The organism is Micromonospora sp. GCM10011541, assembly GCF_042650725.1.
GTDB lineage: Bacteria > Actinomycetota > Actinomycetes > Mycobacteriales > Micromonosporaceae > Micromonospora > Micromonospora sicca.
The window spans coordinates 1-55,023 of sequence record NZ_JBHSBP010000001.1 but is presented as its reverse complement, the minus strand read 5'-3'; the positions used below and the strand labels follow the sequence as shown (position 1 = coordinate 55,023).

General features: G+C 73.3%; 53 protein-coding genes (1 of these 53 only partly in view). 22 read left to right on the top strand and 31 right to left on the bottom strand.

Features of this window, described 5'->3' with window-relative positions; all coding sequences use genetic code 11:
• Positions 1–325 carry the 5' portion of an Lrp/AsnC family transcriptional regulator gene (locus ACFOYX_RS00265; protein ID WP_322443106.1) on the bottom strand. Its footprint begins 134 nt before the window's first position, so 325 of the gene's 459 nt are visible here — the first part of the coding sequence; its start codon is at positions 323–325; its stop codon lies beyond the left edge, outside the window.
• Between the two features lie 269 nt (positions 326–594).
• Here ACFOYX_RS00265 and ACFOYX_RS00260 point away from each other — a divergent pair, with 269 nt between their 5' ends.
• Positions 595–861, top strand: coding sequence for a BldC family transcriptional regulator (locus tag ACFOYX_RS00260; RefSeq protein WP_109801849.1), 267 nt, complete (start codon positions 595–597; stop codon positions 859–861).
• A gap of 26 nt (positions 862–887) precedes the next feature.
• Here ACFOYX_RS00260 and ACFOYX_RS00255 read toward each other — a convergent pair whose 3' ends face one another.
• The gene (locus ACFOYX_RS00255; protein ID WP_322443107.1) at positions 888–1,532 is read right to left on the bottom strand and encodes a UbiX family flavin prenyltransferase; all 645 of its coding nucleotides are present in this window, start codon (positions 1,530–1,532) and stop codon (positions 888–890) included.
• A gap of 167 nt (positions 1,533–1,699) precedes the next feature.
• Here ACFOYX_RS00255 and ACFOYX_RS00250 point away from each other — a divergent pair, with 167 nt between their 5' ends.
• Entirely contained in the window at positions 1,700–2,665 is a 966-nt protein-coding gene (locus ACFOYX_RS00250) for a terpene synthase (protein ID WP_322443108.1), read from the top strand.
• A 9-nt stretch (positions 2,666–2,674) separates the two neighbouring features.
• Here the strand turns inward: ACFOYX_RS00250 and mqnP are convergent, their stop codons facing one another.
• Together mqnP and ACFOYX_RS00240 are read right to left on the bottom strand one after the other, a co-directional pair.
• Positions 2,675–3,586 (bottom strand): menaquinone biosynthesis prenyltransferase MqnP, encoded by a 912-nt coding sequence (gene mqnP / locus ACFOYX_RS00245; RefSeq protein ID WP_322443109.1) that lies wholly within the window; start codon positions 3,584–3,586, stop codon positions 2,675–2,677.
• On the bottom strand, positions 3,586–5,046 hold the full coding sequence (locus ACFOYX_RS00240) for a menaquinone biosynthesis decarboxylase (RefSeq protein WP_109801845.1): 1,461 nt from the start codon (positions 5,044–5,046) through the stop codon (positions 3,586–3,588). Before ACFOYX_RS00240 ends, mqnP begins: the two co-directional genes overlap by 1 nt.
• Positions 5,047–5,178: 132 nt before the next feature.
• On the opposite strand from ACFOYX_RS00240, the gene ACFOYX_RS00235 reads away from it, so the two are divergent.
• Entirely contained in the window at positions 5,179–6,051 is an 873-nt protein-coding gene (locus ACFOYX_RS00235) for an alpha/beta hydrolase (RefSeq protein WP_322443110.1), read from the top strand.
• Between the two features lie 3 nt (positions 6,052–6,054).
• On the opposite strand, the gene ACFOYX_RS00230 is transcribed toward ACFOYX_RS00235, so the two are convergent.
• Positions 6,055–6,615, bottom strand: a complete 561-nt coding sequence (locus ACFOYX_RS00230; protein WP_322443111.1) for a carboxymuconolactone decarboxylase family protein — start codon at positions 6,613–6,615, stop codon at positions 6,055–6,057.
• A 63-nt stretch (positions 6,616–6,678) separates the two neighbouring features.
• On the opposite strand from ACFOYX_RS00230, the gene ACFOYX_RS00225 reads away from it, so the two are divergent.
• The gene (locus ACFOYX_RS00225) at positions 6,679–7,149 is read left to right on the top strand and encodes a MarR family winged helix-turn-helix transcriptional regulator (RefSeq protein WP_322443112.1); all 471 of its coding nucleotides are present in this window, start codon (positions 6,679–6,681) and stop codon (positions 7,147–7,149) included.
• A gap of 310 nt (positions 7,150–7,459) precedes the next feature.
• On the opposite strand, the gene ccsB is transcribed toward ACFOYX_RS00225, so the two are convergent.
• The 6 genes from ccsB to hemL all read right to left on the bottom strand — a co-directional run bounded on the left by ccsB (position 7,460) and on the right by hemL (position 13,524).
• Positions 7,460–8,440 (bottom strand): c-type cytochrome biogenesis protein CcsB, encoded by a 981-nt coding sequence (gene ccsB, locus ACFOYX_RS00220; protein WP_322443113.1) that lies wholly within the window; start codon positions 8,438–8,440, stop codon positions 7,460–7,462.
• Positions 8,440–10,056, bottom strand: a complete 1,617-nt coding sequence (locus ACFOYX_RS00215) for a cytochrome c biogenesis protein ResB (protein WP_322443114.1) — start codon at positions 10,054–10,056, stop codon at positions 8,440–8,442. Before ACFOYX_RS00215 ends, ccsB begins: the two co-directional genes overlap by 1 nt.
• Positions 10,056–10,904 (bottom strand): cytochrome c biogenesis protein CcdA, encoded by an 849-nt coding sequence (locus tag ACFOYX_RS00210; protein WP_322443115.1) that lies wholly within the window; start codon positions 10,902–10,904, stop codon positions 10,056–10,058. Before ACFOYX_RS00210 ends, ACFOYX_RS00215 begins: the two co-directional genes overlap by 1 nt.
• Entirely contained in the window at positions 10,904–11,476 is a 573-nt protein-coding gene (locus ACFOYX_RS00205; RefSeq protein ID WP_322443116.1) for a TlpA disulfide reductase family protein, read from the bottom strand. The genes ACFOYX_RS00210 and ACFOYX_RS00205 overlap by 1 nt, the downstream gene beginning before the upstream one ends.
• Positions 11,476–12,123, bottom strand: coding sequence for a histidine phosphatase family protein (locus tag ACFOYX_RS00200; protein ID WP_109801836.1), 648 nt, complete (start codon positions 12,121–12,123; stop codon positions 11,476–11,478). The genes ACFOYX_RS00205 and ACFOYX_RS00200 overlap by 1 nt, the downstream gene beginning before the upstream one ends.
• A 63-nt stretch (positions 12,124–12,186) precedes the next feature.
• Entirely contained in the window at positions 12,187–13,524 is a 1,338-nt protein-coding gene (gene hemL / locus ACFOYX_RS00195; RefSeq protein ID WP_322443117.1) for a glutamate-1-semialdehyde 2,1-aminomutase, read from the bottom strand.
• Positions 13,525–13,714: 190 nt separating this feature from the next.
• On the opposite strand from hemL, the gene ACFOYX_RS00190 reads away from it, so the two are divergent.
• Positions 13,715–14,047 (top strand): STAS domain-containing protein, encoded by a 333-nt coding sequence (locus tag ACFOYX_RS00190; RefSeq protein ID WP_089011677.1) that lies wholly within the window; start codon positions 13,715–13,717, stop codon positions 14,045–14,047.
• 120 nt (positions 14,048–14,167) lie between these two features.
• Here the strand turns inward: ACFOYX_RS00190 and ACFOYX_RS00185 are convergent, their stop codons facing one another.
• Together ACFOYX_RS00185 and ACFOYX_RS00180 are read right to left on the bottom strand one after the other, a co-directional pair.
• Positions 14,168–15,760, bottom strand: coding sequence for an ABC transporter permease (locus ACFOYX_RS00185; protein ID WP_322443118.1), 1,593 nt, complete (start codon positions 15,758–15,760; stop codon positions 14,168–14,170).
• Entirely contained in the window at positions 15,757–16,659 is a 903-nt protein-coding gene (locus ACFOYX_RS00180; RefSeq protein WP_322443119.1) for an ABC transporter ATP-binding protein, read from the bottom strand. Before ACFOYX_RS00180 ends, ACFOYX_RS00185 begins: the two co-directional genes overlap by 4 nt.
• Positions 16,660–16,753: 94 nt before the next feature.
• On the opposite strand from ACFOYX_RS00180, the gene ACFOYX_RS00175 reads away from it, so the two are divergent.
• Positions 16,754–17,263: a MarR family transcriptional regulator gene (locus ACFOYX_RS00175; protein ID WP_322443120.1), complete on the top strand. Its 510-nt coding sequence runs from the start codon at positions 16,754–16,756 to the stop codon at positions 17,261–17,263.
• Positions 17,264–17,266: 3 nt separating this feature from the next.
• Here the strand turns inward: ACFOYX_RS00175 and ACFOYX_RS00170 are convergent, their stop codons facing one another.
• Both ACFOYX_RS00170 and ACFOYX_RS00165 read right to left on the bottom strand, forming a co-directional pair.
• Positions 17,267–17,824: a response regulator gene (locus ACFOYX_RS00170; RefSeq protein ID WP_322443121.1), complete on the bottom strand. Its 558-nt coding sequence runs from the start codon at positions 17,822–17,824 to the stop codon at positions 17,267–17,269.
• Entirely contained in the window at positions 17,821–22,185 is a 4,365-nt protein-coding gene (locus ACFOYX_RS00165; protein WP_322443122.1) for a HAMP domain-containing protein, read from the bottom strand. The genes ACFOYX_RS00170 and ACFOYX_RS00165 overlap by 4 nt, the downstream gene beginning before the upstream one ends.
• A gap of 256 nt (positions 22,186–22,441) precedes the next feature.
• Between ACFOYX_RS00165 and ACFOYX_RS00160 the strand changes: the two genes are divergently transcribed.
• On the top strand, positions 22,442–24,490 hold the full coding sequence (locus ACFOYX_RS00160; RefSeq protein WP_322443123.1) for a SpoIIE family protein phosphatase: 2,049 nt from the start codon (positions 22,442–22,444) through the stop codon (positions 24,488–24,490).
• Positions 24,491–24,499: 9 nt separating this feature from the next.
• Here the strand turns inward: ACFOYX_RS00160 and ACFOYX_RS00155 are convergent, their stop codons facing one another.
• A complete protein-coding gene (locus ACFOYX_RS00155; protein ID WP_322443124.1) occupies positions 24,500–26,002 on the bottom strand; it encodes an FAD-binding oxidoreductase in 1,503 nt (500 codons plus the stop codon).
• A gap of 160 nt (positions 26,003–26,162) precedes the next feature.
• Here ACFOYX_RS00155 and ACFOYX_RS00150 point away from each other — a divergent pair, with 160 nt between their 5' ends.
• Positions 26,163–28,256, top strand: coding sequence for a S9 family peptidase (locus tag ACFOYX_RS00150; RefSeq protein ID WP_322443147.1), 2,094 nt, complete (start codon positions 26,163–26,165; stop codon positions 28,254–28,256).
• Between the two features lie 36 nt (positions 28,257–28,292).
• Here ACFOYX_RS00150 and ACFOYX_RS00145 read toward each other — a convergent pair whose 3' ends face one another.
• Entirely contained in the window at positions 28,293–29,234 is a 942-nt protein-coding gene (locus ACFOYX_RS00145) for a threonine/serine dehydratase (RefSeq protein WP_238453950.1), read from the bottom strand.
• A gap of 182 nt (positions 29,235–29,416) precedes the next feature.
• On the opposite strand from ACFOYX_RS00145, the gene ACFOYX_RS00140 reads away from it, so the two are divergent.
• The gene (locus ACFOYX_RS00140; RefSeq protein ID WP_161557874.1) at positions 29,417–29,593 is read left to right on the top strand and encodes a hypothetical protein; all 177 of its coding nucleotides are present in this window, start codon (positions 29,417–29,419) and stop codon (positions 29,591–29,593) included.
• A 43-nt stretch (positions 29,594–29,636) separates the two neighbouring features.
• Here ACFOYX_RS00140 and ACFOYX_RS00135 read toward each other — a convergent pair whose 3' ends face one another.
• The 6 genes from ACFOYX_RS00135 to ACFOYX_RS00110 all read right to left on the bottom strand — a co-directional run bounded on the left by ACFOYX_RS00135 (position 29,637) and on the right by ACFOYX_RS00110 (position 35,772).
• Positions 29,637–31,757, bottom strand: coding sequence for a bifunctional polysaccharide deacetylase/glycosyltransferase family 2 protein (locus ACFOYX_RS00135; RefSeq protein ID WP_322443125.1), 2,121 nt, complete (start codon positions 31,755–31,757; stop codon positions 29,637–29,639).
• 2 nt (positions 31,758–31,759) lie between these two features.
• Positions 31,760–32,176 (bottom strand): hypothetical protein, encoded by a 417-nt coding sequence (locus tag ACFOYX_RS00130; protein WP_322443126.1) that lies wholly within the window; start codon positions 32,174–32,176, stop codon positions 31,760–31,762.
• A 114-nt stretch (positions 32,177–32,290) separates the two neighbouring features.
• Positions 32,291–33,742 (bottom strand): FtsX-like permease family protein, encoded by a 1,452-nt coding sequence (locus ACFOYX_RS00125; protein WP_322443127.1) that lies wholly within the window; start codon positions 33,740–33,742, stop codon positions 32,291–32,293.
• 60 nt (positions 33,743–33,802) lie between these two features.
• Positions 33,803–34,504, bottom strand: a complete 702-nt coding sequence (locus tag ACFOYX_RS00120; protein ID WP_322443128.1) for an ABC transporter ATP-binding protein — start codon at positions 34,502–34,504, stop codon at positions 33,803–33,805.
• Positions 34,501–35,037, bottom strand: a complete 537-nt coding sequence (locus tag ACFOYX_RS00115; RefSeq protein WP_109802741.1) for a PadR family transcriptional regulator — start codon at positions 35,035–35,037, stop codon at positions 34,501–34,503. Before ACFOYX_RS00115 ends, ACFOYX_RS00120 begins: the two co-directional genes overlap by 4 nt.
• 168 nt (positions 35,038–35,205) lie before the next feature.
• On the bottom strand, positions 35,206–35,772 hold the full coding sequence (locus ACFOYX_RS00110) for a TIGR03086 family metal-binding protein (RefSeq protein ID WP_322443129.1): 567 nt from the start codon (positions 35,770–35,772) through the stop codon (positions 35,206–35,208).
• 31 nt (positions 35,773–35,803) lie between these two features.
• On the opposite strand from ACFOYX_RS00110, the gene ACFOYX_RS00105 reads away from it, so the two are divergent.
• Positions 35,804–36,601 carry a helix-turn-helix domain-containing protein gene (locus ACFOYX_RS00105; RefSeq protein WP_322443130.1) on the top strand — a complete coding sequence of 266 codons (798 nt, stop codon included), beginning with the start codon at positions 35,804–35,806 and terminating at the stop codon, positions 36,599–36,601.
• Positions 36,602–36,625: 24 nt separating this feature from the next.
• On the opposite strand, the gene ACFOYX_RS00100 is transcribed toward ACFOYX_RS00105, so the two are convergent.
• Positions 36,626–37,825, bottom strand: a complete 1,200-nt coding sequence (locus ACFOYX_RS00100; protein ID WP_322443131.1) for a PP2C family protein-serine/threonine phosphatase — start codon at positions 37,823–37,825, stop codon at positions 36,626–36,628.
• A gap of 274 nt (positions 37,826–38,099) precedes the next feature.
• Here ACFOYX_RS00100 and ACFOYX_RS00095 point away from each other — a divergent pair, with 274 nt between their 5' ends.
• Positions 38,100–38,456, top strand: coding sequence for an STAS domain-containing protein (locus ACFOYX_RS00095; RefSeq protein ID WP_088976933.1), 357 nt, complete (start codon positions 38,100–38,102; stop codon positions 38,454–38,456).
• A 10-nt stretch (positions 38,457–38,466) separates the two neighbouring features.
• Here the strand turns inward: ACFOYX_RS00095 and ACFOYX_RS00090 are convergent, their stop codons facing one another.
• Positions 38,467–39,780, bottom strand: coding sequence for an MFS transporter (locus ACFOYX_RS00090; protein ID WP_322443132.1), 1,314 nt, complete (start codon positions 39,778–39,780; stop codon positions 38,467–38,469).
• Positions 39,781–39,829: 49 nt separating this feature from the next.
• On the opposite strand from ACFOYX_RS00090, the gene ACFOYX_RS00085 reads away from it, so the two are divergent.
• The 5 genes from ACFOYX_RS00085 (at position 39,830) to ACFOYX_RS00065 (ending at position 42,101) form a co-directional block, all read left to right on the top strand.
• Positions 39,830–40,513, top strand: coding sequence for an FCD domain-containing protein (locus ACFOYX_RS00085; RefSeq protein ID WP_322443133.1), 684 nt, complete (start codon positions 39,830–39,832; stop codon positions 40,511–40,513).
• Positions 40,514–40,552: 39 nt separating this feature from the next.
• Positions 40,553–41,011, top strand: coding sequence for a large conductance mechanosensitive channel protein MscL (gene mscL, locus ACFOYX_RS00080; protein ID WP_322443134.1), 459 nt, complete (start codon positions 40,553–40,555; stop codon positions 41,009–41,011).
• Between the two features lie 80 nt (positions 41,012–41,091).
• On the top strand, positions 41,092–41,340 hold the full coding sequence (locus tag ACFOYX_RS00075; protein ID WP_322443135.1) for a hypothetical protein: 249 nt from the start codon (positions 41,092–41,094) through the stop codon (positions 41,338–41,340).
• Between the two features lie 29 nt (positions 41,341–41,369).
• The gene (locus ACFOYX_RS00070) at positions 41,370–41,744 is read left to right on the top strand and encodes a hypothetical protein (protein WP_109802731.1); all 375 of its coding nucleotides are present in this window, start codon (positions 41,370–41,372) and stop codon (positions 41,742–41,744) included.
• A gap of 81 nt (positions 41,745–41,825) precedes the next feature.
• On the top strand, positions 41,826–42,101 hold the full coding sequence (locus ACFOYX_RS00065; RefSeq protein WP_109802730.1) for a hypothetical protein: 276 nt from the start codon (positions 41,826–41,828) through the stop codon (positions 42,099–42,101).
• Between the two features lie 59 nt (positions 42,102–42,160).
• Here the strand turns inward: ACFOYX_RS00065 and ACFOYX_RS00060 are convergent, their stop codons facing one another.
• Entirely contained in the window at positions 42,161–43,456 is a 1,296-nt protein-coding gene (locus ACFOYX_RS00060; RefSeq protein ID WP_322443136.1) for a benzoate/H(+) symporter BenE family transporter, read from the bottom strand.
• A gap of 60 nt (positions 43,457–43,516) precedes the next feature.
• Here ACFOYX_RS00060 and ACFOYX_RS00055 point away from each other — a divergent pair, with 60 nt between their 5' ends.
• Positions 43,517–44,065, top strand: coding sequence for an XRE family transcriptional regulator (locus ACFOYX_RS00055; protein ID WP_322443137.1), 549 nt, complete (start codon positions 43,517–43,519; stop codon positions 44,063–44,065).
• Positions 44,066–44,069: 4 nt separating this feature from the next.
• On the opposite strand, the gene ACFOYX_RS00050 is transcribed toward ACFOYX_RS00055, so the two are convergent.
• The gene (locus ACFOYX_RS00050) at positions 44,070–45,092 is read right to left on the bottom strand and encodes an AAA family ATPase (RefSeq protein ID WP_322443138.1); all 1,023 of its coding nucleotides are present in this window, start codon (positions 45,090–45,092) and stop codon (positions 44,070–44,072) included.
• 63 nt (positions 45,093–45,155) lie between these two features.
• On the opposite strand from ACFOYX_RS00050, the gene ACFOYX_RS00045 reads away from it, so the two are divergent.
• The 3 genes from ACFOYX_RS00045 to ACFOYX_RS00035 are packed head-to-tail and all read left to right on the top strand — an operon-like array spanning position 45,156 to position 47,920.
• Complete coding sequence (locus ACFOYX_RS00045) at positions 45,156–45,875, top strand: protein phosphatase 2C domain-containing protein (RefSeq protein WP_322443139.1); 720 nt, start codon at positions 45,156–45,158, stop codon at positions 45,873–45,875.
• Positions 45,876–45,934: 59 nt separating this feature from the next.
• Positions 45,935–47,131: a GNAT family N-acetyltransferase gene (gene eis / locus ACFOYX_RS00040; protein WP_322443140.1), complete on the top strand. Its 1,197-nt coding sequence runs from the start codon at positions 45,935–45,937 to the stop codon at positions 47,129–47,131.
• A 39-nt stretch (positions 47,132–47,170) separates the two neighbouring features.
• Complete coding sequence (locus ACFOYX_RS00035; protein ID WP_238454169.1) at positions 47,171–47,920, top strand: ZIP family metal transporter; 750 nt, start codon at positions 47,171–47,173, stop codon at positions 47,918–47,920.
• A gap of 89 nt (positions 47,921–48,009) precedes the next feature.
• On the opposite strand, the gene ACFOYX_RS00030 is transcribed toward ACFOYX_RS00035, so the two are convergent.
• The 3 genes from ACFOYX_RS00030 to ACFOYX_RS00020 all read right to left on the bottom strand — a co-directional run bounded on the left by ACFOYX_RS00030 (position 48,010) and on the right by ACFOYX_RS00020 (position 50,044).
• Positions 48,010–49,092, bottom strand: coding sequence for an NAD-dependent epimerase/dehydratase family protein (locus tag ACFOYX_RS00030; protein ID WP_322443141.1), 1,083 nt, complete (start codon positions 49,090–49,092; stop codon positions 48,010–48,012).
• Positions 49,093–49,136: 44 nt separating this feature from the next.
• Positions 49,137–49,430, bottom strand: a complete 294-nt coding sequence (locus ACFOYX_RS00025) for a hypothetical protein (RefSeq protein WP_322443142.1) — start codon at positions 49,428–49,430, stop codon at positions 49,137–49,139.
• A 125-nt stretch (positions 49,431–49,555) separates the two neighbouring features.
• On the bottom strand, positions 49,556–50,044 hold the full coding sequence (locus tag ACFOYX_RS00020) for an anthrone oxygenase family protein (protein WP_322443143.1): 489 nt from the start codon (positions 50,042–50,044) through the stop codon (positions 49,556–49,558).
• A gap of 493 nt (positions 50,045–50,537) precedes the next feature.
• Between ACFOYX_RS00020 and ACFOYX_RS00015 the strand changes: the two genes are divergently transcribed.
• Entirely contained in the window at positions 50,538–51,989 is a 1,452-nt protein-coding gene (locus ACFOYX_RS00015) for a hypothetical protein (RefSeq protein ID WP_322443144.1), read from the top strand.
• A 183-nt stretch (positions 51,990–52,172) separates the two neighbouring features.
• On the opposite strand, the gene ACFOYX_RS00010 is transcribed toward ACFOYX_RS00015, so the two are convergent.
• On the bottom strand, positions 52,173–54,410 hold the full coding sequence (locus ACFOYX_RS00010) for a DUF4365 domain-containing protein (RefSeq protein WP_322443145.1): 2,238 nt from the start codon (positions 54,408–54,410) through the stop codon (positions 52,173–52,175).
• A gap of 85 nt (positions 54,411–54,495) precedes the next feature.
• Here ACFOYX_RS00010 and ACFOYX_RS00005 point away from each other — a divergent pair, with 85 nt between their 5' ends.
• On the top strand, positions 54,496–54,747 hold the full coding sequence (locus ACFOYX_RS00005; protein WP_377533747.1) for an NlpC/P60 family protein: 252 nt from the start codon (positions 54,496–54,498) through the stop codon (positions 54,745–54,747).
• Positions 54,748–55,023 lie beyond the last annotated feature (276 nt).

Here is a 55,023-nt window from a genome sequence, read left to right as displayed (position 1 = left end):
CCACCCGCGCCTTGAGCAGGAACGACTCCACCCCGGCCATGAAGTAGCAGGACTCGATCTCCGGCATCTGCCGGAACGCCTCCAACACGTCGTCGGTGTCCCCGCCGGAGTCCTCGACGATGCCGATCAGCGCGGTCACGCCGAGCCCGATCGCCTCCGGCTCCACCTCGGCCCGGTACGCCCGGATGACGCCGCTGGACTCCAGCTTGCCGACCCGTTCGTGCACCGCCGGGGCGGAGAGGCCCACCTGGCGGGCCAGTTCGGCGTACGACAGGCGGGCGTTGCCGCGCAGCAGCTCCACGAGGCTCAGGTCGATCGTGTCCACGGAGAGTGACCCTATCCGTTCGGGCGTAACGCGAGACGCTCGGCATCAGTTGAACGTGACAACATGTACCCATTCACAAACTGATGGTCATGGGAGTTCTCTGCCGGTAGCATTTACTAACTTCTCAAGCCGTGCGTTTTTCGCGTTTTGGCGGACAGGCCAGGTCGCTGGTGCTGTAATTGCCATACGTCCCTCATGACGGCTCTGGGCTCGCACCGGCCGGGGGCAGTGTGTTCAGCCGGGGGCTTCGTCGACGCGAGGAGGGGGCTGTGGACACTGGAGATCGCCTGCTGACACCGGGTGAGGTCGCCGCGCTGTTTCGGGTTGACCCGAAGACTGTGACGAGATGGGCGGCGGCCGGCCGGATAGGCAGCATCCGGACTCCAGGCGGGCATCGCCGGTTTCGGGAATCCGAGGTGCGGGCCCTGCTTGAGGGGGAGGGCATGCTGGACGAGGCGGAGGACATGGGCAAGCCACGCAACATGGGCCCGGCGGCCGCGACCGGCCCCGGACCGGCCAACGCCGGCATGTACTGAGTACGGATCGGCACGCGGACCGGCCGTCAGGTCCGGTCCGCGTCCCGTCGGGCGGCGGCCAGCTCGCCCGACCAGCGACGGAACAGCGTGTGCGGTACGCCCAGCGCGTCCAGCACCTTGCCGGCCACGAAGTCGACCAACTGCTGCGCCGAGGCGGCCGCGCCCGCGCCGTAGAAGCCCGGACTGGCGGGCAGCACGACCGCGCCGGCGTCGTGCAGCGCGATGAGATGCTCCAGGTGGCTGCGGGTCACCGGCGTCTCCCGCGGCACCACCACCACCGGCCGCCGCTCCTTCAGGTTGACCTCGGCCGCCCGCTGCAGCAGGTCCTTGGAGAGCCCGATCGCGATGCCCGCGCAGGCCGCCGTGCTCGCCGGCACCACTGCCATGCCGCGTACCCGGTAGGAACCGCTGCTCGGGCCGGCGGCCAGGTCACCGGCGGGCCAGTGCCGCAGGTCCGCGCCGGTCAGCTCACGACCCAGCCAGGCGGCCAGGTCGTCGGCCCAGTGCCCGTCCCGGAAGGGGCGGCCGGTCTCGTCCAGGATGGTCAGCCGGGCCGCCCGGGAGACGATCAGGTCCACCGCCGCGCCGGCGTCGAGCAGGCCCCGCACGACGGCTGCCGCGTACGGCGTGCCGGAGGCACCGGAGACGCCGACCACCCATGGTTCGCGCATACGACAAGCGTGCCTGGTCGGCGGCGGGGACCGGCGGGCACCCCCGTCGTACCGGTCCGGAGCGTCCCCCTTGTCCCGGGAGCGTCGTCGTTGTCCCGCCGGGTCACGGCCGTCCCGGCGACCTGGCATGCTTCCGTCGGCGATCCACGGCCACGGGAGGGATCGGGATGACGGAGGCGCTGCTCTGGTCGCTGCGGTCCGGCTGCCCGCTCGCGCCCCGGCTCTCCCCGTACGCCGACCGCACCCAGCACTGGCTGCTCGACCAGCTCGTCGGCCTCGACCTGCCGCTGGACGCGGTGGCCCTGGGTCGACTGCGCCGGGCGGGTTTCGCCCGGTACGCCGGCCGGCTCTACCCGGACGCCACCGAGCCGGACCTGCGCGTGCTGACATCCCTGTTCACCTGGTTCTTCCTGGTGGACGACGCCTGTGACCGGCCGGACCGGCTGACTCCGCCGCAGATCCGCGCGCTGCGCGACGGGGTGCTCGCCCTGCTGCGCGAGGGGCCCCGGGCACGCCATCCCGGCTTCTCGGGGCCGCTGCGGCGGCTGCTCGTGCAGGCGTGGCGGGAGCCCCGACGGCGGATGCCCGCCCGCTGGCGGCTGCGCTTCGCCGACGCGGTCGCCGACCACCTGGACGGCGCCTGGCGGGAGGCGGTCGCGAAGGCCGCCGGCCGGGCCCCCGGGGTGGCCGAGTACGTCCAGCTGCGCCGGGCGACCTCGGCGGCGTACGTGTCGTACCCGCTGATCGAGTTCGCGACCGGCCGGCCGCTGCCCGACGCGGTCTACCACCATCCCGCGCTGCGCCGGATCGCCGACCTCGGCAACGACCTGCTCTCCTGGTTCAACGACCTGGCGTCGCTGGACCAGGACCGGGCCAGCGCCGGTGGGCACAACCTGGTGCTGGCGATGGCGACCGAGTACGGGGTGCCGGTGGGGACCGCCGTGAACCTGGTGGCCGAGCGCTGGCGGGCGGGGATGGCCCGGTTCGTGGCGCTGCGCGCCGCGGTGCCGTCGTTCGGTCCGGCGCTGGACGAGGCGGTCACCGCCCACCTCGACGGGGTCGCCCACGCCGTGCGCGGCACGGTGGACTGGACGTTGGAGAGCGGCCGCTACCCGGTTGCCCCCGTGTCCTGACCCCGCCGCTCAGGGGCGCAGGTCGAGGCGGACCACCAGGTCGAGCAGGGCGAAGACGAAGAGCGCGATGCCGACGAAGCCGTTGGCGGTGAAGAAGGCGCGGTTGACCTTGCTGAGGTCGGTGGGGCTGACCACCAGGTGCTGGTAGCCGAAGGCGACGGCGGTGAACGCCAGCCCGATCCACCAGAGCCAGCCGAAGCCGACCAGCGCGCCGAACCAGATGAACAGCGCGAAGGTGACCACGTGCGCGACGGTGGAGGCGTGCAGCGCGAAGCGCCGGCCGTACCGGGCGGGCACACTGTGCACACCGATCTCCCGGTCGATCTCCGAGTCCTGGCAGGCGTAGATCAGGTCGAAGCCGCCGATCCAGAGGCCGACGGCCGCGCCGAGCAGCCAGGCCGGCCAGGAGCCGGCGAGGGTGCCGGTGACCGCGAGCCAGGCGCCGACCGGGCCGACCGCCTGGGCGATCGCCAGGATGGCGTGCGGCCAGTTGGTGAACCGCTTGCCGTACGGGTAGACGACCAGCGGGATCACGGCGAGCGGCGCGAGCACCAGGCAGAGCGGGTTGAGCAGGGCGGCGGCGGCGAGGAAGACCACCAGCGCGACGGCCGCGCCGGTCCAGGCCGTCCGCACGCTCACCGCCCCGGTGACCAGTTCCCGCCCGGCGGTACGCGGGTTCCGCGCGTCGATCCGCCGGTCGAGGATCCGGTTGGCGGCCATCGCGAACGTCCGCGCCCCCACCATCGCCACGGTGATCAGCAGCAGGTCGAGCCAGCGCACCCGCCCGCCGTCGACCCGCATCGCGGTCAGCGCCGACAGGTACGCGAACGGCAGCGCGAACACCGAGTGCTCGATCGCGACGAGCTTGAGGAACGACTTCACCCGGCCCGGCTTCTCGGCCGGCGCGTCGAGGACCGCCATCAGATCCCGTACTCCTTCCAGCGCTTGTCGACCAGCGAGACCACCTCGGGCGACATCGACATCTCCTCCGGCCAGCCCCGGGTGTAGCCCTCGGTGGGCAGCTTGCGGGTCGCGTCGACACCCACCTTGCCGCCCCAGAACTGCTGGTACGACGCGTGGTCGAGGTGGTCCACGGGCCCCTCGGTGAGGAGCAGGTCGCGGGCGTAGTCGACGTTGCCGAAGGCGCGGAAGGCGACCTCGTTGTAGTCGTGCACGTCGCAGTCGGCGTCGACGATCACGATCAGCTTGGTCAGCGACATCAGGTGGGCGCCCCAGATCGCGTTCATCACCTTCTGGGCGTGCTTCGGGTAGCGCTTGCGGATCGACACGATCGCGCAGTTGTGGAAGACCCCGGCGGCCGGCAGGTCGTAGTCGACGATGTCCGGGATCAGCAACTTGAGCAGCGGTTGGAAGATCCGCTCGGTGGCCTTGCCGAGGCCGTGGTCCTCCTGCGGCGGCTTGGAGGTGACGATCGAGTGGTAGACCGGGTCGCGCTGCATGGTCATCGCCTCGATGTGCAGCACCGGGAACGGCTCGACCGGGGTGTAGAAGCCGGTGTGGTCCCCGAACGGGCCCTCCGGCAGCCGCTCGCCGGGCTCCAGGTAGCCCTCCAGCACGATCTGCGCGTGCGCCGGCACCTGGAGCGGCACGCTGAGGCAGTCGACCATCTCGACCCGCTCCCCGCGCAGGAAGCCGGCGAACAGGTACTCGTCGATGTCGCTGGGGAGCGGCGCGGAGGCGGCGTAGGAGACCACCGGGTCGCAGCCGATCGCCACCGCGACGGGGAGCCGCTGGCCGAGCCGCTCGGCGACGGCGTGGTGGGCGGTGGAGTCCTTGTGGATCTGCCAGTGCATGCCGAGGGTGTTGCGGCCGTGCTGCTGGAGCCGGTAGAGGCCGAGGTTGCGCTTGCCGGTCTCCGGGTGCTTGGTGTGGGTCAGCCCGTAGTTGTGGAAGATCCCGCCGTCGCCGGGCCAGACCTGGAGGCCGGGCAGCCGGTTCAGGTCGACGTCGTCGCCCCGGTAGACCACCTGCTGGCAGGGGGCGGTCTTCACCTTGCGCGGCGGTACCGACTTGAGCTGCATGACCTTGCCCAGGCCCTCGCGGATGCCGGACCAGCCGACCGGCAGCTCCGGCTTGATCAGCGCGCCGATCCGCTCGCCGATCTCGTCGAGCGAGTCGACGCCGAGCGCCATCGCCATCCGCTTCTCGGTGCCGAACAGGTTGATCGCGACCGGCATCTCGCCCCGGGTGGGGCGCTCGAAGAGCAGGGCCGGGCCGCCGGCCCGGACGGTCCGGGTGACCACCTCGCTGATCTCCAGGGTGGGGTCGACCGGGACGCTCACCCGCCGCAGCTCGCCCGCGCGCTCCAGCGCCGCGAGGAAGTCCTTGAGATCGGTGTACGGGAAGCCACGAGCCGCCATGTCCGCCAGTCTCCCGCACCGGCCTCCCGGTCGCCCAAGCCGGGTGGTGTGACGCGGCCGATGCCGGCACGGACCGGGCATGGCCGGGCGACCGCCGGGTAGTCGAGCCGTCCGGCGGCGAAGGGGGCGGCGATGGGCGGCGGGCGGATCCCGGCGGGTTTCAGCGAGCAGCGGGCACGGGTCGGCGAGGTGAGCCTCAACTACGTCCGGGGTGGCAGCGGTCCCCCGCTGGTGCTGCTGCACGGCTATCCGCAGTGCTGGCACATGTGGCGGCACCTGCTGCCGGAGCTGGCGCGCTCGTTCGAGGTGGTCGCGCCGGACCTGCGCGGCTTCGGCGACAGCGACGCCCCGGCCGGCGGGTACGACAAGAAGAACATCGCCGCCGACCTGCACGGCCTGCTCACCGGGCTCGGCCTGACCGGCGACCTCCGGCTGGTCGGCCACGACCTGGGCACCATGGTCGCGTACGCCTACGCGGCCGCCCATCCCGACGTGGTGTCCCGGCTGGTGCTCACCGAGGCGCCGATCCCGGACGAGAGCCTCTACACGATCCCGGCCCTGACGGCCGCCGGCCCGGCGGTGTGGAACTTCGGCTTCTTCAACGTCGCCAACGGGCTGCCGGAGCAGCTGATCGGCGGCCGGGAGGCGCTCTGGGTGGACCGCTTCACCGACTCGATGATGGTGCACAAGGGCAGCATCGGGCCGGAGGACGCCGAGGAGTACGCCCGGCACCTGCGCGACCCGGACCATCTGCGGGCCAGCTTCGACTGGTTCCGGGCGTTCGGGCAGGACGTGGCGGACAACGCCGCGTACCGGTCGACGAAGCTGCCGATGCCGGTGCTCGCCGTCGGCGCCCGGGCCAGCCTCGGCGAGCAGGTGGCCGAGCAGGTCCGCCGGTACGCCGACACGGTCTCCGGCGAGGTGGTCGAGGACTGCGGCCACTGGCTCTTCGAGGAGCGACCGGCGGAGTTGAGCGCCCTGCTGCTGCCCTTCCTGCGCGGCTGACGTCTACCCGGCCGGCTGCCAGGCGTACGCGGCCAGCGGCGGGTCGAGCGGCGCGCCGGTGAGCCGGTTGGCGAAGGTCGAGATGGTGTAGGTGCCGACGCCGAGCACCACGTCGAGGGCGTGCCGGGGCTGCCAGCCGGCGTCGAGGAAGGCGGCCAGCTCGGCGTCCGGGACGGCGCCCCGGTGGTCGAGGACGGCCAGGGTGAACCGGCGCAGCGCCTCCAGCCGCGCGTCGGGCAGTTCGGTGCCGGCCCGCAGCGCGTCGACCAGCTCCGGCGTACCGCCGTGCCCGGCCAGGGTGGGGGTGTGCATGGCAACGCAGAGATGGCATTCGTTGCGGGTGGCCACGGTGAGGACCAGGACCTCCCGTTCCACCGGGGCCAGGCTGGCGGCCTCGAAGACGGCGTTGGCGCCGAGGAAGCCCTTCAGCAGCTGGGGGGACTCGGCCATCAGGGCGACGGCGGCGGGCAGGTAGCCGAACTTCCTCTGCGCGGCGTCCAGGGTCGGGCGCGCGGCGGCGGGCGCGGTGTCGGGGGTGTGGGCGGTGAAGACCGGTCGGGACATGCCGACCCCTCTCGGATACGATGGTCAACGTGGTTGACCAAATAGTAAACGTGGTTGTCGAGCATGGCAACGCCTGACCGCCCCGGATTCGCGCTGCCCCTGCTGCTGCTGGCCGGCTTCCGTACGCTCATCGACGACCTGCACGCCGAGCTGGCCCGGCAGGGGCACCCGGAGCTGCGGCCGGCGCACGGCTTCGTCCTCCAGGCCGTCGGCCCGGACGGCACCACCGCCTCCGAGCTCGGCCAGCGTCTCGGCGTCAGCAAGCAGGCCGCCGGCAAGACGGTGGACCGGCTGGTCGCCCTGGGCTACCTCGAGCGCGCCGACGACCCCGCCGACGCCCGGCGCAAGCTGGTCCGGATGACGGAGCGAGGGCTGGACGGGCTGCGCCGCTCCGCGGTCGTCTTCGACGAGCTGCGCGACCGCTGGACGGCGACGCTCGGCCCCGACCGCGTCGCCGCAATGGAGGACGACCTGCGCACGGTCGCCTCGGCCAATTTCTTCCGCCTGGACGTACCCGGCTGGTTCGGCGGCTGACCGGTGGGCCGGGTCCGACCGTCATCCTCGCCCAGCCCCGGACCGTCGCCCCGCTCGGCCCGGCAACCATCCGGTCGCGCCCTTTGCTCTGCTTAACCAGAGGCAACAGGAACGGCCGGTGACTGTTGCCTCCGTTGAAGCAGAGCAAAGGGGATTCGAGGAGGGGTCGCCGGTCGGGGCTGCCGAGTGGGTGACACCTCGGCGGCCGAGGGCCACGATGGCCCCATGGACGACGCGTACGTGGTGGGTGATCCGGACGGCCTCTCGCCCCTGCTTCAGGCGAGCCGGGCGACGCCGAGGACCCGACAGGTCAGCTGACGCCGGCGTACGAGTGCAGGCCGGTGAAGAAGAAGTTGACCCCGAACAGGTTCATCAGCATGGTCAGGAAGCCCAGGACGGCGATCCAGGTGGCCACGTTCCGCTTGATGCTCGGGGTGGCCCGGGCGTGCAGGTAGCCGGCGTAGACCACCCAGGAGATGAACGCCCAGGTCTCCTTGGGGTCCCAGCCCCACGCCCGGCCCCAGGCCGCCTCGGCCCAGATCGCCCCGGCGATCACCGCGAAGGTGAAGATCGGGAACGCGAAGGCGTGCAGCGCGAAGGTCATCCGCTCCAGCCCGGCCGCCGCCGGCAGCCGGCGGGCCAGCGTGTACGGGAAGCTGCGCCGCCCCTGCTCCCAGCCGGCCCGCATCAGGTACGCCACCGCCGGCACCACGCCGAGCAGGAAGATGCCGGAGGCGAAGACGATCGTCGACACGTGGATGACGAACCAGTACGACTGGAGCGCCGGCATCAGCGGCGTGACCTGGACGTAGAGCTTCAGCTCGGCGAAGGCCAGCAGCAGCACCATGACCAGGGTCAGGAAGAGCCCGAGCCGGCGCAGTGCGGGGCGCCTCCAAAGCACCGCGAGCCAGGCCGCGGTCCCGATGAAGGTGACCGTCAGCACGAACTCGTACATGTTGCCCCAGGGCATCCGCTCGGCGGCGACCCCCCGGGCGACCAGGGCCCCGAGGTGCAGCGCGGCGGCGAGCGCGGTGACCCAGCCGGCGATCCGACCGGCCACGAGGGCCCGCTGCGCCGACCGGCCGGCCCGGGTTTCGACCGGAGCGGCCGGAACCTCGACGGTCCCGCCGGCACCGCCGACTCCCGCGCCGACCAGTGCCCGGGCCGGGGCGGCGGCCGTCGCCGGCACCGCCCGGGCGTTGCCGAGCGCGTACTCGACGGCGTGGCTGATCATCGCGACCAGGTACGCCAGGATCGCGAAGGTCACCAGCTGGTCGGAGAGTGCGGACATCACTCGACTCCTTCTCGCGTCCGCTCGTCGCCCCGCTCGTCGGCGCTGACTGCGGCGACCAACTGGGCGAACTCGTCGGCGAACCCTGGGTGTTCGGTGCGCGGCAGCCCACCGGCCTCCACCAAGCTACTACCGCTCGTCGGAGATCCATCGTCCGGGGGCGTCACCCGGAACCAGACCCGCCGCCGCCGGCCGAAGAGGGAGCCCATCAGGCCGGCGAGCAGCACCACACAGGCGCCGAGCAGCAGCGCCTGCCCGGGGGCGTACCGGACGGAGAGGGTGACGTAGGGCTTGGTGCCGAGGAACTCCAGCGTGCTGCCGTCGTCCAGGGTCCACTTCTCGCCGACGCCGAGCTTCTTGTCGCCGAGCTGCTTGAGCTTGCCGTTGTCGACCTGCCGCTGGTCGAGCTTGTAGACCGAGCCGGGGATGCCGGCGTCCAGCCCGAGGTTGCCCCGGTACGCGACCAGCACGACCGCCGGGTTCCGCTCCTCGGGGAACTTCGACGTGACGAACGGCCCGGTGTCCGGGGCGGTCGGCAGATAGAGCCCGTCGAAGGCGACCTGCTGGTCGGCGGCGCGCTTGCCGGTCTTCGGGTCGACGTTGGCGTCCGGGAACGCGGCCAGGCCCTCGCCGGTCAGTCCGACGTCGCCGGTGGTCAGGAACGGCACGGTGCTGGTCTGGCTGCGGCCGTACCGGTCGGTGTACCTCAGGATCGGGGCGTACCCGTGGCCGAGCAGGTAGACGTTGGCGGAACCGAGCCGCAGCGGGGAGTTGACCGAGAAGTCGGCGGTCCGCTTCGACCCGTCCGGCTCGTCCACCGTCACGGTGGCCCGGAAGCTGGCCGGCTGTCCGGACGGCAGGAACTTCGCGTGGAAGTCGTCCAGGGTGAGACAGAACGGCGGCAGGTCGCTGCTGTCCACGCGCGGGCCGAGGGAGGCCTCGCTGTACTGCTGGCGGGTGTTGCAGAAGGCGTTCTCCACGCCGGCCACCAGCAGCCGGTTGCCGTGCCAGCCGTACCAGGAGCCGAGCGCGACCCCGAGCAGCACGGCGACCAGCGAGGTGTGGAAGAGCAGGTTGCCGGTCTCCTTGAGGTAGCCCTTCTCGGCGGAGACCTCGTCGCCGCGGACCTCGACCCGCCAGCGGCGGCGGCGCAGCACGGCGGCGATGGCCGCCGGGTCGGCGGCGGCCGGGGCGGCCAGCACCGCATGCTGGGGCAGCCGGTCCAGCCGCTTCGGGGCGGCCGGCGGGCGGGAGCGCAGCGCCCGCAGGTGGTCCCGCATCCGGGGCAGGACGCAGCCGACCAGCGAGGTGAAGAGCAGCAGGTAGATCGCGGAGAACCAGATGGAGCCGAAGACCGCGAAGGCACCGATCCGGTCGAGCTTCGGGGCCAGGCCGGGGTGGTCGACGAAGAACTGGTTGACCTTCTCCGGGTTCACCCCGCGCTGGGGCAGCACCGAGCCGGGGATGGCGGCGACCGCGAGCAGGAAGAGCAGGATCAGCGCGGTACGCATGCTGGTCAGCTGCCGCCACGAGTTGCGCAGCAGGGCGAGCACCGGGTTGACCCGCCGCCGGGGCGCCCCGGCCGGCGCGGCCGGCCGGTCGTCCACGGTCGTCATCAGATGCTCACCTCGCCCACGCCGACGTGCGTCTGCAGCCAGATCACGAAGTTCTGCCAGCCGCCGGTGACCAGCGCCAGGCCGATCAGGATCAGCAGGGTGCCACCGATCCGGGTCACCCAACGGCTGTTGCGCCGGACGGCGCGGAAGACCCCGAGCAGGCGGTGGAAGCCCAGCCCGAAGACGACGAACGGTACCCCCAGCCCGAGGCAGTACGCCACGGCCAGCACCACGGCCCGGTCGGTCTTGCCGCCGACGGTGGCCATGCCGAGCACCGCGCCGAGCGTCGGGCCGGTGCAGGGCAGCCAGCTCAGCGCGAAGACCGCGCCGAGGACGGGGGCGCCGAGCAGCCCGGCGGCGGGCAGCCGGTTGATCCGGAACTCGCGCTGCATCCCCGGCACCAGGCCGAGGTAGCCGAGCCCGAGCACCACGACCAGCCCGCCGATGACGATCTCCAGGGCGCGTTCGTGCTGGAAGAAGACCTTGCCGACGCCGGAGAAGAGGATCGCGGTGGCGGTGAAGACGGCGGTGAAGCCGGCGATGAACAGCAGCGTCCCGGCGAGCACCCGGCCCTTGACCGCGGCCGCCGGCCGGGCCGCGACGGCCACCCCGCCGGTCGCCACGGCGACCCCGCCGCCGGTCGGGGCGTCCCCGCCGGCCGGTGCCGGCTCGGTTCGCGCCCGGCCCTCCAGGTCGGCGCCGGCCAGGCCGGTGACGTACGACAGGTAGCCCGGCATCAGCGGCAGGACGCACGGGCTGAGGAAGCTGACCAGGCCGGCGAGCACCGCCGCGCCGATCGCCAGCAGCAGGGGCCCGGACTGGGCGACCTCCCGGAACGTCTCGCCCATCAGCGGGACCCGGAGGCCGCTTGCTCGGCGGCGATCCGCTCGACGACGGGGCGCAGGCCGTCCTGGGTGACGGCGGCCCGGATCACGGTGGCGATCCGGCCCTCCCGGTCCAGGACCACGGTGGCCGGGATGGTGTTCGGCGGGATGTCCAGGGCCAGCGCGAGCCGGCTGGCCGGGTCGAAGAGGCTCGGGTAGGTGACCCGGCCCTGCTCGAACGCGACCGCCTTGTCCTTGCTGTCCTGCACGTTGATGCCGAGGAAGGTCACCCCGGAGGCCTTGGTGGCCTGGTAGGTGGCCTCCAGGTCGTCGGCCTCGGCCCGGCAGGGCGCGCACCAGGAGCCCCAGAAGTTGAGCACCACCACCTGGCCGCGGGCCTGCGAGACGTCGTAGCCGCCGCCGGTGAGCAGGTCACCGGTGATCTTCGGGGCCGCCGAGCGCTGGTCCGGGGCGCACTCGATGACGCCGGCCTTGTTGGCGCACTTGCTCTCCTCGCTGCCGGAGGAGCAGCCGACCAGCGCCGTCACGGCGGTGACGGCGGCGAGCAGGGCGGCGAGGGGCCTCCGGGAACGCATCAGGCCCCCTTGGCCGTCCGGGCGGTCGGCGAGATCGCGACCAGGTGGGCCGCCGGCTCGGAGTAGCCGATGCCGACGACCTTGGCGCCGTCGAAGTGGAACGAGGTGAGGCTGGCCAGGCCGCACTGCCGCTTACGCGGGTCGTGCCAGAGCCGCTTGCGCTCGACGTACCGGCGCAGCGTCCAGATCGGAAGCTGGTGGGAGACCAGCACCGCCTCGCGCCCCTCGGCGGCGACCCGGGCAGCGTGCAGCGCGGCGAACATCCGCTCCGCGATGGCCTGGTACGCCTCGCCCCAGGACGGGGTGACCGGGTCGCGCAGCACCCACCAGTTGCGCGGGTCGCGGAACGAGCCGTCGCCCGGGGAGACCTTCTTGCCCTCGAACCAGTTGGCGCTTTCGATCAGCCGCTCGTCCACCCCGACCGGGAGGCCGAACTGCGCCGCGATCGGCTCGGCGGTCTGCTGGGCGCGCTCCAGCGGGCTGGCCACCACGTGCACCACGTGCCGCTCGGCGAGCCCCTGCGCGGCGGCCTTGGCCATCTGGACGCCCAACTCGGAGAGGCGGAACCCGGGCAGCCGGCCGTAGAGGACGCCCCCCGGGTTGTAGACCTCGCCGTGCCGCAGCACGTGGACCACCGTCTCGCTCACCGAGCCACCTCCGTTCGCGACTGCGGGGCTCGCAGAACCGGCTCACTCCTCGCGCTCACCCCACTACCCCCCGTGACCCGCCGCTGCCGCCGCCGTCGCCGCGCCGGGCAGGGCGGCGGCGATCTGCTCCAGAGCGGCGTCGTCCAGCGCCGCCGACACGAACCACGACTCGAACGCGCTCGGCGGCAGGTAGACGCCGGCGGCGAGCATCGCGTGGAAGAACGCCTTGAACGCGGGGACCTGCTGGGTTCGCGCGCTGTCGTAGTCGACCACGTCGGCGTCGGTGAAGAAGATCGAGAACATGCTGCCGGCGTACGACAGGCGGTGCGGGACCCCGGCGGCGGCCAGCGCGTCGGCGGCGAGCTTGCCCACGACGGCGGCCGTCTCGTCGAGCCGGCGGTAGAGCGCGTCGTCGGCGAGCCGCAGCGTGGCCAGGCCGGCGGCGCAGGCGAGGGGGTTACCGGAGAGGGTGCCGGCCTGGTAGACCGGGCCGGCCGGGGCGAGCCGCGCCATGATCTCCGTGCGCCCGCCGAAGGCCGCGGCGGGCAGCCCACCACCCATGACCTTCCCGTACGTCCACAGGTCGGCGTCGGACGGGTCGAGGCCGTGCCACCCGGCGCGGGTGACCCGGAACCCGGTCATCACCTCGTCGACGATGAGCAACGCGCCGTACGCGTGGGCGATCCGGGCGAGCTGCTGGTTGAAGCCGTCACGGGGGGCGACCACGCCCATGTTGCCGGCGGCCGCCTCGGTGATGATCGCCGCGATGTGCGGACCCTCGGCCGCGAAGGCCTCCTCGACCGCCGTGATGTCGTTGTACGGCAGCACGATGGTGTCGCCGGCCGCCGCGCCGGTCACGCCGGGCGAGTCGGGCAGGCCGAGCGTCGCGACACCGGAGCCGGCGGCGGCGAGCAGCCCGTCGGAGTGCCCGTGGTAGCAGCCGGCGAACTTGATGATCTTGGCGCGCCCGGTGAAGCCACGGGCCAGCCGGATCGCCGACATGGTCGCCTCGGTGCCCGAGTTGACCAGCCGCACCTGCTCGACCGGGGTACGCGCGACGATCTCCGCGGCCAACTCCACCTCGCCCGGAGTGGGCGTGCCGAAGCTGGTGCCGTACGTGGCGGCCTCCTGCACGGCGGCGACCACCTCGGGGTGCGCGTGGCCGAGGATCAGCGGCCCCCAGGAGCAGACCAGGTCGACGTAGCGCCGGCCGTCCGCGTCGAACATCCAGGGACCCTCCCCCCGGACCATGAAGCGCGGGGTGCCGCCGACGGCACGGAACGCGCGCACGGGGGAGTTCACCCCGCCGGGCACGATGGCCTTGGCGCGGTCGAACAGGGCCTCGGAGGCCGGCGCGTCGGCCGGGTAGCGGCCGGATCCGGCGGAAAGGGTATCGGTCACGATGCCGCCATTGTGTCAGCGCCCGCCGGGGAATCGGCAGCCACCCCGCACCGGGGTTACCGGGCTCACCCGCGTGCGGGTCGGCCGAGCGGGATGAAGATCAGCCGGGGCCGGCGGTCGGCACCGGGTCGGCGCGCAACCGGGGCAGGCTCGGCGGGCCGGGTGGTCGAGATCGCGATAGGGTAACCGGGTGGATCGTGCCGAACTGTCCATCACGGTACACCGGACGGGTGACGAAGTTGTTCTTCGCCTCGCCGGTGAGATCGACATGCTCACGGCCGCCCAGCTGTCGACAGTCGTCAATGAGGTGCTGGCCGACCCCCCGCCGCGCATCGTGCTCGACCTGGGCGGGGTCACCTTCTGCGACTCGCAGGGCCTCGGCACGCTGGTGGTGCTCAGCCGCAAGGCCAGCCACGCGCAGTGCCTGCTGGTGCTGAGCAACGTCGGCGACTTCCTCCTCCGCGTCCTCGACATCACCGGCCTCCGCTCCGCCCTGATGATCCGCAACGAAACCGCCCCCTGACCCACCCCTCCCACTGCCTCCGCCCGGGGTCGCCTCACCCCCGTCGATCATGAAGATGTTGCCGCGACGCGCTGAGGCGCGGGACAACAACTTCATGATCGACCGAAGCTGGGGGCGGGGTCAGGTGGTGGGGGTGTCGCGGTGGCGGAAGGCCGTGAGGCCGATGGCCGACAGCAGGGCGGCCAGGGCGGTCAGCAGCCAGAGCGGGGTGGCGTGCCAGTGGTCGCCCAGCACCTGCGGGGTGTGCGTGAACGGAGAGAGGTCCAGCAGCCACTGGCTCAGCTCCAGCACCGCGCCGAGCTGGCCGAGCAGCACGCAGACCGCGAGCACCGCCCAGGCCACCGGGGCGAGCCGGGGCAGCAGCCCGTAGAGCAGCACGGCGAGGCCGGCCAGCACCCAGGCGGCCGGCAGCTGCGCCAGCGCGGCGCCGACCAGCCGGGGCAGCTCGCCCGGCACGTCGTGGACGCTGATCCCGTAGGTCAGGCCGGTCGCGAAACCGGTGACGGCGAGCACCACCGCCGGCCCGACCAGGGCGAACAACACATGCGACAGGAGCCAGCCGGTCCGGGTCACCCCGGTGGCCAGCACCGGCTCAGCGCGCCCGTCGGTCTCCTCCGCCCGCATCCGCAGCGCGGCCTGGATGCCGTAGCCGGCGGCGGCCAGCCCGGCCAGGCTCAGCGTCGCCCCGAGGTACGCCTCGGCCAGCCCGGAGGCGCCACCGATCCTGGTCATGATCTGCTCCAGCTGGGGATTGCCCTCGACCGAGCTGCCGGCGGCCTTCGCCGCCCCGCCGAGGATCAGCCCGAGCAGGCCGAAGCCGACCGACCACCAGAGGATCTGCCCGCGGTGCAGGCGCCAGGCCAGGCCGGACGGCCCGCTGAGGGCGCGCCCGGCGGTAGCCGGCCCGAGCCGGGGCGGCAGCAGCCCGGCACCCAGGTCGCGGCGCACCGACAAGGGGTACGCGACGGCGGCGAGCAGCGCGGACAGCCCCACCGACAGCGCCGCCACCCACCACCGGTCGCCTTCGTACGCCCGGATGCGGGGCGCCCAGCCCAGCGGGGAGAGCCAGCTCAGCCACTCGCGCTCCGCCGCGTCACCGGCGAGGCGGAGCGCGAAGGCCGCCCCGAGGACGGCGATCGCGATCCCCCGTGCCCCGCCCGCCGTCTCGGTGAGCTGGGCGGCGAGCCCGCCGACGGTGGCGAAGACGATCCCGACCAGCGCGCCGGCCAGCCCGTACGCCAGCGAGCCGGCGGCCGGCAGGCCGGTGGCGACGAGCCCGCCGGCGGTGAGCAGGCCGAGCAGCAGGTTGGCCGCGTACGTCACGAGCAGGGCGGCGGTCAGGCCGGCGTACCGGCCGAGCACGGTGCCGCCGAGCAGTTCCCGGCGGCCGGCCTCCTCCTCGGTGCGCGTGTGCCGGATGACGGTGAGCAGGCTGGCCAGCGCGATGATCACCAGCAGGAAGCCGCCGCGCTGGGCGGTGAGCGCGCCGACGCTCTCGCCGTACACCGGGCCGAGGAGCGCGACGATCGACGGGTTGCGGGCGGTGCCGGCGGCGTACGCGGCCCGCTCGGCGGCGGTCGGGAAGAGCTCGAAGAAGCTGGCCGCGTACGACATCGGCAGCACGGCGAGGACCAGCACCCAGAGCGGCAGCAGGACGCGGTCCCGGCGCAGGATCAGGCGGACCAGGTGACGGGTGCCGGTGAGGGTGCTCATCGGGTCGCCTCGGCGCCGGTCGACTCGTAGTGCCGCAGGAACAGCTCCTCCAGCGTGGGCGGCTGGCTGACCAGGCTGCGTACGCCGATCTCGGTGAGCCGGCGCAGCGCGGCGTCCAGCGCGGCGGTGTCCACGTCGAAGCGCACCCGGTTGCCCTCGACCCGCAGGTCGTGCACGCCGGGCAGGGTGGCGAGGCCGTCCAGCGGCCCGGCGAGCTCGGCGTCGATCGCGGTGCGGTGCAGGTGACGCAGCTCGCCGAGGGTGCCGGTCTCCACGTTCCGGCCGTTGCGGATGATCGTCACCCGGTCGCAGAGGGCCTCCACCTCGGCCAGGATGTGGCTGGAGAGCAGCACGGTCCGGCCGTCGGACTTGGCGCGGCTCACCCACCGCTGGAAGACCTCCTCCATCAGCGGGTCCAGCCCGGAGGTCGGCTCGTCGAGGATGAGCAGTTCGACGTCGGAGGCGAGGGCGGCGACCAGGCCGACCTTCTGCCGGTTGCCCTTGGAGTAGGCCCGGCCCTTCTTGCGCGGGTCCAGCTCGAAGGATTCCAGCAGCTCGGCCCGGCGCTTCGGGTCCAGCCCGCCGCGCATCCGGCCGAGCAGGTCGATCACCTCGCCGCCGGACAGGTTGGGCCAGAGGGTGACGTCGCCGGGGACGTACGCCAGCCGTCGGTGCAGGGCGACGGCGTCCCGCCAGGGGTCGCCGCCGAGCAGTCGGACGGCCCCCGCGTCCGCCCGGAGCAGGCCGAGCAGCACCCGGATGGTGGTCGACTTGCCGGAACCGTTGGGGCCCAGGAAGCCGTGCACCTCCCCGGCGCGGACGGTGAGGTCGAGTCCGTCGAGCGCCCGGGTCCGGCCGAAGGTCTTCACCAGGCCGGACACCTCAATCGGAGTTTCCATGATTTGGAAGCTACGCTTGTTTCACAAACTTGTGAAGACTGTGAGACCTGAGGCACGATCGGGTCCAGGACATGGCAGTGAGGAGCACCCGCCGATGGCTGACGACCGCCACCCCACCCGGAACGAGGAGGAGATCCACCTCTTCGTCGAACGGATGGCGATGGCCTTCGCGGACGTCGGCTTCCCCCGGATGGCCGCCCGCGTGCTCTTCACCGTGATGAGCGCCGACGGGCCGCTCACCGCCGGTGAGATCGGCGAGCGGCTGGGCGTGAGCGCCGCGGCCGTCTCCGGCGCGGTCCGCTACCTCACCCAGTTCGCCATGCTGGTCCGCGAGCCGGTGAAGGGCTCCCGGCGGGACCGCTACCGGATGCCGGACAACCCCTGGTACGAGGCCACGATCACCAAGACCGGGCTCTACAAGAACTTCATCGACATCGCCGCGGGCGGGGTGGCGGCCCTGGCCGGGCGGGAGACCCCCGGCGGCGAGCGGGTCAGCGAGATGCGGGACTTCTTCCTCTTCGTACAGGAGGAGATCGACTCGCTCGGCGAGCGGTGGCGGGCCCGGCGCGCCGCGACGGGACACGGCGACCGGGCCGACGCCTGACCGTCAGGCGCTGTTGCCCCAGCGGGCCTGCTCGAGGATGTCCACCGCGCGCTCCCGGGATTCCGTGCCGTCGTCGCCGCGCAGCAGGGCGGTGGCCTCGTCCACCGCCTCGGTGAGCACCCGCCACTGGGCGTCCCGCTCCCGCACCACGTCGGACTGGGCGGCGAGCTGCCGGGTCTTCACCCACAGCTCGACGAAGACCGACACCTTCGCCCGCAGCACCCACGGGTCGAACGGCTTGGTCAGGTAGTCCACCGCGCCGACGGCGTAGCCGCGCAGCGCGAGCTGGGCGTCCTTGTCCGCGGCGGTGAGGAAGATGATCGGTACGTGCCGGGTCCGCTCCCGCCGCTTGATGTGGCTGGCCGTCTCGAACCCGTCCATGTCCGGCATCTGGGCGTCCAGCAGGATCACCGCGAAGTCGTCCACCAGCAGTTGCTTGAGCGCCGCCTCGCCGCTCTCCACGGCGACCGACTGCACCGGAAGCCCCTGGAGGATCGCCTCCAGGGCCATCAGGTTCTCCCGCCGGTCGTCCACCAGCAGCGCCTTGGCCATCTGTGTCACGAATACTCCTCGCCTCGGCTGCCGCTGACCCACGACGCCATCAACTCGATCAGCTCGTCCAGGTCGACCGGCTTGGTGATGTAGTCGCTACCCCCGGCCGCGAGCGCCGACTCGCGGTCACCCGGCATCGCCTTCGCGGTCAGGAAGACGATCGGCAGGTCCGCGAAGCGGTGGTTGCGCCGGATCTGCCGGGTCGTCTCGTACCCGTCCTGGTCCGGCATCATCGCGTCCATCAACACGATGTCCACCTCCGGATGCTCGGCCAGCAGGCGGACCCCGTCCACCCCGTTGTCCGAGTACAACACGGTCATCCCGTGCAGTTCCAATGCGGAGGTCAGGGCGAAGACGTTGCGGACGTCGTCGTCGACGATCAGCACGGTCGCTCCCTCCAGCCGCCGGGTCGCCGGGGTCTCCGGCGGCTGCGGCAGCTCCATCGGCATGAGCAGCGACGACGGCAGGCCCGCGCGGCTCGGCGACGGCGGCGCCGGCGCCACCACCGCGTCCGGCGCCAGCACGTCCGGTACGAAGAGGGTGAACGTCGAACCCTGCCCGGGCGCCGACGACACGGTGATCGTCCCGCCGATCAGCCGGGCCAGGTCCCGGCTGATCGACAGGCCCAGCCCGGTTCCGCCGTACCGGCGGCTGGTGGTGCCGTCCGCCTGCTGGAACGCCTCGAAGATCAGCGACAGCTTGTCGTCCGAGATCCCGATGCCCGTGTCGATCACCGTGAACGCGATGACCTGCCGGGCATTGGTCAGCGCCGGCACGTCGAAGACGGCGTTCTCCGCGGCCGGGGCGATCCGCAGCGTCACCGCCCCGTTGTCGGTGAACTTCACCGCGTTGGAGAGCAGGTTGCGCAGGATCTGCTGCAACCGCTGGGCGTCGGTGACCAGCGCCGGCGGCAGGTCCTTCGCCACCCGGACCTGGAAGTCGAGGCCCTTCTCCTCGGCCTGCGGGGCGAACGCCTGCTCGACGTATCCGCGGATCTCGGAGAACCGCACCTCGGTCGGCTCGACGTCCATCCGGCCCGCCTCGATCTTGGACAGGTCGAGGATGTCGTCGATCAGCGAGAGCAGGTCCGAACCGGCGCTGTGGATCGTCCGGGCGAACTCGATCTGCTTGCGGGTGAGGTTCTGCTCCGAGTTCTCGGCCAGCAACCGGGACAGCAGCAGCAGCGAGTTCAGCGGCGTACGCAGCTCGTGGCTCATGTTCGCCAGGAACTCCGACTTGTACGCCGACGCCCGGGTGAGCTGCTGCGCCTTCTCCTCCAGGCCGAGCCGGGCCAGCTCGATCTCCCGGTTCTTCGTCTCGATGTTGCCCTTCTGCTCGGAGAGCAGCTGGGCCTTGTCCTCCAGCTCGGCGTTGGTGCGCTGCAGCTCGGCCGACTGCTCCTGCAACTCCTGCGCGAGCCGCTGGGACTGGGCCAGCAGCTCCTCCGTACGCCGGTTGGCCTGGATCGTGTTGACCGCGAGGCCGAGGGTGAGCACCAGCCGCTCCAGGAACGACAGGTGCAGCTCGGAGAAGGTGGTCACGCTGGCGAACTCGATCACGCCGAGCAGCTCGCCCTCGAAGAGGATCGGCAGCACCACCAGGTCGGCCGGGGGCGTCTCGGCCAGTCCGGAGCGGAGGACGAGCCGGCCGTCGGGCTGGGCCTTGACCCGGATCGTCCGGCGGGAGAGCGCGGCCTGCCCGACCAGCCCCTCCCCCGGACCGAACGTCACGTCGTGTCCCCGCGCCACGTAGCCGTACGAGGCGGTCAACCGCAGTCGCATGCTCCCGTCGGAGCTGTCCGTCAGGAAGAACGCGCCGAGCTGCGCGTCGACCAGCGGGGTCACCTCCATCATGATCATGCGGCAGACCTCGCCGAGGTCCCGCTGGCCCTGGAGCAGACCACTGATCCGGGCCAGGTTGGAGTCCAGCCAGCCCTGCTCGGCGTTCTTCTTGGTCGTCTCCCGAAGGGTGACGATCATCTGGTTGATGTTGTCCTTCAGCTCGGCGACCTCGCCCTGCGCCTTGACCGCGATCCGCTGGGTCAGGTCGCCCCGGGTGACCGAGGTGGAGACCTGGGCGATCGCCCGGAGCTGGGTGGTCAGCGTCGAGGCGAGCTGGTTGACGTTCTCGGTGAGGTCCCGCCAGGTGCCCGAGACGCCCTTCACCTGCGCCTGGCCGCCGAGCTTGCCCTCGATGCCGACCTCTCGGGCCACCCGGGTCACCTCGTCGGCGAACGACGAGAGCTGGTCCACCATGGTGTTGACGGTGTTCTTCAGCTCCAGGATCTCGCCCTGCGCGTCCACCGTGATCTTCTGGCCGAGGTCGCCCTTGGCCACCGCCGTGGTGACCGAGGCGATGTTGCGCACCTGGCTGGTCAGGTTCGACGCCATCGAGTTCACGTTGTCGGTCAGGTCCCGCCACGTACCGCTGACGCCCTTGACCTGAGCCTGACCGCCCAGCTTGCCCTCGGTGCCCACCTCACGGGCCACCCGGGTCACCTCGTCCGCGAACGACGACAGCTGATCCACCATCGTGTTCACCGTCGACTTCAGCTCCAGGATCTCCCCCTGGGCGTCCACCGTGATCTTCTGCGACAGGTCGCCCTTGGCCACGGCGGTGGAGACCTGGGCGATGTTGCGCACCTGCGCGGTCAGGTTCGACGCCATCGAGTTCACGTTGTCGGTCAGGTCGCGCCAGGTGCCGGCGACGCCGCGCACCTGGGCCTGCCCGCCCAGCTTGCCCTCGGTGCCCACCTCGCGGGCCACCCGGGTCACCTCGTCCGCGAACGACGACAGCTGATCCACCATCGTGTTCACCGTCGACTTCAACTCCAGGATCTCGCCCCGGGCGTCGACGGTGATCTTCTGCGACAGGTCGCCCTTGGCCACCGCCGTCGTGACCGAGGCGATGTTGCGCACCTGGCTGGTCAGGTTCGACGCCATCGAGTTCACGTTGTCGGTCAGGTCCTGCCACGTGCCGCTGACGCCCTTGACCTGAGCCTGACCGCCCAGCTTGCCCTCGGTGCCCACCTCGCGGGCCACCCGGGTCACCTCGTCGGCGAACGACGACAGCTGGTCCACCATGGTGTTGACCGTGTTCTTCAGCTCCAGGATCTCGCCCTGGGCATCCACCGTGATCTTCTGCGACAGGTCGCCCTTCGCGACGGCCGTGGAGACCTGCGAGATGTTGCGGACCTGGCTGGTCAGGTTGCCGGCGAGCTGGTTGACGTTCTCCGTCAGGTCGCGCCAGGTGCCGGAGACGCCCCGCACCTGGGCCTGGCCGCCCAGCTTCCCCTCGATGCCCACCTCACGGGCCACCCGGGTCACCTCGTCGGCGAACGACGACAGCTGGTCCACCATCGTGTTGACGGTGTCCTTCAGCTCCAGGATCTCGCCCTGCGCGGCGACCGTGATCTTCTGCGACAGGTCGCCCTTGGCCACCGCCGTGGAGACCTGGGCGATGTTGCGCACCTGGCTGGTCAGGTTCGACGCCATCGAGTTGACGCTGTCGGTCAGGTCCTTCCAGGTGCCGGCGACGTTCGGCACCTCCGCCTGACCGCCGAGCTTGCCGTCCGTGCCCACCTCCCGGGCCACCCGGGTCACCTGCTCGGCGAAGAGCCGCAGCGTGTCGGTGAGCGAGTTCATCGTGTCGGCCAGCTCGGCGACCTCGCCCCGCGCCCCGACCGTGATCTTCTGCGACAGGTCGCCCTTGGCCACCGCGGTCGCCACCTGGGAGATCGAACGCACCTGGCCGGTCAGGTTCGACGCCATGGTGTTCACCGAGTCGGTGAGGTCCTTCCAGGTGCCGGCGACGCCGCGGACGTCGGCCTGGCCGCCCAGCTTGCCCTCGGTGCCCACCTCGCGGGCCACCCGGGTCACCTCGTTGGAGAAGGACGAGAGCTGGTCGACCATGGTGTTCACCGTGCGGCCGATGCGCAGGTACTCACCGCGCAGCGGCCGGCCGTCGATCTCCAGCGCCATGTGCTGGGAGAGATCGCCGTCGGCCACCGCCACGATCACCCGGGCGATCTCCGTGGTGGGGCGGCCCAGGTCGTCGATCAGCGAGTTGATCGCCCGCTGGCCCTCCGCCCACGAGCCGTCCAGGCCCTCGTCGTCGAGGCGTTCGGTGAGCCGGCCGTCCCGCCCGACGATCCGGCTGATCCGGCGCAGGTCGAGGTGCTGCCGCTCCTGCAGCGACACCACGTCGTTGAAGGCGTCGGCGACCTCGGCGGCCAGGCCGGCCCGGCGGGGCAGCCGGACCTTGAGGTCGCCGCTGCGCACCCGCCGCAGGGCCTCCATCAGCTCACCGAGCAGCACCTCGTGATCGGGGGCGGACGGATCCGCGGCTGTCGACTGTTTCGCCGTGGTCATCATTCCTCGCTCAGCTCGGGGCCCGGCTCGTACCGACACGCGCCTATCCCACCATTCTGCCCGTGCCGCCGTCGAGGCTACGACGTGCGCGCAGCCGCCACTCCCACGCGCCGTCCGAGCGGCCCGCCGCCCGGCCCCCGGCGCTCCGCCCCATTGGTGGGCGTCGCGGGTGCGGCCCGCGCAATCGGCAGGGGGTTTGGCAGCCGGGGCGACGGCGGTGGAGGATACGGAGGTGTCAGCGGAGGCGGAACCGGGCATGACCGACAACTCGGACAGTCATGTCCGTAGCGTTCGGCTGCCCGCCGACCGGCGTACGCCCGCCGCCGCCCGGGCCCTCGTCCGGTCCGTGCTCGCCGAGGCGGACCTCGAGGAGCTGCTCAACGAGGCGCTGCTGCTCACCACCGAACTCTCCACCAACGCGGTCGAACACGCCCGCACCGAGCTGGACATCGAGGTCGCGGCGGACGAGACCGGGCTGACGGTGACCGTCTCGGACTTCGCGGCCGGGCCGGTGGACGAGCTGGTGGTCGGCGTCCGCAACGTCTCCGACGAGATCACCGAGGTCGCCGAGCGGGGACGCGGCCTGCTGCTGGTGGACCACTTCGCCAGCCGCTGGGGCACCACCTACCTGCCCACCGGGAAGGGTGTCTGGTTCCGGCTGGACCGGCACGACGCCGCGCCGCCGGAGCGGCGGACGGCGGCCGCGGAGGCGCACAGCCACCTCGCCGACGGCGACGACGCGACGCGCGACGCGCCGAGCGCGGCCGCGATGAGCGAGCTGATGCAGATCAGCCCCGATCCGTACGCGGAGGACCCGCTGCCGGAGTTCGCGACCGGTCTGGTGACCCGGCTGGCGGAGATGGTCGGCGCGACCGGTGGCGTGGTCCGGCTGGACCGGGGCGACGGGCAGGGCATCCAGGTCCTGGCCCGGTACGGCCGGCAGCCCCGGGACGACAACGAGCTGGTCCGGGTGCCGCTGGCCGTGCACCGCCCGTACGCGGGAGAGCTGGAGCTGGACGCGGCACCGTCCGCGTACGCCCGACCGCTCGCGGTGCTGGCGGCCGAGCGGCTCTCGCTGCACCTGGAGAACGACCGGCTGCGCCGGGCGGACGTACGCCGGTCGGCCTGGCTGACCTTCCTGGCCGAGGCGAGCGAGCTGCTCGCCCAGTCCCTCGACGTCGAGCTGACCATGGCGCTCATCCCGCAGCTGGTGGTGCCCCGGCTCGGCCAGTGGTGCGCGGTGCACACCACCGACGAGTGGGGCCGGCTGCGGCTCGCCGCGGCCAGCCACGCCGACGAGTCGGTGCTGCCGCAGCTGCACAAGGTGCTCCAGGAGACCGGGCCGGACTCGATCCAGGCCCGGTTGCGCGAGTCGTCGCGGAGCGCGTCGCAGGTCCCGCTCGGCGCCCCGATGGAGGGCTTCGCCGTCCCGCTGATCGCCCGCGGCCAGCGGCTCGGCACGCTGGCCGTCGGCCGGCACCAGCGGCACCGGCACGACCCGGACGAGGTCTCGGTGCTGGAGGACGTGGCCCGCCGGGCCGCCCTGGCGATCGAGAACGCCCGGATCCACGCCGAACGGCGCCGGGTCGCGCAGACCCTCCAGCAGTCGCTGCTGCCGCCGGTGCTCCCGGTGGTGGAGGGCATCGGCTTCGCCGCCGAGTACGTCCCGACCGGCGACGACGCCGAGGTCGGGGGCGACTTCTACGACGTGGTGCCGCTGCCGGACGGCCGCTGGCTGGTGGTCATCGGCGACGTGTCCGGCAAGGGCGTCCAGGCGGCGGCGGTCACCGGGCTGGTCCGCGACGTGATCCGGGTGCTGGTCGGCGACGGCAAGCCGTTGCCGGAGGTGCTGAGCCGGCTGAACGAGACGCTGGTCGAGCGGGGCGGCGGCCGGTACTGCACGCTGGCCCTGGCGGCGGTCGGGCCGGCAGGGGGCGACCAGCTCGACGTGGCCCTGCACCTGGCCGGCCACGACCGGCCGGTGCTGCTGAGCGGCGGTGGTGGCGCCGACTTCGTCGGCACCGGCGGCACGGCGCTCGGGCTGCTCGACTCGATCGCCACGCCCACCGCCGAGATCTCGCTCGGCCCGGGCGACGCGCTGATCTTCTACACCGACGGGGTGACCGAGCGCCGGCGCGGCCGGGAGCTCTTCGGCACCGAGCGGCTGCGCGACGCGGCCGCCCCGCTGGCCGGCTACTCGGCGGACGTGGTCGCCGCCCGGCTGCGCGCCACCGCGATCGGCTTCTCGGTGGAGGCCCCCCGCGACGACATCGCCATCCTGGTCCTCCGCAACGACGCCCTCTGACAACGGAGGTCAGAGACCGCCGGGGAGGCGGCCGGGGGCGAGGCGCTGGTGCGGGTCAAGGTGCTCCTTGGCCGCCCGCAGGCGGGGCAGCGTGGGCAGGTCGCCCCAGAGGTCGACCACCCGGCGGACCGGCGCCGGCGCGGCCACCACGACGCAGCGGCCCCGCCGGGCCAGCAGCACCCCGCGCACCGCGGCGACGATCGACGCCACCCGGTCGGGCGGCAGGGACCCGGGCAGCGCGGCGTGCACCGTGCCGATACCGGCCGAGCCGCGGACCGGCACCGCGCTGCCGGCGGCGTCGCGCAGCGCGTACACCGCCGCGTGCAGGTCGTTGATGGGCACCTCGATCCGTAGCGCGGTCTCGCCCGGGCCGAACGGGTAGCGCCCCCACCACTCCGGGGCGGCGTGCCCGACCACCGCCTCCGGGCCGAGCAGGCCCACCAGCCGCTCCACGCGCTCCGCGACGTCGGCCGGGCCGCCCTCCAGCAGCGCCACGAGGCTGCCCGCCGCGGCCGGCCCGGCCGACCGCCGGGCGATCGAGGGATGGTCGGGCCGGCCGAGGACCGAGGGGTGGTCGGGGTGGACCCGTCGGCGGGGCAGCGGGACCGGGACGGGCAGGTCCAGCTCCACGGCGGCCGGGTCGAGCCGGGCGGCGAGCACCGCCCGGACCAGGTCGTGCACCTCCAGCGGGGTCCAGACCGGCCGGGTCACCCAGACCCGGCTGGCCGGCACGGCCTGCACCCGCATGGTCGCCGAGACCAGCACGCCCAGGCCGCCCTGCGAGCCGCAGAGCAGCCGGGCCACGTCCAGCCCCGGCACCTGCGCCGCGCCGAACACTGCCGCCGCGCCGCCGCCCGCCGCGCCGCCGCCCGCCGCGCCGCCGCCCGCCGCGCCGCCGCCCGCCGCGCCGCCGCCCGCCGGTTCGCCGCCCGCCGGCCCGGCCTGGCCGAGCCGCGCGGTGCCGGCCGCACCCAGGCTGACCAGCTCGCCGTCGGCGTCCAGGTAGCGAACCCCGACCAGTTGGGCGCACGGACTGCCGTGCCGGTGCCGCAGCGGGCCGGCCTCGTCGGCCGCGAGCACCCCGCCGAGGGTCGCCCCGGGAGAGGGCACGTCGATCGGCAGCCGCTGGCCGGTGCGGTCCAGGGTTGCCTGGACCGCCCGGAGCGGGGTGCCGGCGCCGATCTCGGCGACCGGTGAGCCCTGCGGCTCGTGCCAGATCCCGGCGAGCCGGCCGGTGTCGAGCATGATGTCGACCTGGGCCGGAGCGGCACCCCAGTCGATCTTGGTGCCCGCGCCGCGCGGCACGACGGTGAGCTGGTGCGCGGCGGCCAGCCGCAGCACCTCGGCGGCGGCGTGCGGACCGCCCGGCACCGCCACCCAGCGCGCCGTCCGGCCGGCCACCTCGTCGGCGGGGCCGGCGAAGCGGGCGAACGGCGGGCCGCAGATCTCCGCCAGTCGCCGGGTGATCTCCAGGGCTCCGGGCCGGTTCGTGGAACTCGCTGCAGCCGCCATGCCGGTCATCGTACATGTGTTCGAAAGACGTGTTGGCGGGGTTGCCGGATCCCGTGCCGCGCGTACCCCACGACGGCGCGCCGGGGGCCGGTAACGTGACGCCGTGACCACCGAGACCCCCGACAACTCCAGCTCGGCGCGTCTGTCGCCGCGCCGCGACCTGGAGCCGTCGCCCGTACCCGTCGCCAAGCGCGTCCCGACCGAGCGCACCCACCACGGCGACACCGTCGTCGACGAGTACGCCTGGCTCGCCGCCAAGGACGACCCGGAGACGATCGCCCACCTGACCGCGGAGAACGCGTACACGGCGGCGCGCACCGCGCACCTCGAGGCGCTGCGCGCGCAGCTGTTCGAGGAGACCCGCCGGCGCACCCAGGAGACCGACCTGTCGGTGCCGACCCGCAAGGACGGGTACTGGTACTACACCCGCACCGTCGAGGGTCAGCAGTACGGCGTGCACTGCCGCCGGGCCGTCCGCGACGGCGAGACCGCGCCCCCGATCAGCGCCGACGGCGCCCCGCTGGACGGCGAGGAGGTGCTGCTCGACGGCAACCTGCTCGCCGAGGGGCACGACTTCTTCTCGCTCGGCGCGTTCGACGTCAGCCCGGACGGCCGCTGGTTGGCGTACTCGACGGACTTCGCCGGCGACGAGCGGTTCACCCTGCGGATCAAGGACCTCTCCACCGGCGAGGTGCTGGCCGACGAGGTGCCGGACACCTTCTACGGCACCGCCTGGTCCACCGACGCCTCCACCCTCTTCTACGTCACCGTGGACGAGGCGTGGCGGCCGAACCGGGTCTGGCGGCACACCGTCGGCACGGCGTCCGGCGAGGACGTGGTGGTCCACCAGGAGGACGACGAGCGGTTCTGGGTGGGCGTCGAGCTGACCCGCTCCGAGCGGTTCGTGGTCATCGACATCCACAGCAAGATCACCAGCGAGGTACGGGTGATCCCGGCGGCCAACCCCACCGGCGAGCCGGCGATCATCGCGCCCCGCCGGCAGGGCGTCGAGTACGCCGTGGAGCACCACGGGCACCGGTTCCTGATCCTGCACAACGACGGCGCGGAGGACTTCGCGCTGGCGTACACCTCGGCGGACGCGCCCGGCGACTGGACGCCGCTGATCGCGCACTCCCCCGGCACCCGGCTGGAGTCGGTCGACGCGTTCGAGAACCACCTGGTCGTCTCGCTGCGCACCAACGGCCTGACCGGACTGCGGGTGCTGCCGGTGGGCGGCGGCGACCCGTACGACATCGACTTCCCCGAGCCGATCTACAGCGTCGGGCTGGACGCCAACCCGGAGTACCGCACCAATGAGGTGCGGCTGCGCTACACCTCCCTGGTCACCCCCGACTCGGTCTACGACTACGACCTGGTCAGCCGACAGATGGTGCTGCGCAAGCAGAAGCCGGTGCGGCCCGGGCCGGACGGCCGGCCGTACGACCCGGCCGACTACGAGCAGCACCGGGACTGGGCGCTCGCCGACGACGGCACCCGGGTGCCGATCTCGCTGGTCTGCCGCAAGGGCACCCCGCGCGACGGCTCCGCCCCCGCCGTCATCTACGGCTACGGGTCGTACGAGTCGAGCATGGACCCGTGGTTCTCCATCGCCCGGCTCTCCCTGCTCGACCGGGGCGTGATCTTCGCGGTGGCACACATCCGCGGCGGCGGCGAGCTGGGCCGGCGCTGGTACGACCAGGGCAAGCTGCTGGCCAAGAAGAACACCTTCACCGACTTCGTGGCCTGCGCCCGGCACCTGGCCAAGGCCGGCTGGACGGCCGCCGACCGCCTCGTGGCCCGGGGCGCCTCGGCCGGCGGCCTGCTGATGGGCGCGGTGGCCAACCTGGCCCCGGACGCGTTCACCGGCATCGTCGCGCAGGTGCCCTTCGTGGACGCGCTCACCTCGATCCTCGACCCGTCACTGCCGCTCACCGTCACCGAGTGGGAGGAGTGGGGCAACCCGCTCGACGACCCCGAGGTGTACGCGTACATGAAGTCGTACACCCCGTACGAGAACGTGGCCCCGGTCGACTATCCGGCCATCCTCGCGGTGACCAGCCTGAACGACACCCGGGTGCTCTACCACGAGCCGGCCAAGTGGATCGCCCGGCTGCGCGCGGTCGCGCCGCAGGGCGACTACCTGCTCAAGACCGAGATGGGCGCCGGCCACGGCGGACCCAGCGGCCGGTACGACGCCTGGCGTGAGGAGGCGTTCATCAACGCCTGGATCCTGGACCGCCTCCGCCGCGCCTGACCACCGACGGAGGGGCCCGGTCGCCGGCCCCTCCAGTCAGGCCAGCACCGACGCGAGCCGCGCCGGGTCGACGTTGCCGCCCGTCACCACGGCGACGGTACGCCCGGCGGGCAGTTCGTCGCGGTGCGACAACCGAGCCGCCAGGGCCACCGCGCCGCTCGGCTCGGCCACCAGGCGCGCGTCCCGCACCAGCCGACCGGTGGCGGCGAGGATCTCCTCCTCGGTCACCGTGACGATGCCGTCGAGGCGGTCCCGCAGGTGGGCGAGGGTCAGCGCGGACAGGTGCGTACGCAGCCCGTCGGCGCTGGTCCGGTAGGTCCGCTCGACATCCCAGACCACCACCTCGCCGGCGGCGAGCGACTCCTTGGCGTCGGCGGCGAGCAGCGGCTCCACGCCGATCACCAGGGCCGACGGGCGGAGCGCCGGCACCGCCGTGGCCACTCCCGAGGCGAGCCCGCCGCCGCCCACCGGCACCAGCACCACGTCCACGTCGGGCAGGTCCGCGACGATCTCCAGGCCGATGGTGCCCTGCCCGGCGATGACCCGCCGGTCGTCGAAGGGCGGCACCAGCGCGGCGCCGGTGTCGGCCGCGATCCGTTCCGCCTCGGCGAGCCGGCGGGCCGGCGGGACCAGGCGCACCTCCGCGCCGAGCGCCCGGATCCGGTCCACCTTGACCGGCGGCGCTCCCGCCGGGACGACCACCGTGCAGGGGACGCCCGCGGCCCGCGCCGCGTAGGCGAGCGCCTGGCCGTGGTTGCCGGACGAGTGGGTCACCACGCCCCGGGCCCGGGTCGCCGGGTCTAGCCGGGCCACCGCGTGGGTCGCCCCGCGCAGCTTGAACGAGCCCACCGGTTGCAGGCTCTCCGGCTTGAGCCACAGCTCACCGTCCCACGGGGCCGGCAGCAGCGGCGTACGCACCACCGTCCCGGCGATGTCGTCGGCGGCGGCCCGAACGTCGTCGATCGAGATCAGCTCCATCGCCCCATCCTGCCCGACCGCCCACCGCCGCCCGCCCCGCCGTTCCCCGGCCGGCGCCCCGCTTCCGGGCGGACGGCCGTCACTCGCCCTGCAAGACCGGGACGGCGGGTCCACTCCGGCCGCGCCGGGCACCGCCATCCGTGCCGGAATCCGGGCCGGCGACGCGCGCATAGACTGCCGCGGTGAGCGACGACGAGGAGGCGCCCCGGGCGGACGTGCCGGCCGGAACGGGCGCGGCCCGGCGCGGGACGGCCTGGATGATCCTCGGCGTGGTCGCCGCCGCCCTGCTGATCTGCTGCTGCTCCGCCGCCATCGGCGTGGCGGTCTCCTGGTCCGCCGGCCTCTTCGACGCCCGCTGACCGCACCCGACCGGCACGGATCGAGAGCACAGCCGGGGCGGCGTCAGCGGGGGGCCGGTCCCGCGCCGACCAGCGCGGCCGCCTCGCCCGTCCGCACCATCCGCTGCCAGCGCAGCCGGTTGCCGATCACCGCGGTGACCACCGACTGCACCACCACCAGGTACATCACCTGCCGGTAGACGAGCTGCTGGAACGGCAGCGTCCACAGTGGGCCGTACCGCTCCCGGTCCAGGCGCAGCGCGTACGCGGCGGTGAAGCCCTGCAGCAGGAGCAGCCCCGCCCAGGCCAGGACCAGCGCCGACCAGGGCAGGAAGAGCAGCCCGTAGAGGGCGAAGACGTCGACCGCCGGGGCCGCCAGCGGCAGCAGGATCTGGAAGACGGTGAGGTACGGCAGGCCCCGCCGCCCCAGTTTGCCGCCGGCGCCCGGCTCGCGCAGCGCGTGCCGGTGCTTCCACATCGCCTGCATCGTCCCGTAGCACCAGCGGTAGCGCTGCCGCCAGAGCTGGCGCAGCGACGAGGGCGCCTCGGTCCAGGCGATCGCGCCTTCCTCGTACACCACCCGCCAGCCGGCCCGGAGCACCCGCATCGTCAGGTCGGTGTCCTCGGCGAGGGTGTCGGCGGGGACACCGCCCACGGCCAGCAACACCTCCCGGCGGAACGCGCCGATCGCGCCCGGGATGGTCGGCATGCACTCCAGCACGTCGTACATCCGGCGGTCGAGGTTGAAGCCGATCACGTACTCCAGGTGCTGCCAGCGGCCGAGCAGCCGACGCCGGTTGGCCACCTTGGTGTTGCCGGAGATCGCGCCGACCGTGGGGTCGGCGAAGCCCTGCACCAGGCGGTGCACGGTGTCCGGCTGGAACACCGTGTCCCCGTCGACCAGCACCAGCAGGTCCGCCCGGGCGGCCCGGATGCCGGTGTTCAGCGCCGCCGGCTTGCCGGCGTTGGCCTGCCGGATCACCCGCACCCCGCGCAGCCGCAGCCGCTCGACGATCTCCGCGGTGCCGTCGCTGGAGCCGTCGTCCACCACGATCACCTCCAGCGCCGGGTACGCGCTGGCGACCAGCGACCGCACGGTGGCGGCGATGTTCGCCGCCTCGTTGTACGCCGGCACGATGACCGAGACCGGGCCGTTCACCTCGGGCCGGCGGTACCGCGGCCGGCGGACCCGGCGGACGTGCAGCTGGGCGCAGACCACCTGCACCGCCAGCCGGGCGACGCCGAGCAGCAGCGCGACGCCGAGCAGCAGGTTCATGGCCGCGGCCAGCCAGCCGGAACCGGTCTGCGCCCAGCGCAGCGCGGTGCCGCTGAGCCGGGCGCCCGCGCCGGCCGGCACCATCGAGTCCGGCGCGCCGATCCCCGCCGAGACGGTGGTGAACCGGTAGCCCTCGCGGGTCAGCTGGGGCAGCAGCTGGTCGAGGGCGGCCACGGTCTGGCTGCGGTCGCCGCCGCCGTCGTGCATCAGGACCACCGCCCCCGCCCCGTCCTGCGGACCGGCGGCCCGGACGATGGCGGGTACGCCGGGCCGCTGCCAGTCCTTGGTGTCCCGGTCGGTGAGCACGCCAACGTGGCCGCTGCCTGCGGCGTCCCGCAGCGCCTGGTACTGCGGCCCGGTGAGCGAGGTGGTGACCGACGAGAACGGCAGCCGGAGCAGGGTCACCTCGCGGCCGGTGGCCCCGGCGACGGCGCTGCGGGTCCAGGCCAGTTCGAACCCGGCCCGCCAGCGCGGCACCGCGGTCAGGTCGGCGTGGGTGAAGGTGTGCGAGCCGATCTCGTGGCCCTCGGCGAGGATCCGCCGGACCAGCTCCGGGTGCTCGTCGACCCGCGCGCCGACCACGAAGAACGTGGCGTGCGCGTGGTGCCGGCGCAACACGTCGAGCACCTGCGGGGTCCAGCGCGGGTCCGGTCCGTCGTCGAAGGTCAGGGCGATCGTCCGCGCCGGCATCCGCCGGGTGACCGGCGTCGGCCCGTCCAGCCGCAGCACCGGCCCGCCGGCGACCGCCTGACGGGGGGCGGGCGAGGCGGGCGCGTCCGACGGGCCGGACCCACCGCCGACGTTGGTGACCAGCCCGTTGAAGCTCAGCGCCGCGAGCAGGACGAACAGACCGAGCAGGAGCAGCAGCCAGTGCGCCCGAGGGTCGGGCCGGGCCACGTGTCTCGCCATCGTCATGGCTTGCGCGGGGTGCGGCTGGGCTTGGCGGTGCGCCGCTCGGCGCCCTGGCCCGGCGGGCTGCTCATGGACGCCCGGGGCGCCGGGGCGGTGGCCCGGGCGCCGGCGGAGGTCGGCGAGGGTGCCGGAGCGGGCACGGAGGTGCTGGTCGCCGGCACCGGGCGCGGGCTGGGGCTGCTCGGCTGGCGTACCTCGCCGGGGGCGTCCACCCCGGCCTCGACGGGGGGCCGCTGCCTGGTCTCCGACCAGCCGGGCAGCGGGACGGAGGAGTCGAAGAAGAGGCCGGCGAGGATCAGCCCGAGGCTGGTCAGCAGGCCGAGGCCCATCGCCGCGCCGGCGATGACGGTGAGCCGGCGACGTCGTCCGGTCCGGTCGACGAAGACCGGTGGCGCGCCGCCGGGCTGGTTCTGCATGCTGGTGATCTCCCGATGTTCCGCGTTCCGCCGGCCGGCCCCGGCCCCGGCCCGGAGGGACCCACCGGCGGGTCCTCCGCAGGCAACAGCGTGACCGGCGGCGGCGGCGTCACATCAGGTCGTCCGCAACTCCTCCATCGCCGTGCTGGAGCGCAGGAAGAGCAGGCCGACCCCGACGGTCACCAGCACCGCGGCCAGGGCGCCGGCGCCGAGCCAGGCCAGCCGGTCCCACGGTACGTCCGGCGGCACGGTCACCCGGGAAACCCACTCCGTGCGGACGTACTGGGCGCGGGTCACCTCGTCGGCGCAGAGCTTCTCCCCGGCGTCGCAGATCTCCTGCGAGTAGCCACCGCCGGTCGGCGCCGGGAACGCGCCCCGGACGAGCAGGAGACCGACGGTGAGCGCGACGGCGATCGCGGGTGCCGCCGGTGCCAGGGACTGCCAGAGGATGGACCGCCCGATGACCCCCCGGGGCACCCCGGTCGCCACCAGCGCCGCATACGCCTGCCGCCGGGCGACGATCCCCTCCACCAGCGCGACCAGCAGGCCGCCCGCCGCGATCGTCATGGCGACCGCGACCGCCAGGTCGACCAGGTCCATCGCGCCCAGGTAGAAGTCGTCGGGTGCGGCCATCCCGTTGCCGGTCCGCCGCCCCAGTTCGATCATGGCCAGGAAGTCGGCACGGATCCCGGCGGCTCCGGCCCCGAAGATGAGCGCGGCGAGGAGCGCGGCGAAAGTCCGGCTGCCCGCCCACGGATCGGCTGTCAACCGGCCGGCGGCCAGCAGCGCGGCCGGCCCCCGGGCGTACCGGTGCAGCAGACGGCCGGTGCGGTGGGAGATCCAACCGGTCCCGGTGACCACCCCGATCATGGCGATCAGGGCCCCACCGACCAGCAGCGCCGGCAGCAGCCAGAGCGGTGGCTCGCTGTGCCGACGCTCGTACCAGAGCCCGACCGGCCGGAAGGCGGCGAAGGCGGCCAGCCCGAGCAGGATCAGCAGGCCCGGCCAGGGCCAGGGCGGCCTGGTCCGGGCCTTCCGGACCACGCCGAACGGGGTGGTCGTCACCCGACGCAGCAGCAGGGCGGTGGCCAGCGTGGCGAGCGCCGGCAACCCGAGCACCACCGCCACGATGCCAGCCGTCGGCGGGTACACGTCGGTGGGGAGCGGAAGCCGGCCTTGGGCGTCCGGCCGGTGCACCAGCTGGTGACCGGCCAGGTAGATCAGCAGCCCGGTCGACGCGCCGAGCAGGGCGGCCAGGCCGGTCTCCGCCGCGGCGACCCGGGTGACCTCGCCGGGGGTGGCTCCGGCCAGCCGGAGCGCGGCCAGTCGACGGTCCCGGGCGGGAGCGCCGAGCCGGGCGCATTGCCCGGCGAGGCCCAGCACCGGGAGCATGAGCAGCAGCAGGGCGAACGCGGTCCCGCCGCGCAACCCCGGCTCTCGCAGCAGCCCGTTGGTGTACTGGTCGGAGAGGGCGTCGGACCCCCCGGCCGGTGTCGGGATGGCCAGCACGGTCAGCGCGGCCAGGCCGGCGAGGACGGCGAGCGTGGCGCTCAGCGCGGTCAGCACTACCCGGGCGGTGTCGGTGCGGGTGCCGGCCAGGGCGAGGCGGACCAGGGGTGGCCCGCCTCACCGGTGGCCGCCCGCGAGCGGCGTGTCCAGCCCCAGCCCGGTGTGGTCGACCAGGCCGTCCCGGAGCATCACCTCCCGGTCGGCGTACGCGGCGATCCGTGGCTCGTGGGTGACCAGCACGACGGTGGTGCGCTGCTCGCGGGCGAGCCGGACCAGTTGGGTGAGCACCTGCTCGCCGGCGAGGGTGTCCAGCGCGCCGGTCGGCTCGTCCGCGAACAGCACCCGGGGCTCGGTGACCAGCGCCCGGGCGGTGGCACAGCGCTGCTGCTGACCGCCGGACGTCTCGCCGGGCCGGACGTCGGCGACCTCGGCCACTCCCAGCCGGTCCAGCCAGGTCAGCGCCGCCGTCCGCGCCTCTCGCCGCCCCGTGCCGGCGAGAAGCAGCGGAAGGGCGACGTTCTCCGCCGCGGTCAGCTCGGCGACGAGCTGGCCGAACTGGAAGAGCACCCCGAACTCGGTGCGGCGCAGCCGGGAGCGGGCCGCCTCGGACCAGGTGTCGATCCGCGCGCCGCGCCAGGTGACCTCGCCCGCGTCGGGGCGGAGGATGCCGGCGAGGCAGTGCAGCAGGGTGGACTTGCCGCACCCGCTCGGGCCGGTCACCGCCACGATCTCCCCCTCGGCCACGTCGAGGGTCACCCCGCCGAGCGCGGGTGTCCTGCCGTACGCCTTGACCACGCCGCGAGCTTCCAGGTGTGTCACGAGTGCACCTCCCGGTGCCAGTCGGCGACCCGGTCCAGGGTGGTGTGCAGCCACCGCAGGTCGGCGTCGAGGTGGGCGATGGCGAAGTCGGCCGCGACGACGTCGTCCAGGGTGGCCGAGGGGGCGGTCTTGACCGCGGTCAGCTCGCGCAGGCGCGCGGTGTGCGCCCGACGCTGGGCGGTCAGGTACGCCCGGGCCCGGTCGACGTCGGCGGCCAGCAGCGCGACGACCACCTTGGCGAAGAGCGTGCTGGCCACGTACGGCACGGGCGGCTCGACGGTGCTGAGCCAGTGCTCCAGCGCGGCCCGTCCCTCGTCGGTGAGCGCATACGCCGTGCGGTCCGGACCGCCGTCGCGCTCCTGCCCGGCGGGCACCACCAGCCCGTCGCGTTGGAGGCGGGCGAGGGTGGCGTAGACCTGGCCGAAGGCGAGCGGCCGGGCCCGGGGCAGCCGCGCGTCGTGGGCCCGCTTCAGCTCGTACCCGTGCCGCGCCCCACCCGCCAGCAAACCGAGCAGAACATGCTGAGTGGACACCGCGCCACTATTCACTCAGCGAATAGCCCCCGTCAACCCCTCCCCCCTCCTCCCGCGCGATCTTGCAGTTGGTGCCCCGGCAATACCGGGCAAGTGCCGCGAAAAGCGGGCCCCAACTGCAAGATCGCGTGAAGCGGGAGCGGCGGGCGGGGAGGGAGGGTGGGAGGGTCAGGGGTGCCAGGTGGGGTTGCGGCCGGTGCGGGACAGGAGACGGTCCAGGTCGGTGGCGTCGGGGGTGGTCGGGTGGGGTGCGGCGAAGGCGCCCATCTGCTGGCCGGTGTCGCCCATCCGGTCCATGAACCCGTGCAGCTCGGCGAGGACCTCCGGCTCGACGTCCAGGCGCTGGCCGGTGGCCCGGGCCAGGTCCCAGGCGTGCACCGTCAGGTCGGTCAGGGCCATCGAACCGACCGTCTCCTGCGGCAGGCCCATGCCGGGCGAGACGCCCTCCAGGCTGGCCGGGTCGGCCCAGGCCTCGACCAGGCGGGCGGTCTCCGCCGCGAACCGGTCCCGCCAGCCCTCGGTCAGGTGGTCGGTCTTCGCCGACCAGTCGACCTCCCGTCTCCGGGCGAGCGCCTGGAAGTTGACCACCACGTCGTACAGGTGGTTGAGCAGGTCGCGCACCAGGTAGTCCGGGCACGGGGTGGGCCGGGAGAGCTGGTCGTCGGAGATGCCGCGGACCACCGCCACCGTCCGAGGTGCGGCGGTGGCCAGCAGCTCACTAGTCTTCGTGGTCATAGGGCCAGCGTATGAAGGTGGTCTTGAAGAAATGCGACAGCGACCGCGGCGGGACAGCAGGGGCATCCTCGACCCCGGCCGGCTGCTGCGGCAGGTCCGCTTCCGCCGCCGGTTGCCCACCCCGGCGCTGCAGGCGTACGTCGAGCACTACTGGCTCATCGACTGGGAGCTGACCGAGCCCTTCGAGCAGCGGGTAGTGCCGCACCCGGCGGTCAACGTGGTGTTCCACGGCCCGGCAGGCGGCCCGGAGACCGCCGAGGTGGCCGGCCCCGCGGGCGAACTCTTCGCCATCACCCTGCACGGCGCCGGCCGGACCAGCGGCGTCCAGTTCCGGCCGGGCGGCTTCCGGCCCTTCTGGCGACGGCCGGTCGCCGAGCTGACCGGCCGACGCCGGCCGCTCGAAGCCGTCGGCCTCCCCACCGCCGGCCCGGTCTGCCCCGGCACCGACGACGACCGCTGCCGCCGGCTGGACGCCCTGCTCACCGGCTGGGCGCCCCGGCCCGACCCGCTGGCCGCCGAGGCGACCGCGCTGGTCGAGGAGATCCGCGCCGACCGGGACATCCGGCGAGTGGACGACTTCGCGCGCCGGCACGGCGTGTCCACCCGACGGCTCCAGCGGCTCTTCCTCGACCACGTCGGCGTCGGTCCGAAGTGGGTGATCCGGCGGTACCGGCTCCAGGAGGCGATCGAGCAGGCCGCCGCCGGCGGGCCGCTCGACTGGGCGACGCTCGCCACCGACCTCGGCTACAGCGACCAGGCCCACCTGGTCCGCGAGTTCACCGCCGTCACCCGGGTCTCCCCGGCGGCGTACGCCCGCTCGCTGAGCTGACCCGGTCCGCGACCCACGGGCCGGTCAGCGACGGCGGAGGGCGACCACGGCGATGTCGTCGTGGATCTCCGGCGGGGCCAGCTCGACCAGCAACCGCTGGCAGAACTGGTCCAGGTCGTCGTCCACCCGGGTGGCGACCGCGCCCAGCGCGGCCATCCCCTCGTCGATGGTCGCGTCCCGCCGCTCGATCAGGCCGTCGGTGTAGAGGACCAGCGTCGCGCCGGCCGGCAGCACGAACTCCAGGTCCGGCGGGCGGGGCGCGCGGACCCCGAGCAGCGGAGCGGCCTGCTCGACGAACTCCACCCGGCCGTCCAGGCTGACCAGCGCTGGCAGGTGCCCCGCGCTGGCCAGCCGGATCAGGCCGCTGCCCGGGTGCAGCAGCAGTACGCAGATGGTGGCCAGCTCGTTCGGCAGCAGGGTACACATCAGCTCGTTGACCCGGTCCAGGATCACCCCCGGCTGGTGCCCCTCCACCGCGTACGCCCGGACCGCGTGCCGCAGCTCGGCCATCACCGTCGCGGCGTGCAGCGAGTGCCCGGCCACGTCGCCGATCGCCATCAGCAGGTGCCCGTCGAGCATCACCAACTCGTAGAAGTCGCCGCCCACCTCGGTCTGGGCGCTGGCCGGCTCGTACCGGACCGCCAGGTCCAGGCCGGCGACCTCGGGCAGCCGGCGGGGCAGCAGGCTGCGCTGGAGGGTGACCGCGATCCGGTGCTCCTCGTCGAAGGAGCGCTGCGCCTCCATCGCCGAGGCGACCGCCTGGGCGAGCTGCACCAGCACCGGCGTCCGTACCGTCTGGGTCGCGGTCGGCACCACCACGTAGAGCGGCGACCGGTCCTCGCGCAGCTTGGCGGCGGCCACGGTGACCGTGTCGCCGGCCGGCCAGTCGATCCGATCCCACGCCGCCGGCTCCTCGACCCGGACGGTGGCGCCGATCGGCACCCCGGTGTCGTCGACCACCCACGGGACGACGTGCGGCTCGGCGTCTGGCCCGGCTGCCACGCCGGCCAGACAGTCACCGTCGACGTTCTCCGCGACCACGACCGCCGGGCTCTTGAAGATCCGCGCCGCGCCGGCCGCCGCCGCCTCCAACAGCCGGACGAAGTTGGAGGCGGCGTGCATCTGCACCGTCGCGTCGGCGAGCGCGGCCAGCCGCTCGGCGAGCAACTCGGCGAGCCGTTCCGGGGTCAGCGCCGGGGAGTTGGCCGGGACACGTCGGGACATCCTCACGACCGTATCCCCCTCGTCCACGGCCACGCCGAGCATGTCCACCAGTCGCGCCACCGCGCCGGACTGCGGTTGGAAGCCCTCGTCCGGCAGCCGCGGGCGGGTCGCAGCAGACCTCCCTGGACTCGCGAACCGGCCGGACTCTATCACCGCAGCAGCTCGGACTACTTGCCGCGGGACAAATAATGATCGTCGACACGGGTACGGGCTCCCGTTCTGCGTGTTCCCCGCTTCGTGGGATACCGTTCCACCGAACACAGGAGGTCGACGAATGTCCCTGACGGTGCACACGGAACAGCGCGGCGACGTGGTCGTCGTGTCGGTCGCGGGCGAGCTGGACATGGCGACGGCACCGCAACTGCAGGACCAGATCACCGATCTGCTGGACAAGGGACGTAGCCGCCTCGTCTTCGACCTGGCGAACGTGTCGTTCTGCGACTCCACCGGGCTGTCGGTGTTCGTCCGCGCCAAGAACAGCTGCGACGAGGCCGGCGGCGTGGTCCGGCTGGCCGCCCCGCAGCGCGGGGTGCTGCGCATCCTCGAGGTCAGCGGGCTGGTCGAGGTGCTGCACACGTACCCGACGGTCGAGCAGGCCGTCGCGGGCGACCCCACGCCGGCCTCCTCCTGAGCCACCTTCCTCAGCGCTCGTCCTCGATGTAGCGGGGACGAGCGATCATCATGCCCGCGCCGGTCTGCACGGCCAGGGCCGCGAGGAGGAAGCCGAGCGGCGCGGTCCAGCCCCCGGTCGCTTCATAGAGGATGCCGACCAGCAGCGGGCCGAGCGCGGCAATCACATATCCGGTGCTCTGCGCGAAGGCGGACAGCGCCACCGTGCCCTCGGCGGTGCGGGCGCGCAGCCCGATGGTCGTGAGGATCATCGGGAAGGCGCCCTGACCGAGGGCGAGCAGCAGCACCCAGAGCGGAGCCAGGCCGCGCGGTGCGAGCGCCAGTCCCAGGTAGGCCGCGGTGGAGAAGGCGGTCAGCGCGAGCACCAACGGGCGCAGCGTGCGCAGCCGGCCGGCCAGGGTCGGCATCCCCAGCGCGACCGGCACGCCGAGCGCGGTCACCCCGGCCAGCAGCAGCCCGGCGGCCTCGGGCGCGTAGCCGGAGTCCCGGAAGAGCTGCGCCAGCCAGCCCATGATCGCGTACCCGCTGAGCGACTGCGCGCCGAAGTAGACCGCCATCGCCCAGCCCAGCCGGGTCCGCTCGGGCCGGATCCGGGCCGGGGTGGCCACGGCCGCAGTCGGGGTCGCCGCCCGCCGGGCGGCGCGGGCCCGCAGCGCCAGCGGCACCCACGGGAGCACGGCCACCGCGGCCAGCCCGGCCCAGACGCCCAGCCCGGCCCGCCAGGAGCCGAAGGCGTGCGCGACCGGCACGGCGGACGCAGCGGCGACCGTCGTGCCGATGGTCAACGCCATCGTGTACGCCCCGGTGACCAGCCCGGTGCGGTGCCCGAAGTGCTGCTTGACCAGCATCGGAAGCAGGATGTTCGCCACCGCGATGCCGGCCAGCGCCAGCGCGCTGGTGAGCACGAAGACTGCCGCGGAGTCGGTCGCCACCCGGAGCACCTGGCCGACCGTGAGCGCGAGCATCGCCACGACCAGGACCCGGGCCGGCGCGTACCGGCGGACCAGCCACGGGGTGAGCGCGCCGAGGCCGGCGAAGGCGATGGTGGGCAGGGTGGTGACGAAGCCGGCCATCGTGCCGGAGAGACCCAGACCGCCGCGCACCTCGTCGAGCAGGGCGCCGAGGCTGGTCACGGCGGCCCGCAGGTTGAGCGCGACCAGCAGCATGCCGACCAGCACGAGCGCGCCGCCGGTGGCCGGGGACGGGGTGCCGACCCGCGAGGCGGCGGGCGCCAGGCCGGGCGTCACGTCGGTGGTGGGCGTGCCCTCGGCGGTCGGGGTCCGGTCCCGGATCGGGGCCTCGGTGCTGGCGGGTGGCGGGGTCATGACCTCGAACCTACAATCATGGGATGAATTTCGGCAGCAGGTGTAACCGGTGACACCGCCCGTCGATTCCGTCGCCGTGCCGCCGCGCGGCCAGCGGGTACGGGACACGATCGCCCAGCTCCGGGCCCGGATCCTCGGCGGCGAGTGGCCGGTGGGCGGCCGGATCCCGACCGAGCCGCAGCTGGTCGCCGCGCTCGGGGTCGGGCGGAACACCGTCCGGGAGGCCGTCCGCGCCCTGGTCCACGCCGGCGTGCTGGTGTGCCGTCAGGGCTCCGGGACGTACGTGGTGTCCACCGACGAGCTGGCCCCGGTGGTGGCCCGCCGGCTCACCGACGACCGGATGGCCGAGGTGGTCGAGGTGCGCCGCGCCTTCGAGGTGGAGGCGGCCCGGCTCGCCGCGCTGCGGCGTACCCCCGATGACCTGGCGGCGCTCGACGCCGCGCTCGCCGCGCGGGAGGCCGCCTGGCGCTCCGGCCGGGTGGACGACTTCGTCGAGGCCGACGCCGCGCTGCACACCGCGGTGGTCGCCGCCGCGCACAACGGCATGCTCGCCGAGCTGTACGCCTCGGTCGGCGCCGCGCTGCGCAGCACCGTCGCGCACGCCATGGGCGACGCGCTGGAACCGGAGCGGTACGTCGACCACGGTCGACTCGTGGCCGCCATCTCCGACGGCGATCCAGCCCGCGCGGCGATCGAGGCCGGTGCTTTTCTGGAGCCGCCCTCCAGGGCATAGGTTGTCCCGGACGCAGAATCGGACAGCACGGGAGTACGGATGCTCAAGGGCTTCAAAGATTTCATCATGCGCGGAAACGTCGTCGACCTTGCGGTCGGCGTCGTCATCGGCGCCGCCTTCACCGGCATCGTCACGTCGTTCACGGAGAGCTTCCTCAAGCCGCTGATCAAGCTGATCAGCGGCGGCAGCGAGCTCAAGTCGGGTACCTGGACAATCGGTGATGTCAAGTTCCCGTGGGTGAACTTCATCAACGCGGCCATCACCTTCCTGCTCACCGCGGCGGTGCTCTACTTCCTCGTGGTCTACCCGATGAACCGGCTGGCCGAGCGTCGGCGGCGGGGCGAGGAGCCGCCGCCCTCGGCGCCGAGCGAGGAGGTCAAGCTGCTCACCGAGATCCGGGACGCCCTGGTCGCGGGCGGTCACAACACCCCCGGGCAGCGGCGCGGGGCGCTGGACGACGTGCTGGGGCGCCGGAACGAGCCGCCGGTCACCCGCTGACGTAGCACATGCACAACGGCCCCCGCGGGAATCCCGCGGGGGCCGTCCCATGTCGTACAGGTGTTCGATAGAGTCCCGCCATGGAACAGCGCAGGCACTGGTGGAACGGGAAGTGGGGACGGCTGGCCCGGCGGGACGTCTTCCTCCGGGTGGACGGGGACCGCTGGCACGTCGAGCAGCGGGCCGGCGGCGCCGAGGGAGTCTCCCGGTTCTACGAGTACGCCAGCGCGGAGGAGGCCGAGGAGACGGTCCGGGCCCTGCTGGAGGGGCTGGACGGCTGGCGTGAGCTCTCCCCCCGCCCACCGAGCGGCTGGACCCCGTCCGTTTAGCGCGGGCGCGGCCCGGGAACCGCGCCTGCATGAACCAGCAGGGTACGCAGCAGCAGGCCACCATCTCCCGGGTCACCACCGGCATGCGGGTGGTCGACTCGACCGGCGCCGAGATCGGCACGGTGGATCTCGTCCAACGCGGCGACCCGACCGCGGTGACCGTGCAGGCACCCACCGCCGACCCGGGCAGCAGCCTGGACGAGCTGATCGAGGCGACCGCGGTCGAGGAGCCGGACGTGCCGGCCGACCTGGCCGCCCGGCTGCTGCACAGCGGCTACCTGAAGGTCTCCACCGAGCTGGCCCGCACCGGGGCGGTCTACGTGCTCGCCGACCGGATCGCCACCGTCTCCGACGGCCAGGTACGCCTCGACGTCCCCGCCGCGGAACTGCCCCCCGAGGAGTGAGCCGGGCGGGCGCACCTCCCGGACACGCTACGAAGCTGATGTCGTCGATGAATCACCGCTGAATCCCCTACCGTGGGCGGGATGTGGATGGTGATCGGAGAGCAGCGCGGCACGCCGGCGGATCCGGACCAGCGGTCGGCCCAGTTCACGCACATGGCCGAGGTGACCCGGCAGAGTCCCGGGTTCGTCCGGGGCTGGTGGGGCGCGGACGACGACGACCCGGAGCTGAGCCACGCCCTGGTCGTCCTCGACACCCTCGACAACGCCCGGGCGCTGAAGCGGATGGTCGAGGCGAACGTCACCGGGGTGCGCCTGCGCCTCATGGAGATCGGCGTCGCGGTCGACGGAGCGTCCTGACCGCACGAGCGGGGTGATGACGATTCAACTGCAAAGGACGCCGTGCCCGGTCCCGGCCCTCAGCGGACCGGCGGCCGCGACAACGCCGCCCGTCCGCGGCCTCCGGCCTGCGGCACGTCATCGCCCCGCGGCACGACCTCGGCCGGCGCGACGGCGCCCTCGGCCGGCTCCGTGGTCGCCGCCCGGTCGTCGCCGCCCGGTCGCCGCCGGCGGCGGAACAGCAGCAGCATGAGCCAGCCGGCGACCAGGCCCCAGAACGCGCCGCCCACCCCCAGCAGGCTGACCCCGGAGGCGGTCACCACGAAGGTGACCACGGCCGCCTCTCGGGCCTCCGGTTCAGCGACGGCCGCGGAGACCGCGCCGGCCAGCGCGCCGAGCAGCGCCAGGCCGGCCACCGCCTCGACCAGAATCGGCGGGGACAACAGCACCAGCGCGGTGGCCACGCCCGCGCCGAGGCCGAGCAGCGCCAGGCCGATCCCGGCGGTGACCGAGGCGATCCACCGGCGGTCCGGATCCGGGTGGGCGTCCGGTCCGGCGGCCAGCGCGGCGGTGATCGCGGCGAGGTTCACCGCGTGCCCGCCGGCCGGCGCGCCGAGCGCGCTGGCCAGCCCGGTCACCCGGAGGGCGGAGCCGAGCGGCGCCCGGTAGCCGTAGCCGGCGAGGACGGCCATCCCGGGGACGTTCTGCGCGGCCATGGTGACCAGGAAGAGCGGCAGCGCGAGGCCGACCACCGCCGGCAGGGTCCAGGCCGGCGTGGTCATCTCGACGGTGGGGGCCAGGTGCAGCCGACCGGGCCCGGCGGCGGGGGCGGTGAGCGCGATGGCCACCGCCGCCACCGCCAGCGCGGCCGGCACCGCCCAGCGGCGGGCGAGCCGGTGCAGGACGAGCCAGGTGAGCACCACCGGGGCGGCCAGCCGGGGCACCTCCACCAGCGCCCGGACCGGGGCGGTGCAGAGCGGCAGGAGCACCCCGGCGAGCATCGCGCTGGCGATCGGGCCCGGGATCGCCGCGACCGCGCGGCCGAGCGCGGGGATCAGCCCGGCCGCCGCGATCAGCAGGCCGGTGGCCAGGAACGCGCCGACCGCCGCGGGCCAGCCGCCGGGCACCGGGCCGGTGGCGACCAGCAGCGCCGCGCCCGGGGTGGACCAGGCGATGGCCATCGGCAACCGGTGCCGCAGCCCGAGCCAGACCGCGCAGAGGCCGGCCGCCACGCAGAGCACCAGCAGCCCGGAGGCGGCCTGCGCGTCGTCGGCGCCGACCGCCCGCAGCCCGGCGAGGACCACGGTGAACGAGCTGGCGAAGCCCACCAGGGCCGTCACGACGCCGGCCAGCACCGGTTGCAGTCGGCCCGCCATCCGCCCCCCCTCCACCGGCCGTTCCGTTTACGGAACGACGACGTGTAGCACCATAGCGGCATGGCGTCGCCCCCACCAGCTCGTGACCCCGCACCCGGAACGGTCGGCCCACGGGTGCGGGCGCTGCGCGAGGAACGCGGAATCTCGCTGTCCACCCTGGCCCGGCTGGCCGGCGTCGGGAAGGCCACCCTCTCCGGCCTGGAGAACGGCACCCGCAACCCCACCCTGGAGACCCTGTACGCGGTCACCGCGCAGCTCGGCGTGCCGCTCACCGCCGTCCTCTCCGGGCCCGCCGAGACGCCGACCGTACGCGGGGCGGCGGTGAGCGCCACCCTGCTGGAGGTCTTCACCGACAGCGACGCGACGTACGAGCTGTACCGGATGCGGGTCGCGCCCGGCCCGGGCCAGCTCTCCCCCGCCCACCAGGCCGGGGTCACCGAGCACGTCACCGTCTTCTCCGGCGTGCTGCGCGCCGGGCCGGTGGACGCCCCGCTGACCGCGGCGGCCGGCGCGCACCTGCGCTGGACCTCCGACGTGCCGCACAGCTACGCCGCCGTCGGCGACGACGAGGTCTGGGCCAGCCTGCTGCTGCGCTACCCGCGCCGCTGACCGGTCAGCCGGGCGGCGCGGCCACCGGCAGCCGGTGGCGTACGGCCCAGAGCGCGGCCTCCGTCCGCGACGCCGAGCCGGTCTTGCGGAGCAGGTTCGACACGTGCACGGTGACCGTCCGCACCGAGATGCCGAGCGCCCGGGCGGCCTGCTTGTTGGACATCCCGGCGACCAGGCAGCCCAGCACGTCGATCTCCCGGCCGGTCAGCTCGGCGTCCGGCGGCGTCGCCGGCCGGGGCACCAGATGCTCCGGCAGCGGCTCGTGGACCAGACCGTCCGGCCCGGACCCGGCGTGCGCGGCGAGCAGCTCGGTCAGCACGTACGGGTTGCCGCCGGTCCGCCGCCAGACCGCGGCCACCACCGTCTCGGCGGGGCGCGTCCCGTCGTACACCTGGGTCAGCACCTCGGCCACCTCGGCCGCGGTGAGGGGCGCGAGGTGCTGGCGCACCGCGCCGCGTACCCCGCAGAGGCGGGCCAGCGCGCGGACCGTGAGGTCCGGCGCCACCGCGTCGGCCGGCGGACGGCTCGCCACCACCAGCAGGGCCGGCAGCTCCGGGGCGGCGGCCAGCTCGCCGAGCAGGTTGAGGCTGGCCGGGTCGAGGGCGTGCAGGTCCTCCACCACCAGCACCGCCGGGCCGGCCCCCACCAGCAGCCGGACCGTGCGGACGGCGAGCCGGAGCAGCGTGCCCGGGGCGTAGCGTTCGCGCGGCGCGGTGGGCTGCTGGGCGAGCCAGGCCAGCGCGTCCGGCGGCAGGTCCAGGCCGCTGGTGTCCCGGCCGCTGAGCACCGCCGCCAACCAGTCGTACGGGGCGGGGTCGTGCACCCGCGCGGCGCCGGCGAGGACCACCGCCGGCCGCGGGGTGAAGCCCTCCAGGGCGGCCCCGACCAGCAGACTCTTGCCCACCCCGGCGGCCCCGGTGATCACGGTGACGGTGGGCGCCGGCCGGCGGCCGGAGACCACGGCGGCCCATGCCCGGTCGAGCTCGGCCAGCTCGCCGGCGCGCCCGACCATGGACACCGGCATCATTTCTCACACCCTACGCAGTAGTGCGTAGAGACGGCGGCAGGGTCTTCTTGGCAAGCTTGACCCATGACGCTCATCCTCCGCTCGGCCATCCTCAACGACGTCGGCCTCGTCCGGACCAACAACGAGGACTCCGCCCTCGCCGGTGACCGCCTGGTGGCGGTGGCCGACGGCATGGGCGGTCTCCCCGCCGGCGAGGTGGCGAGCGAGATCGTCATCCGGATCCTGGACGAGCTGACCCCGCCGACAAGTGCCGACGAGGCCGCCGACGCGCTGCGGGCCGTGGTGAGCACCGCCAACCAGCGGATCCGGGCCGCCATCACGGTCGACCCGGCCCGCGACGGCATGGGCACCACGCTCACCGCCGCCCTGCTCGCCGGGGACACCCTGGTCCTCGCCCAGGTCGGCGACTCCCGCTGCTATCTGCTGCGGGACGGGGAGCTGACCCAGCTCACCCGGGACGACACCTTCGTCCAGGCGCTGGTCGACCAGGGCGCCCTCTCCCCCGACCAGGCCCGGCACCACCCGCAGCGGTCCCTGGTCACCCGGGCCGTGCAGGGTTCGGACGCGCCGCCGGCGATCGGGGTGCTCACCGTCTTCGCCGGCGACCGGCTGCTGCTCTGCAGCGACGGCCTCTCGGACTACGTCGAGGACTCGGCGATCGCCGCCGCGCTCGGCGCGAACGCCGACCGCCAGCAGTGCGGCGAGCAGCTGGTCAAGCTCGCCCACCAGGCCGGCGCGCCGGACAACGTCACGGTGGTCGTCTCCGACGTCACGGCGGCCTGAGCGGCCACCGGGCCGGCGAAAGCGGTTGCGCCGGCCACCGGCCCGGGTTGGGATGAGGAATGATCATCCGTCGGTTGGCCGCCGAAGAACGCCTGGCCACCAGCTTCCCGCTCCAGGCGTACGCCTTCGAGGCGTCGCCGCTGGCCGCCTCCCGGGTGGAGGAGTTCCGCGACTACCTCCCCTACAACGCCGGCAACCGGACGCTGGTCGCCGACGAGGACGGCACGGCGGTCGCCGCCGTCACGGCGATCCCGATGCGGCAGAACCTCCGCGGCGCCGTCCTGCCGATGGCCGGCGTCGCAGGGGTGGCGACCCACCCGCTGGCCCGCCGGCGCGGCCACGTCCGGGCGCTGCTGCACCAACTCCTCGACGAGATGCGCGACGAGGGGCATTCACTCACCGCGCTGTACCCGTTCCGGGCGTCGTTCTACGAGCGCTTCGGCTACGTCGGGCTGCCCCGGGCGCGTACCGCGACGTTCACCCCGGCCGACCTCGGGCCGCTGCTCCGCGCCGAACTGCCCGGCGAGGTGGTCTGGGAGCGGGTCGGGGCGGCGTACCCGACCTGGCGCGCGTTCACCGAACGCTGCCTGCACGAGCGGCACGGCTTCGCGGTCTTCCCCGACTTCCGGGCCGTCGGGCTGCGCGACCGGGACGACCGCTGGCTGCTCACCGCCGTGGTCGACGGCAGCACGGTCGGCGCGGTGACCTACCGGATCGACGACCACGGCGGCGAGCTGATCGCCGACGACCTGCTCGCCACCGACCCGTACGCCCGGGCGCTGCTGTTGCAGTTCTTCGCCCGGCACGTCGACCAGGTCGAGCGGATCCGGGTCCAGCTCCCCGCCGACGAACTGCCCGAGCTGTGGCTCACCGACCTGGCCGTGCACGTCGAGGCGCGGGTGTCCCGGCCCGGGTCGCCGGCTCCGATGGCCCGGCTGCTCTCCCTGGACGCGCTGACCGGCCTGCCGGCGGGAGCCGGTCGGCTCCGGGTCGACCTGGTCGGCGACCGCTGGCTGGCCGGTACGCACCTGCTCGACGGCGCCACCGGCCGGCTGGAGCTGCGGCCCGGCGACGCCGCCGGGGCCGGCGTCCCGACCGCGACGCTCACCGCCGCGGGGCTCTCCGCCCTCGCGTACGGGGTGCTCGACCCGGCCGAGGTCGACATCCGGGACCTGGGCGACGTGCCGGCGGACGCGGCGGCCGAGTTGCGCCGCATCTTCCCCCGCGAGGTGCCGTACCTCTTCGCCGACTTCTGACGGTTCCGCCGCCCCCCGCCCCGGGGTACGGTCCTGCGAATGCCGGAGTGGTTGCAAGCGGGACTGTGGGGTCTGCTGGCCGGTTCGGCCCTGCTGATCGGGGCGGTCGCCGGGTTCTTCGCCCGGGTGCCCCGGAAGGTCATCGCGTCGATCATGGCGTTCGGCGCCGGGTTGCTGCTCAGCGCGGTCTCCTTCGACCTGGTCGCCGAGGCGTACGAGCAGGCTGGCCTGCTGCCCACCGCCCTCGGCGCGGCGGTCGGGGCGCTGGCGTACACCGTGGCGAACATCCTGCTGGCCCGGCGCGGCGCCCGGCACCGCAAGCGCTCCGGCGACGTGCAGCCCTCCGAACAGGAGCAGCCCGGCTCGGGTACGGCCATCGCGGTCGGCGCGCTGCTGGACGGCGTACCGGAGTCGGTGGTGATCGGCGCGGGTCTGCTCGCCGGCGGCCCGGTCAGCCTGGTCACGGTGGTCGCGGTCTTCCTGAGCAACGTGCCGGAGGGCCTGTCCAGCGCGGCGGGCATGCGCCGGGCCGGCCGTTCCCGGCGGTACGTCTTCCTGCTCTGGGCGGCGATCGCCCTGGTCAGCGGCGCGGCGGCGCTGGCCGGATACGCGCTGCTCGGCGGCGCTCCGCCAGCGGTGCTCGCCACCATCACCGCGCTGGCGGCCGGGGCGATCCTCGCGATGATCACCGACACGATGGTCCCCGAGGCGTTCGAGGACGCCCACCTCCTGGTCGGCCTGATCACCGTCCTCGGCTTCCTGGTCGCGTTCGCCCTCTCGCACACCTGACCGCACGCCCGCTGGCGGCGGAGCACAGGCGGCGGCTCGATCTTCTTCGTCAGCAACGACCGCACCCGCGGCGACCGGCGGGGCGTACGTCAGTAGGGGTTGCCGTGGCCCGGGGTGCGGGCCTTGCGGAGGCCGCCGGGGCGGCCGGGAAGGTCCGGGTCCGCCGACATGGGCGGGGCGGCGGTGTGCCCGGCGCCCGCCATGCCGGCGAAGAGTTCCTTGAGCGCGGTCAGAGCGTCGATCCTCGGCGTCCAGCCCAGCTCCGTCTCGGCGCGGTGGCTGGACATCAGCGGCGCGTTCAGCGCCAGCTCCACCCAGCCGGCGTCGACCGGTTGCAGCCGCGCCCGCCAGGTCAGCGCCGCCGCGACGCGCAGCACCGGGGCGGCGACCGGCACCGTCCAGCCGTGGAAGTGCCGGGCCACCAGCTCCGGGGTCAGCACCGGGTCCGCGGCGACGTTGAACGCGCCGCGTGCCTCACCCAGCAGAGCCTTCGCGTACGCGTCGGCGACGTCGTCGGCGTGCACCGCCTGCATCCGCAGCCGGCGGTTGGTCGGGACCAGCGGGATCCGGCCGTACCGGAGCAGCCGCACCGGGGCCAGCGGCCCGAGGAAGTAGCGGGTGATCTCGGTGCCGGCGTCCCGCTGAAAGGTCAGCCCCGGGCGCAGCCGGACCACCCGCAGCTCCGGGTGTTCCCGTTCGACCGTGTCGAGCAGCGCCTCCACGTCCGCCTTGTCCCGGCTGTACGACGATCCGGGCACCCCGGTCGCCGGCCAGCGCTCGCTGACCGGGTGGTCCTTCGGGCCGGGCGCGTACGTGCCGACCGACGACGCGCACACGAGGGCGGGGACGCCGGCCCGGACGACCGCGTCGATCACCGCCCGGCTGCCGTCGACGTTGGTCCGATGCAGGGTGCGCTGCTCGTGGCTGGGCTGGATCTGCCAGGCCAGGTGCAGCACCGCCCCGGCCCCGGCGAAGATCGCCGAGAGCTTCTCGGTCGCGCCGGGCGCCCCGATGTCGCAGGAGTGCCACTCCACCCGGTCGTACGGCTCACCGGCGTCCGGCCCCGGCAGCCGGCGGGCCACCCCGGCCAGCTCCAGCCCGGACTCCTGACGCAGCCGGCGCAGCACTGCCGTCCCGACGTTGCCGCTGGCCCCGACGATCACGATCCGCATACCGGCTGCGGTACCCGTTGAACCCGACTCCAACCCCGGAAGGTTCACGGCCGGGGCGAGTGGCGTACCCAGTTCTTCTCCTGCCGGCGGCGTCCCTCGGTGGCGGCGAGGCAGCGCGGACAGATGAACCCGACCGGGTCGGCCTGGGTGAGCACGTCGGTCGAGGCGTAGTCGAACGGCACGTGCGGGAAGCGGCGCAGCCGGGTACGACTGAGCGGAAGCCCGCAGACGGTCTGGTTCTGCCCCGGCAGCCAGGCGTGCACCTCGCCGCCCGGCTGCCGTACGCCGTCCGCGCCGACCTCCTCGCTCGACGCCGCCACGGCGGGCGTACTACTCATCCTCATGCCCGTCCCGGTTCCCCGGGCGGGCCGAGGCATGCGGCCCGGCCCCCGCCGTGTCGGCGAGGTGGCGGCATCCCGGCCGGTCGGACACCGCCACATCGCCGACGTGGAGTCGCTGGCGGTCAGGCGCGGCGGGTCAGCAGGGCGCCGATCAGGCAGGCGAAGGCGGCCACGTTGGTGACCGTGCGGGCCAGGTTCCACCGCACCCAGGTCGCCTCGAAGCGCTCGCGGACCGCCGTCAGGTCGGTGATCCGGTCCACCGGACCGGCCGCGTCCAACCGGTCGTTCAGCGGCACGCTGCACCGCATGGTGATCACCAGGGTGACGAGGTAGAGCACCAGCGCCGCCCCGGTCCAGGCCAGCACCCGGCCGCCGGCGGTGAGGTGCAGCGCCACCGCCAGCGCGAGCAGCAGCACCGCCCCCAGGAAGGCGGCCAGGAACCAGCCGTTCAGGATCCGCCGGTTGATCCACTGCATGGTCCCGACGAAGGTCCGGTCGTCGGTCGCGGCCAGGCCCGGCATCACCGAGCACGAGTACGCGAAGAACAGCCCCGCCATCAGCCCGGTCGTCAGCGTCGCCCCGGCCAGCACGGCCGTACGCAGCAATGTCATGGCTCCCAGCCTGGCCGGCCACGGCGCCACGGGCCATCGTCGAGCGGCTCGACCGCATGCGCGGTCGTCTCGGCCTCGGCGGCCGGACATCGACGGGCGGCGGGAAGCCGGAAGGCTCGCGCGAGCGGGTTCCGGTAGCCTGAGCGGGCGGGCCGCTAGCTCAATGGCAGAGCTGTGGACTTTTAATCCACAGGCGGCCTGGTCCGCCATCGATTTGTGTCGCTAAATTCTGCTGCACGAACTGCGTCTATGCACCCGCCTGGTTGCGCACACTCGTCCTATGTGGACACGATTGCCTCCCGGGGTGCTCGGTTGTTTAGGCGCACATGAATCCGCTCGCCCTCTGCGCCGTCCACGTGGTTGCAGCGTTGTCCACGGAGGGTTCGGTCGACCATGCCGCACGCGGCCGTGCGTGCGAAAATCCGCGCAGGTCTGCCGCTGGTGGGCACTAGCCTTAACTCTCGTGACTTCTACCTCTATCGGGCTGGTACCGGTGCACGCCGGGCAGCCCGAGCCCAACTCCGAACAAGAGCGGATGCTGACAGCGCGGCGGGAGCACCAGCAGGACGTCGGACACCGCGATCGAGCCCCGCGTGTACCTGGTGATCTGGCCTGGGAGAAGCACGGATTGCAGCCGCGCTGGCTCGGCATGGAGACCAGTGACTGCGCGATCGCCATCGAGCCGGGGCACTACCACAACCGAGGTGTGGCTGAACGGGATCGGTTCCTGGCCGGCGCAGCTCGACGCGGCGAGCTCGCACTGGTGGTGGCGGTGATCGGAGATGCCGACGGGGATGAACTAAAGCGTTCACTGTGGTCGCGCGACGCCTCCGTCTCGGTCGCGGACATGTTTACCAACGTCAGCGGCCGGCGACTACCGACGGGCACTCGGCCGGAGATCGCCCCTGATCTGAGCCCGGCGGATCGCGACCTGGCCATCCGGCTGCTCACCCGGCCAACCACGGCGCCCTGGTGGGCGCTGCAACTCCACGGGGTGACCACGGTGCGCGGCGACGGTTTCGGTGGTGAAACACACCACCCAGCCCAAGGAAACCTGGAACCCATCCTCATCGACAGCCTCGGCGACCCCGTCGTTGCCGCGTGGGTCTCCCCCGCAGGCGACCAGCGATGGTACGTGCTGCCCGACCCCGTCGCCTGGGACAACGTGCTGGGTTGGTTGACGCACAGCGCCCTGCCGCATTACGCCCCTGCAGTGCTGCGCCGGGCCCGCTCACCACACTTCGTCGACCCTGACCTACAGACAGCGGACGAGTTGGCCGCCCGCGCCGGTCTCGTCGATCTGGAACAGCGCTACAGGCTGGACCGCGCCCAACTCGACCAGGATCTGCGCGAGGCCGAGGAGAACGCGTCACCAATCCGCTACGGCCTGCTCTACGGCACGCGTGATGAGCTGGTCGAGGCGGTGGCCGCAGTCCTGGCCGCCGCCGGGCTGAGCGTCGTCAACCTGGACGCCGAACTCGGTGCCACTCAGTCTGCCGACCTACTCGTCAGCGCCCCGCAGGGTGCGAATCGCAAGCTCGTCGAGGTCAAGGGCGCCGGTGGGGCCGCGCAGGAGAACCTGGTCGGCTACCTCCAGCGACACCTGGACACCTGGCCGCAGCTGCAACCGGACCAGCCGGTCGCCGGGGGAGTCCTGGTAGTCAACCACCAGCACAAGCTGCCCCCGGCCGAGCGCACCGCGCAGGTCTACACGCGGCCGGAATTTGTCGCCACGCTGCCGGTGCCTGTTCTGAGCAGCCTGCAACTGTTCCACTGGTGGCGGGTCCGGGATTGGTTGGCGATCCGCACGGCGATCCTCGGTGCCGAGCCGAGCGCCGTCGTGACCGGGCCGCAGCCGGCTCCGGCGAAAGCGGATCCCTCCGAGGTGTCCGCCACGGCGACCGGACGGAACAGGTGGTGGCGGAAGGACCGCCGCGGCAGCTGACCGAAGCGGGCCGGTCGAGAACGAGGAACCGGGCGCCGCCAAATCTCGCCGCTCGGATTCGGAGTGCAGCACAACCGCAAGGTGCGACGACGACCGGTCGGCCCGATGGGCGCCACCTGATCATCGCGCGGTCGCCGTTGATGTTCGTGCCGGGTGAGTTGGCTTTGCCCGGGAGGCTCGTCGTCACGGCGAGGCAACGTCGAGCCTGGCAAGCTGGGCGGCGGCGTCGAGATCGTGACCGAAGCGGTCCATCAAGGTCTTGGCGATGACGCGGGCCTCCGGCGTGAGGCCGAAGCGTAGGTGCAAGTCGACCCACGCGCGTACGATGCCTGGGTCGTGGATCTCGGGTGCCAGTTGGCCGTACGAGGCCCACGCCGCCTCCCACCGGCCCTGGTTGAGCTGGGCGAATATCAGTCCCCAGGCGTGCTGGTCATCGTCTGGCTGGTCCCTGAGCGCGGTGCGGGAACATGCCTCCGCGCCCGCCCAGTCGGCGTCCCTCATTCGCCGCTCGATCAGCCGATGGTGGAGCTGGCGTCGTTGTTCGTCGGCGAGTTCGCCGGTGGCGAGAAGCTGCGCTGCGCACGCTTCGGCGCCGTCCGTATCGCCGCGGAAAGCCAATATATTGATCTTGTCTTGGAGTGCCTTCAGCGCCCCGTACGTCCTCCAGGTTTCGTCGCATGCGGCGAGCGCTTCCTCGTAGCGGCCTGCTTCCCGCAGCAGCTCGATCAGCATCTCCCCGGCTGCGGGTGATTGTTGGGACCGTAGCAGCGTGATCGCCGAGTCGAGGTCGCCGGTGCCGGCGGTGTTGCGGGCGGTGAACAGGACGTGGTCTTGGGCGTCGAGGTTGGCGAGCGTGCCGAATCGGGTCAGATCGGCCGCGTCGAGTGCGCCCCGGACGGCGAGCTGGTGCAGACAGATTCGGGCCGCGAGTGCGCTGGCGGCGTTGTCGAGCGCGGTGCGCCACAACGAGGTCGTGTCCGCGCGGGGCTGATTGGCGTCCGCCGCGATGGCGCGGATGAGCGGCTCGGTTGGGGTGTCGCGCATGGCGTCGCCGAACCGGCCGGCGCGGGTGCGGTCGCCCAACGCGACGCTGGCTTGGGCACCCATGATGGCGACCGTGGGGTCGACAGCCTCGCGGTCGTTGGCCTGACCGCCGAGGGCTGTCGGCGTGGCGAGCGTGATCACCTCCAGGAACGCCTGGGCGAGCATGCGCTCCTGCACGATCAGGCGATGCGCGTTCTCGCTTGGCCCGGCCCACCGTCGCGTCTCGTCCCGAACGGACGTGGCCAGCTCGACCGCCGCCTGCTGGTCGCGGTACGGCACCGCCGAACGTCCACGGACCATGCGCTCGATGAGCACGCGCGCCTGGCCGAGCCTGCCACCGACGATGCGCGGAAAGCGTCGGCAGGCGCGCTCGTAGAGGATCAGCGCCCGGTCGAGGTCTCCCCGCCTCATGGCGCGCTCGGCGAGGAACAGCAGACAGGTGGGTTCCGCGTCGAGTTGGTCGTCGGGAACGTCGCGCAGGAGGGTCTCCAGTGCGTCGTCCCGGCCCGACTCGTCGGCGTCGAAGGCGCACACGGCGACATCGGCGAGCAGGCTGGCCCCGGCATGCTCCCGCGCGACGTGGAGAAGGTCGTCTGCGCGGGCTCGATCGCCGGCTGACATGGCCATCAGGGCTGCGATGCCGCGCAGCCGTACGTGGTCGCTCGACCCTCTGTCGGCTGCCAACGCGAACGCGGACATCGCGAGGTCCTGGTGGCCATGTTCGTTGGCATACGCGCCGATCGTCGCGAGCCGTAGCACGGTCGCGTGGGGCCAGAGCCGGCTTGCGTCGAGTAGCGCTTCGACCGTGGCCCGTGACTGCTCGCGGCCCTCGCTCAAAAACTTCGCCAGACGTAATGCTCCGTCACGGTCGACGGCGCGAAGGGCGGACAGCATCTCCACCGCCGAAGGCGGCAGCAGCGGCAGCGCTACTTCAACCGGGTCGGCGGTGGCCGGGGCGACGGCGAGCGCGATCCCGCGCAACGTGTCCTGCGAGCGGGCGTCGAGGACGTTCGCCGACGGCACCTCGATCCACCAACCCCGATTCGTGTAGTGGACCGCGTCGTGCGTGATCTGCACCCAGTACCCGAGACCGGAGTCCGGGTCCACGAGGACCAGGATCACGGGCATGAGGTTGGCCAGCCAGTAGCTGAGGTGCCGAGTCTTGCCGGGGAACCGCCAGCCACCGTCGGTCTTCTGTTTGAAGTACGTGGGTCCGCATTTAATCTGAACGGCGAGATACCGGCCTGAAGGGGTCCTGGTCAACCCATCGACTTCGACCTGCGCATCGATCCCATGGTCAGCGACACCTTGCTCCCGAAACGCCCAGCCCATCGAGCTGAACGCACTATCGACGGCGGCGACGCCGATGCGCTCCATCTGGGCAGACGACCGGGTCACACGGCCCCCTCTCCACCCACGATCTGTCGCAACGCCGGCCCGAACGCTAGCGGACCCTTAGGAAGTGGACGTGCGCGGTTTAGCCTCGGCTGCGCGCTTCGCCACCAGGACCGTCAGCCTAATCGGCACCCCCTACACCTTCGGCGGAGTCTGCACCGCCGCCCATTCCGGCATCCCGGCCCGACAGTACGACTGCTCGGCGCTGCTGCAGCAGGCCTACAGGGCCGCCGGTGTCAGCATCCCCGCACGACCAGCGAACAGGTCGACACCGGCGCGCCGCTCACCGACTACCGCGACCTGCGGCCGGGAGACCTAGTGTTTCATCCCCGGCAGCCGAGGCAGCACGAGCCGGCCCAGCCATGTCGGCATGCACCTCGGGCAAGGACTGACCGTGCCAGGCCCCGCACACCGGCGACGTCGTCAAGATCAGCCGCCTGGCCGCGTGGAGCGGACAAGTCGCCGCGGTCCGCCGCATCGTCAAATAGGAGATACTGCAATCGGACTCTGATTGCTCGCAACCCTGCTAGGCAGTGAGGTGATCTCAACAAGGCCGTGCAGTGGGTTGCGGATGACACGGGCATTGCGTCCATAG

Excerpts from the sequence above, each read along its gene's own strand:
- ACFOYX_RS00240 (WP_109801845.1), bottom strand. The coding sequence starts at position 5,046 with ATGGCGGCTCGTGGCTTCCCGTACACCGATCTCAAGGACTTCCTCGCG.
- ACFOYX_RS00065 (WP_109802730.1), top strand. The coding sequence starts at position 41,826 with ATGTGGATGGTGATCGGAGAGCAGCGCGGCACGCCGGCGGATCCGGAC.
- ACFOYX_RS00055 (WP_322443137.1), top strand. The coding sequence starts at position 43,517 with ATGGCGTCGCCCCCACCAGCTCGTGACCCCGCACCCGGAACGGTCGGC.
- ACFOYX_RS00030 (WP_322443141.1), bottom strand. The coding sequence starts at position 49,092 with ATGCGGATCGTGATCGTCGGGGCCAGCGGCAACGTCGGGACGGCAGTG.
- ACFOYX_RS00205 (WP_322443116.1), bottom strand. The coding sequence starts at position 11,476 with ATGCGTTCCCGGAGGCCCCTCGCCGCCCTGCTCGCCGCCGTCACCGCC.
- ACFOYX_RS00215 (WP_322443114.1), bottom strand. The coding sequence starts at position 10,056 with ATGACGACCGTGGACGACCGGCCGGCCGCGCCGGCCGGGGCGCCCCGG.
- ACFOYX_RS00165 (WP_322443122.1), bottom strand. The coding sequence starts at position 22,185 with ATGACCACGGCGAAACAGTCGACAGCCGCGGATCCGTCCGCCCCCGAT.
- ACFOYX_RS00070 (WP_109802731.1), top strand. The coding sequence starts at position 41,370 with ATGAACCAGCAGGGTACGCAGCAGCAGGCCACCATCTCCCGGGTCACC.
- ACFOYX_RS00035 (WP_238454169.1), top strand. The coding sequence starts at position 47,171 with ATGCCGGAGTGGTTGCAAGCGGGACTGTGGGGTCTGCTGGCCGGTTCG.
- ACFOYX_RS00060 (WP_322443136.1), bottom strand. The coding sequence starts at position 43,456 with ATGGCGGGCCGACTGCAACCGGTGCTGGCCGGCGTCGTGACGGCCCTG.
- ACFOYX_RS00075 (WP_322443135.1), top strand. The coding sequence starts at position 41,092 with ATGGAACAGCGCAGGCACTGGTGGAACGGGAAGTGGGGACGGCTGGCC.
- ccsB (WP_322443113.1), bottom strand. The coding sequence starts at position 8,440 with ATGTCCGCACTCTCCGACCAGCTGGTGACCTTCGCGATCCTGGCGTAC.
- ACFOYX_RS00095 (WP_088976933.1), top strand. The coding sequence starts at position 38,100 with ATGTCCCTGACGGTGCACACGGAACAGCGCGGCGACGTGGTCGTCGTG.
- ACFOYX_RS00255 (WP_322443107.1), bottom strand. The coding sequence starts at position 1,532 with ATGCGCGAACCATGGGTGGTCGGCGTCTCCGGTGCCTCCGGCACGCCG.
- ACFOYX_RS00145 (WP_238453950.1), bottom strand. The coding sequence starts at position 29,234 with ATGGAGCTGATCTCGATCGACGACGTTCGGGCCGCCGCCGACGACATC.
- ACFOYX_RS00235 (WP_322443110.1), top strand. The coding sequence starts at position 5,179 with ATGGGCGGCGGGCGGATCCCGGCGGGTTTCAGCGAGCAGCGGGCACGG.
- ACFOYX_RS00155 (WP_322443124.1), bottom strand. The coding sequence starts at position 26,002 with ATGGCGGCTGCAGCGAGTTCCACGAACCGGCCCGGAGCCCTGGAGATC.
- ACFOYX_RS00160 (WP_322443123.1), top strand. The coding sequence starts at position 22,442 with ATGACCGACAACTCGGACAGTCATGTCCGTAGCGTTCGGCTGCCCGCC.
- ACFOYX_RS00130 (WP_322443126.1), bottom strand. The coding sequence starts at position 32,176 with ATGCAGAACCAGCCCGGCGGCGCGCCACCGGTCTTCGTCGACCGGACC.
- ACFOYX_RS00010 (WP_322443145.1), bottom strand. The coding sequence starts at position 54,410 with ATGGAGCGCATCGGCGTCGCCGCCGTCGATAGTGCGTTCAGCTCGATG.
- ACFOYX_RS00135 (WP_322443125.1), bottom strand. The coding sequence starts at position 31,757 with ATGGCGAGACACGTGGCCCGGCCCGACCCTCGGGCGCACTGGCTGCTG.
- ACFOYX_RS00175 (WP_322443120.1), top strand. The coding sequence starts at position 16,754 with ATGGCTGACGACCGCCACCCCACCCGGAACGAGGAGGAGATCCACCTC.
- ACFOYX_RS00025 (WP_322443142.1), bottom strand. The coding sequence starts at position 49,430 with ATGAGTAGTACGCCCGCCGTGGCGGCGTCGAGCGAGGAGGTCGGCGCG.
- mscL (WP_322443134.1), top strand. The coding sequence starts at position 40,553 with ATGCTCAAGGGCTTCAAAGATTTCATCATGCGCGGAAACGTCGTCGAC.
- ACFOYX_RS00045 (WP_322443139.1), top strand. The coding sequence starts at position 45,156 with ATGACGCTCATCCTCCGCTCGGCCATCCTCAACGACGTCGGCCTCGTC.
- ACFOYX_RS00230 (WP_322443111.1), bottom strand. The coding sequence starts at position 6,615 with ATGTCCCGACCGGTCTTCACCGCCCACACCCCCGACACCGCGCCCGCC.
- eis (WP_322443140.1), top strand. The coding sequence starts at position 45,935 with ATGATCATCCGTCGGTTGGCCGCCGAAGAACGCCTGGCCACCAGCTTC.
- ACFOYX_RS00110 (WP_322443129.1), bottom strand. The coding sequence starts at position 35,772 with ATGACCACGAAGACTAGTGAGCTGCTGGCCACCGCCGCACCTCGGACG.
- ACFOYX_RS00100 (WP_322443131.1), bottom strand. The coding sequence starts at position 37,825 with ATGTCCCGACGTGTCCCGGCCAACTCCCCGGCGCTGACCCCGGAACGG.
- ACFOYX_RS00050 (WP_322443138.1), bottom strand. The coding sequence starts at position 45,092 with ATGATGCCGGTGTCCATGGTCGGGCGCGCCGGCGAGCTGGCCGAGCTC.
- ACFOYX_RS00250 (WP_322443108.1), top strand. The coding sequence starts at position 1,700 with ATGACGGAGGCGCTGCTCTGGTCGCTGCGGTCCGGCTGCCCGCTCGCG.
- ACFOYX_RS00105 (WP_322443130.1), top strand. The coding sequence starts at position 35,804 with ATGCGACAGCGACCGCGGCGGGACAGCAGGGGCATCCTCGACCCCGGC.
- mqnP (WP_322443109.1), bottom strand. The coding sequence starts at position 3,586 with ATGGCGGTCCTCGACGCGCCGGCCGAGAAGCCGGGCCGGGTGAAGTCG.
- ACFOYX_RS00210 (WP_322443115.1), bottom strand. The coding sequence starts at position 10,904 with ATGGGCGAGACGTTCCGGGAGGTCGCCCAGTCCGGGCCCCTGCTGCTG.
- ACFOYX_RS00225 (WP_322443112.1), top strand. The coding sequence starts at position 6,679 with ATGGCAACGCCTGACCGCCCCGGATTCGCGCTGCCCCTGCTGCTGCTG.
- ACFOYX_RS00180 (WP_322443119.1), bottom strand. The coding sequence starts at position 16,659 with ATGGAAACTCCGATTGAGGTGTCCGGCCTGGTGAAGACCTTCGGCCGG.
- ACFOYX_RS00090 (WP_322443132.1), bottom strand. The coding sequence starts at position 39,780 with ATGACCCCGCCACCCGCCAGCACCGAGGCCCCGATCCGGGACCGGACC.
- ACFOYX_RS00020 (WP_322443143.1), bottom strand. The coding sequence starts at position 50,044 with ATGACATTGCTGCGTACGGCCGTGCTGGCCGGGGCGACGCTGACGACC.
- ACFOYX_RS00185 (WP_322443118.1), bottom strand. The coding sequence starts at position 15,760 with ATGAGCACCCTCACCGGCACCCGTCACCTGGTCCGCCTGATCCTGCGC.